The sequence below is a fragment of the Stenotrophomonas sp. I18B00994 genome (assembly GCF_014145825.1).
GTDB classification, from domain to species: Bacteria; Pseudomonadota; Gammaproteobacteria; order Xanthomonadales; family Xanthomonadaceae; genus Stenotrophomonas; species Stenotrophomonas maltophilia.
The window spans coordinates 163,515-221,185 of sequence record NZ_JACIUW010000002.1; the positions used below are offsets into that span (position 1 = coordinate 163,515).

At 67.5% G+C, this 57,671-nt stretch carries 48 protein-coding genes and 3 tRNA genes (2 of these 51 cut by a window edge); 31 read left to right on the plus strand and 20 right to left on the minus strand.

All coding sequences use genetic code 11. The features are described from left to right. The 4 genes from H4O10_RS02755 to rnt all read left to right on the plus strand — a co-directional run. On the plus strand, positions 1-428 hold the 3' portion of the coding sequence (locus H4O10_RS02755; RefSeq protein ID WP_005408785.1) for a DUF692 domain-containing protein. It extends 448 nt beyond the left edge of the window; the window shows 428 of its 876 coding nt (coding positions 449-876); its start codon lies off the left edge, out of view; its stop codon occupies positions 426-428. Next, positions 421-1,176 carry a putative DNA-binding domain-containing protein gene (locus tag H4O10_RS02760; RefSeq protein ID WP_049395296.1) on the plus strand — a complete coding sequence of 252 codons (756 nt, stop codon included), beginning with the start codon at positions 421-423 and terminating at the stop codon, positions 1,174-1,176. The genes H4O10_RS02755 and H4O10_RS02760 overlap by 8 nt, the downstream gene beginning before the upstream one ends. 26 nt (positions 1,177-1,202) lie before the next feature. After that, on the plus strand, positions 1,203-1,724 hold the full coding sequence (locus H4O10_RS02765; RefSeq protein WP_005408783.1) for a DoxX family protein: 522 nt from the start codon (positions 1,203-1,205) through the stop codon (positions 1,722-1,724). Positions 1,725-1,959: 235 nt separating this feature from the next. After that, positions 1,960-2,544, plus strand: coding sequence for a ribonuclease T (gene rnt, locus H4O10_RS02770; RefSeq protein ID WP_005408782.1), 585 nt, complete (start codon positions 1,960-1,962; stop codon positions 2,542-2,544). 191 nt (positions 2,545-2,735) lie between these two features. Here the strand turns inward: rnt and H4O10_RS02775 are convergent, their stop codons facing one another. The 3 genes from H4O10_RS02775 to H4O10_RS02785 form a co-directional block, all read right to left on the minus strand. After that, positions 2,736-5,762, minus strand: coding sequence for a ligand-binding sensor domain-containing diguanylate cyclase (locus H4O10_RS02775; protein ID WP_049395297.1), 3,027 nt, complete (start codon positions 5,760-5,762; stop codon positions 2,736-2,738). 177 nt (positions 5,763-5,939) lie between these two features. Next, positions 5,940-7,349, minus strand: coding sequence for an ATP-binding protein (locus H4O10_RS02780; protein ID WP_005408780.1), 1,410 nt, complete (start codon positions 7,347-7,349; stop codon positions 5,940-5,942). A 6-nt stretch (positions 7,350-7,355) separates the two neighbouring features. After that, positions 7,356-8,084, minus strand: a complete 729-nt coding sequence (locus H4O10_RS02785; RefSeq protein WP_005408779.1) for a response regulator — start codon at positions 8,082-8,084, stop codon at positions 7,356-7,358. Between the two features lie 204 nt (positions 8,085-8,288). On the opposite strand from H4O10_RS02785, the gene H4O10_RS02790 reads away from it, so the two are divergent. Genes H4O10_RS02790 through H4O10_RS02800 form a run of 3 tightly spaced genes read left to right on the plus strand, consistent with a single transcriptional unit; the run spans position 8,289 to position 12,924 of the window. Then, complete coding sequence (locus H4O10_RS02790) at positions 8,289-9,533, plus strand: efflux RND transporter periplasmic adaptor subunit (protein WP_049395298.1); 1,245 nt, start codon at positions 8,289-8,291, stop codon at positions 9,531-9,533. Next, positions 9,530-11,488 (plus strand): MacB family efflux pump subunit, encoded by a 1,959-nt coding sequence (locus H4O10_RS02795; protein ID WP_049395299.1) that lies wholly within the window; start codon positions 9,530-9,532, stop codon positions 11,486-11,488. The genes H4O10_RS02790 and H4O10_RS02795 overlap by 4 nt, the downstream gene beginning before the upstream one ends. Further along, positions 11,485-12,924, plus strand: coding sequence for a TolC family protein (locus tag H4O10_RS02800; protein ID WP_044569740.1), 1,440 nt, complete (start codon positions 11,485-11,487; stop codon positions 12,922-12,924). The genes H4O10_RS02795 and H4O10_RS02800 overlap by 4 nt, the downstream gene beginning before the upstream one ends. Before the next feature lie 127 nt (positions 12,925-13,051). On the opposite strand, the gene rlmB is transcribed toward H4O10_RS02800, so the two are convergent. From rlmB to rnr, 3 genes are all read right to left on the minus strand, one after another. Continuing rightward, on the minus strand, positions 13,052-13,795 hold the full coding sequence (gene rlmB / locus H4O10_RS02805) for a 23S rRNA (guanosine(2251)-2'-O)-methyltransferase RlmB (RefSeq protein WP_005408775.1): 744 nt from the start codon (positions 13,793-13,795) through the stop codon (positions 13,052-13,054). Between the two features lie 151 nt (positions 13,796-13,946). Continuing rightward, positions 13,947-14,429, minus strand: coding sequence for a GFA family protein (locus H4O10_RS02810; protein ID WP_005408774.1), 483 nt, complete (start codon positions 14,427-14,429; stop codon positions 13,947-13,949). Positions 14,430-14,523: 94 nt separating this feature from the next. Then, positions 14,524-16,983, minus strand: a complete 2,460-nt coding sequence (gene rnr / locus H4O10_RS02815; protein ID WP_005408773.1) for a ribonuclease R — start codon at positions 16,981-16,983, stop codon at positions 14,524-14,526. Between the two features lie 128 nt (positions 16,984-17,111). Here rnr and H4O10_RS02820 point away from each other — a divergent pair. Next, positions 17,112-17,196, plus strand: a tRNA-Leu gene (locus H4O10_RS02820). Between the two features lie 205 nt (positions 17,197-17,401). After that, positions 17,402-17,486: transfer RNA gene (locus tag H4O10_RS02825), tRNA-Leu, on the plus strand. A 49-nt stretch (positions 17,487-17,535) separates the two neighbouring features. Here the strand turns inward: H4O10_RS02825 and H4O10_RS02830 are convergent. Next, complete coding sequence (locus H4O10_RS02830; protein ID WP_049395410.1) at positions 17,536-18,282, minus strand: sulfite exporter TauE/SafE family protein; 747 nt, start codon at positions 18,280-18,282, stop codon at positions 17,536-17,538. A gap of 99 nt (positions 18,283-18,381) precedes the next feature. Here H4O10_RS02830 and H4O10_RS02835 point away from each other — a divergent pair, with 99 nt between their 5' ends. The 3 genes from H4O10_RS02835 (at position 18,382) to H4O10_RS02845 (ending at position 20,019) form a co-directional block, all read left to right on the plus strand. Further along, positions 18,382-19,281, plus strand: a complete 900-nt coding sequence (locus tag H4O10_RS02835) for a LysR family transcriptional regulator (RefSeq protein ID WP_049395411.1) — start codon at positions 18,382-18,384, stop codon at positions 19,279-19,281. A 50-nt stretch (positions 19,282-19,331) separates the two neighbouring features. Continuing rightward, a tRNA-Leu gene (locus tag H4O10_RS02840) sits at positions 19,332-19,416 on the plus strand. Positions 19,417-19,740: 324 nt separating this feature from the next. Next, complete coding sequence (locus H4O10_RS02845; protein WP_049395927.1) at positions 19,741-20,019, plus strand: hypothetical protein; 279 nt, start codon at positions 19,741-19,743, stop codon at positions 20,017-20,019. Positions 20,020-20,130: 111 nt separating this feature from the next. Here H4O10_RS02845 and emrB read toward each other — a convergent pair whose 3' ends face one another. The 4 genes from emrB to emrR are packed head-to-tail and all read right to left on the minus strand — an operon-like array spanning position 20,131 to position 24,851. Beyond that, entirely contained in the window at positions 20,131-21,717 is a 1,587-nt protein-coding gene (gene emrB, locus H4O10_RS02850) for a multidrug efflux MFS transporter permease subunit EmrB (protein WP_032966542.1), read from the minus strand. Positions 21,718-21,724: 7 nt separating this feature from the next. Beyond that, positions 21,725-22,906, minus strand: a complete 1,182-nt coding sequence (emrA, locus tag H4O10_RS02855) for a multidrug efflux MFS transporter periplasmic adaptor subunit EmrA (RefSeq protein ID WP_005408768.1) — start codon at positions 22,904-22,906, stop codon at positions 21,725-21,727. 11 nt (positions 22,907-22,917) lie between these two features. Continuing rightward, a complete protein-coding gene (gene emrC, locus H4O10_RS02860) occupies positions 22,918-24,411 on the minus strand; it encodes a multidrug efflux transporter outer membrane subunit EmrC (RefSeq protein ID WP_049395928.1) in 1,494 nt (497 codons plus the stop codon). Further along, positions 24,408-24,851, minus strand: coding sequence for a multidrug efflux system transcriptional regulator EmrR (gene emrR / locus H4O10_RS02865; RefSeq protein WP_005408766.1), 444 nt, complete (start codon positions 24,849-24,851; stop codon positions 24,408-24,410). Before emrR ends, emrC begins: the two co-directional genes overlap by 4 nt. 172 nt (positions 24,852-25,023) lie before the next feature. Between emrR and H4O10_RS02870 the strand changes: the two genes are divergently transcribed. Both H4O10_RS02870 and parC read left to right on the plus strand, forming a co-directional pair. Then, the gene (locus H4O10_RS02870) at positions 25,024-25,905 is read left to right on the plus strand and encodes a helix-turn-helix transcriptional regulator (RefSeq protein WP_171956616.1); all 882 of its coding nucleotides are present in this window, start codon (positions 25,024-25,026) and stop codon (positions 25,903-25,905) included. Positions 25,906-25,964: 59 nt separating this feature from the next. After that, entirely contained in the window at positions 25,965-28,208 is a 2,244-nt protein-coding gene (parC, locus tag H4O10_RS02875; protein ID WP_005408764.1) for a DNA topoisomerase IV subunit A, read from the plus strand. Between the two features lie 463 nt (positions 28,209-28,671). Here the strand turns inward: parC and bfr are convergent, their stop codons facing one another. Then, positions 28,672-29,160 (minus strand): bacterioferritin, encoded by a 489-nt coding sequence (bfr, locus tag H4O10_RS02880; RefSeq protein WP_005408763.1) that lies wholly within the window; start codon positions 29,158-29,160, stop codon positions 28,672-28,674. Positions 29,161-29,284: 124 nt separating this feature from the next. On the opposite strand from bfr, the gene H4O10_RS02885 reads away from it, so the two are divergent. Continuing rightward, entirely contained in the window at positions 29,285-31,612 is a 2,328-nt protein-coding gene (locus tag H4O10_RS02885) for a penicillin acylase family protein (protein ID WP_049395929.1), read from the plus strand. A gap of 82 nt (positions 31,613-31,694) precedes the next feature. Here H4O10_RS02885 and H4O10_RS02890 read toward each other — a convergent pair whose 3' ends face one another. The 8 genes from H4O10_RS02890 to map all read right to left on the minus strand — a co-directional run bounded on the left by H4O10_RS02890 (position 31,695) and on the right by map (position 41,807). Next, complete coding sequence (locus H4O10_RS02890) at positions 31,695-33,083, minus strand: cation:proton antiporter (RefSeq protein WP_012479620.1); 1,389 nt, start codon at positions 33,081-33,083, stop codon at positions 31,695-31,697. 99 nt (positions 33,084-33,182) lie between these two features. Further along, positions 33,183-34,874 (minus strand): asparagine synthase B, encoded by a 1,692-nt coding sequence (asnB, locus tag H4O10_RS02895; RefSeq protein ID WP_012479619.1) that lies wholly within the window; start codon positions 34,872-34,874, stop codon positions 33,183-33,185. 535 nt (positions 34,875-35,409) lie between these two features. Next, positions 35,410-36,537, minus strand: a complete 1,128-nt coding sequence (gene dapE, locus H4O10_RS02900; protein ID WP_049395930.1) for a succinyl-diaminopimelate desuccinylase — start codon at positions 36,535-36,537, stop codon at positions 35,410-35,412. Then, the gene (locus tag H4O10_RS02905) at positions 36,534-36,905 is read right to left on the minus strand and encodes an arsenate reductase (RefSeq protein WP_005412750.1); all 372 of its coding nucleotides are present in this window, start codon (positions 36,903-36,905) and stop codon (positions 36,534-36,536) included. The genes dapE and H4O10_RS02905 overlap by 4 nt, the downstream gene beginning before the upstream one ends. 31 nt (positions 36,906-36,936) lie before the next feature. Next, positions 36,937-37,398: a hypothetical protein gene (locus H4O10_RS02910; RefSeq protein WP_229302631.1), complete on the minus strand. Its 462-nt coding sequence runs from the start codon at positions 37,396-37,398 to the stop codon at positions 36,937-36,939. Next, positions 37,340-38,401 (minus strand): 2,3,4,5-tetrahydropyridine-2,6-dicarboxylate N-succinyltransferase, encoded by a 1,062-nt coding sequence (dapD, locus tag H4O10_RS02915; RefSeq protein ID WP_005408756.1) that lies wholly within the window; start codon positions 38,399-38,401, stop codon positions 37,340-37,342. The genes H4O10_RS02910 and dapD overlap by 59 nt, the downstream gene beginning before the upstream one ends. Further along, positions 38,401-41,028, minus strand: coding sequence for a [protein-PII] uridylyltransferase (locus tag H4O10_RS02920; protein ID WP_012479616.1), 2,628 nt, complete (start codon positions 41,026-41,028; stop codon positions 38,401-38,403). Before H4O10_RS02920 ends, dapD begins: the two co-directional genes overlap by 1 nt. A 2-nt stretch (positions 41,029-41,030) precedes the next feature. Then, a complete protein-coding gene (map, locus tag H4O10_RS02925; protein WP_010486307.1) occupies positions 41,031-41,807 on the minus strand; it encodes a type I methionyl aminopeptidase in 777 nt (258 codons plus the stop codon). Between the two features lie 239 nt (positions 41,808-42,046). Between map and H4O10_RS02930 the strand changes: the two genes are divergently transcribed. From H4O10_RS02930 to bamA, 16 genes are all read left to right on the plus strand, one after another. Then, positions 42,047-42,577: a spore coat U domain-containing protein gene (locus H4O10_RS02930; RefSeq protein ID WP_005412747.1), complete on the plus strand. Its 531-nt coding sequence runs from the start codon at positions 42,047-42,049 to the stop codon at positions 42,575-42,577. Then, a complete protein-coding gene (locus H4O10_RS02935) occupies positions 42,577-43,326 on the plus strand; it encodes a molecular chaperone (protein ID WP_005412746.1) in 750 nt (249 codons plus the stop codon). Before H4O10_RS02930 ends, H4O10_RS02935 begins: the two co-directional genes overlap by 1 nt. Before the next feature lie 7 nt (positions 43,327-43,333). Beyond that, positions 43,334-45,712: a fimbria/pilus outer membrane usher protein gene (locus H4O10_RS02940; RefSeq protein WP_044569724.1), complete on the plus strand. Its 2,379-nt coding sequence runs from the start codon at positions 43,334-43,336 to the stop codon at positions 45,710-45,712. Beyond that, complete coding sequence (locus H4O10_RS02945; RefSeq protein WP_012479613.1) at positions 45,709-46,746, plus strand: spore coat U domain-containing protein; 1,038 nt, start codon at positions 45,709-45,711, stop codon at positions 46,744-46,746. The genes H4O10_RS02940 and H4O10_RS02945 overlap by 4 nt, the downstream gene beginning before the upstream one ends. Positions 46,747-46,949: 203 nt before the next feature. Further along, positions 46,950-47,195 (plus strand): hypothetical protein, encoded by a 246-nt coding sequence (locus tag H4O10_RS02950; protein ID WP_012479612.1) that lies wholly within the window; start codon positions 46,950-46,952, stop codon positions 47,193-47,195. Continuing rightward, entirely contained in the window at positions 47,195-47,893 is a 699-nt protein-coding gene (locus H4O10_RS02955; RefSeq protein ID WP_012479611.1) for a hypothetical protein, read from the plus strand. The genes H4O10_RS02950 and H4O10_RS02955 overlap by 1 nt, the downstream gene beginning before the upstream one ends. 220 nt (positions 47,894-48,113) lie before the next feature. Beyond that, the gene (gene rpsB, locus H4O10_RS02960; RefSeq protein ID WP_005408748.1) at positions 48,114-48,920 is read left to right on the plus strand and encodes a 30S ribosomal protein S2; all 807 of its coding nucleotides are present in this window, start codon (positions 48,114-48,116) and stop codon (positions 48,918-48,920) included. A gap of 125 nt (positions 48,921-49,045) precedes the next feature. Then, on the plus strand, positions 49,046-49,921 hold the full coding sequence (gene tsf / locus H4O10_RS02965) for a translation elongation factor Ts (protein WP_005408747.1): 876 nt from the start codon (positions 49,046-49,048) through the stop codon (positions 49,919-49,921). Between the two features lie 224 nt (positions 49,922-50,145). Beyond that, positions 50,146-51,684 carry a GGDEF domain-containing protein gene (locus tag H4O10_RS02970; protein ID WP_012479610.1) on the plus strand — a complete coding sequence of 513 codons (1,539 nt, stop codon included), beginning with the start codon at positions 50,146-50,148 and terminating at the stop codon, positions 51,682-51,684. 121 nt (positions 51,685-51,805) lie between these two features. Continuing rightward, complete coding sequence (pyrH, locus tag H4O10_RS02975; RefSeq protein ID WP_005408745.1) at positions 51,806-52,534, plus strand: UMP kinase; 729 nt, start codon at positions 51,806-51,808, stop codon at positions 52,532-52,534. A gap of 96 nt (positions 52,535-52,630) precedes the next feature. Continuing rightward, positions 52,631-53,185 (plus strand): ribosome recycling factor, encoded by a 555-nt coding sequence (gene frr, locus H4O10_RS02980; protein ID WP_005408744.1) that lies wholly within the window; start codon positions 52,631-52,633, stop codon positions 53,183-53,185. Between the two features lie 5 nt (positions 53,186-53,190). Continuing rightward, positions 53,191-53,958, plus strand: coding sequence for a polyprenyl diphosphate synthase (gene uppS, locus H4O10_RS02985; RefSeq protein WP_005408743.1), 768 nt, complete (start codon positions 53,191-53,193; stop codon positions 53,956-53,958). Further along, positions 53,955-54,791 (plus strand): phosphatidate cytidylyltransferase, encoded by an 837-nt coding sequence (locus H4O10_RS02990; protein ID WP_005408742.1) that lies wholly within the window; start codon positions 53,955-53,957, stop codon positions 54,789-54,791. Before uppS ends, H4O10_RS02990 begins: the two co-directional genes overlap by 4 nt. Before the next feature lie 2 nt (positions 54,792-54,793). Continuing rightward, positions 54,794-55,984: a 1-deoxy-D-xylulose-5-phosphate reductoisomerase gene (locus H4O10_RS02995; RefSeq protein WP_005408741.1), complete on the plus strand. Its 1,191-nt coding sequence runs from the start codon at positions 54,794-54,796 to the stop codon at positions 55,982-55,984. A gap of 55 nt (positions 55,985-56,039) precedes the next feature. Next, complete coding sequence (gene rseP / locus H4O10_RS03000) at positions 56,040-57,398, plus strand: RIP metalloprotease RseP (protein WP_005408740.1); 1,359 nt, start codon at positions 56,040-56,042, stop codon at positions 57,396-57,398. A 74-nt stretch (positions 57,399-57,472) separates the two neighbouring features. Continuing rightward, positions 57,473-57,671, plus strand: partial view of an outer membrane protein assembly factor BamA gene (gene bamA / locus H4O10_RS03005; RefSeq protein ID WP_049395932.1) — the 5' end (the start) only. It continues 2,165 nt past the right edge of the window; the window shows 199 of its 2,364 coding nt (coding positions 1-199); it begins with the start codon at positions 57,473-57,475; the stop codon falls past the right edge of the window.

The following is a 57,671-nucleotide window of genomic DNA, read 5'->3' on the forward strand; positions in this document are numbered from 1 at the left end:
GCATCGCAGTGGAGAACGTGTCCTACTACGTGGCGCCGGAGCCGGCGATGGACGAGCTGGCCTTCACCAACGCCGTGCTCGCCGAGGCCGACTGCGACCTGCTGCTGGACGTCAACAACGTCTACGTCAACGCCTGCAACCACGGCTACGACGCCGACACCTTCATTGCCGGGCTGCCCGCAGAACGCATCGTCTGCCTGCACGTGGCCGGGCACCTGGACGAGGCACCGGACCTGAAGATCGATACCCATGGCAGTGCGGTGATCGACCCGGTCTGGGCGCTGCTGGCACGCACCTATGCACGCATCGGCGCACGCCCCACCCTGCTTGAGCGCGATTTCAACTTCCCGCCCTACGCCGAACTGCAGGGCGAGCTGCAGACCATCCGCCGCCTGCAGGCGACGCACGCCGGGGGCGCACATGGCTGATGCTCCCGACACGCTGCGCGCGCAGCAGCACGCATTCACTGCCCATCTGCGTGATCCACAGGGCGTGCCGCCACCGGCCGGGCTGGAATCACGCCGGGTCGCGGTATACCAACGACTGCTGTTCAACAACCTGCTCGGCCTGTTGAGCAACGGCTTCCCGGTCTGCGTGCGCCTGCTCGGCGAACCGGCCTGGAGCGGACTGGTGCGCCAGTACTTCGCGACCCATCGCTGCCAGACACCGCTGTTCACCGAACTGGCCGCCGAATTCGTGCAGTGGCTGCAGGCGCAGCCACAGCTGCCGCATCCGGCGTTGGCCGAACTGGCCCACTACGAGTGGGTGGAAACCGCGCTGTACCAGCTGGATGCCGAACCGCTGCCGGCGCAGGACGACACCGACCCGCTGCGGGTGCCGCTGCAGCGCTCGCCGTTGGCATGGCCGCTGCTGTATCAGTGGCCGGTGCACCGGCTCGGCGCTGAGGACGCACCGACCGAGCCGCCGGCCGAGCCGACTGGCCTTCTGGTGCGCCGCGATGCCGACGGCGAGGTGCGATTCGCCACGCTCAGCCCTCTGGCGGTGTTCCTGCTGTCCAGCATCGGCGAACAGCCCGGCCTTGATGGTCAGGCCTACCTGCAGCGTCTGGCCGCCGCGCACGGCCTGGCCGAGGACGCGCTGGCCGGACCCGGCGCCGCGCTGCTGCGGCAGTTCCTGCAGGCCGGCGTGATCGGCCCGCTCACAGCCCCTCCCTGACACACATCATTCGCGGAGACCCCCTGATGAACCTTCCGACCCTGGCCACCGCGCGTGGCCAGCTGGACCGTCTCGCCCCCTGGTTGGCCCCGCTCGGCCTGCGCCTGCTGCTGGCCTGGGAGTACTTCGAATCCGGCCGCGAGAAACTGCACGGCCAGAACTGGTTCGCCGACCTGCAGGATGCCTTTCCGTTCCCGTTCGATCAGCTGCCGAGCACGCTGAACTGGCAGCTGGCGACCTGGTTCGAACTGGTCGGCGCGGCCTGCCTGCTGTTGGGTTTCGGTACGCGTTTCGCCGCCGCCAGCCTGCTGGTATTGACCGTGGTGGCCACCTACGCCGTGCACTGGCCGATGCAATGGGACTCGCTGGGCGACCTCGCGATGGGCTATGCGATCACTGACCAGGGCTTCGGCAACTTCAAGCTGCCGGTGCTCTTTATGGCGATGCTGCTGCCACTGATCTTCAGCGGCGCCGGTAGGCTGAGCGTGGATGCGTGGTTGGCACGGTGGCAGCCATCGGGCACGCCTGCGCGGCCAGCAGTCCGGTAGATGCCGATCTTGGTCGGCGCGCATCGTGCCAACCCAGGTTGGCACCTACCGGAATCCTGGGCGCGCGGTGCACCGGTAGGTGTCGACCTTGGTCGACACGCTCCTGCGCAGGGAGCCCGTGCGCCACAGGCTGGCCGGGCGCTCGAGGCCGCTCTGCTAGAATTCACGCATGAATGACCCCACTCCCGCACCTGCCGCCGCCTCCGATTCCGCAATCCCCCAGGCGCAGCGCGCGATGTCACAACGGTTCCGCGGCTTCCTGCCGGTGGTGGTGGACGTGGAAACCGGCGGCTTCGACAGCCAGCGCAACGCCCTGCTGGAAATCGCCGCGGTGCCGATCGAGATGGATGAGAACGGCCTGCTCTACCCCGGCCAGACCGCCAGTGCCCATGTGGTGCCGGCCGAGGGCCTGGAGATCGACCCGAAGTCGCTGGAAGTGACCGGCATCATCCTCGACCACCCGTTCCGGCTGGCCAAGGAAGAGAAGGCCGCACTGGACCACATCTTCACCCCGGTACGCGCGGCGATGAAGAAGTACGGCTGCCAGCGCGCGATCCTGGTCGGCCACAACGCCCATTTCGACCTGGGCTTCGTCAACGCCGCCGTGGCCCGGACCGGCCACAAGCGCAATCCGTTCCATCCGTTCAGCGTGTTCGACACCGTCACCCTGGCTGGCATCGCCTACGGGCAGACGGTGCTGGCGCGTGCAGCCACGGCCGCCGGGTTGGGCTGGGATGCGAACGAAGCACACAGCGCGGTGTATGACACCGAACAGACCGCACGATTGTTCTGCACCATCGCCAACGCCTGGCCGCGGTGAAGCGTCCAACGGCGGAGCCCCTCGTGGCGTGAAGCAAATCAGCGGTCGGGCCGGACAAGGTGGGTTCGCGGGGGACGCCGTGAACCCGTCCCTGGGGGCTTAGCCGCACTTCTCTGGTGGGTGCCGACCGTTGGTCGGCACCGCCGGTTGGTACGACAACACCAGTAGATCCACGCCATGCGTGGATGCGATCAACCAATACTCGTACGATCGCGGCCGTCGCTCTTGGCGCGGTACAGCGCGCGGTCGGCGCGCTGGTACAGCAGCGCCGGGGTGCGGTCATCGGCATCCAGTTCCACCAGGCCTGCGCTGAAGGTCACGCGCAGGCCCGCTACACCGGCCCAGTCGGGGTGGTCATGGAACAGGCCGCGCAGGCGCGCGCACAGCTGCGCGGCTTCTTCCAGGCGGGTGTCGTTGAGCAGCAGCGCGAACTCCTCGCCACCGGTACGCGCGGGCAGGTCCGAGTCGCGGCAGGCCGCGGCGATCAGCCTGGCCACCTGCACCAGCACCGCATCGCCGATGCTGTGGCTGTGGCGGTCGTTGACGTCCTTGAAGTGGTCGATGTCCAGCACCACCAGGCACAGCGGGTGGCCGCTGCGCTGTGAACGGGCGAAGTCGCGCGCCAGCGTTTCATCGAAGGCACGGCGATTGGCCAGCCCGGTCAGCGCATCCTCGCGCGCCTGCCGCTCAAAGGCCTCGGCCTGCCGTGCAAGGCGCTCGGCCAGCTCGGTCTTTTCCTGGTTCAGCGCCTGCAGGTGCACGGTCTTGGCCTGCAGGTCGAAGGTTGCCTCGTCCACGCGCCGTGCCAGGCGCAGGTTGCTGGCCTTCAGCTGCTGCAGCAGCAGGCGGTACAGCACCACCAGCCCAGCCAGCAGCAACAACCCGCCCAGCAGCTGCACGCTGCGGCGTTGCCACCAGAACGGCTCCACCGTGAAGCTCCACACGGCTTCCTGCTGGCCCCAGGCCCCGCCTGGATGCGCCGCCGACACGTGCAGGGTGTAGTCACCCGGAGGCAGGCCGACGAACTCGACGCTACGCTGCGGGCCGCGCTCGACCCAGCCGGTGTCCAGGCCATCCAGCCGCGTGCGATAGCGGATCCGGTCCGACATCAGGTAACTCAGGCCCACATAGCTCACCGCCAGACGTCGGCCGCCGGGAATGTAGTTGCGATCCGGGCCCTCCCAATGCACGGGTGCGCCATCCACCTGCACGCTCTCGATCGCTGCCGGCGGTGATGGGCGCTCGCGGAAGCGCTGCAGGCGTTGCGGGTCGACGGTGCTCAGGCCTCCGGCGGTGACCACCCAGAAGGTGCCGTCCTGGCGCAGGATGGCCGATGGCCCGGAGCTGCCGTTGGCCTGCGCGTTGGCCATGCCGTCGATCTCGTTGTAGCGCTCCACCACCACTCGTGGTGCGCGGCCATCGGCCACGGCATTGAGGGTCGCCATGTCGGTGCGCAGCACGCCGCGGTTGCTGCTGATCCACACGTTGCCAAGACGATCCGGCACCAGCTGGAACACCGCATCCACCGGCATGCCCTGCTCCAGGCCGACGCGCGCCAGCTTTCCGTCGAGCCAACGGTACAGGCCGCGGTCGCTGCTGATCCACATCGCGTCGCCCAGCTGGTGGAAACCGAACACACTGCGGCCCCCGCCCATCGGTGCCAGGTCGATCGACTGCACGTGGTCGCCACGCAGCACGCGGATGCCCTCGATGGTGCCGATCCACAGGTTGCCCTGGTGGTCATGCTCGAGTGCGGTGATGAGGCCACCGGGCATGCCCGGGGCAGTCGACACCTGCACCCGGTCGCCGTCGATGCGTACCACGCCCTTCTGCGTACCCGCCCAGACCCTGCCCTGCGGATCGACACTGATCGCGCGGATGTTGCCACCCGGCATGCCGTCGGCTGCCGCATAGTTGTGGCGGAGACTGCCATCGCGGTCCAGCCGGTAAACGCCGTCGCCGAACGTACCCACCCACAGGTCGCCGTCCGGCCCCTGCGCCAGACTCAATACCGATGGCGCCTTGCCGCCGCGGTTGTGCAGGGGAACCGCGCGGAAGCGGCCATCGGGTGTCTGCAGGTCGAGACCACTGGCACTACCGACCCACAACTGGCGGTCGCGGTCCTCCAGCACCGTGCGCACATAGTCGCCACTGAGGCCATCGCGCTCGGTGTAGCTGCTGAACAGTGTTTCGCGCAGGCGGTACAGGCCACCGTTGGCCCCCGCCCAGATGCTGCCTTCGGCATCCTCGCGCAGGCTGACCACGCGCCCGCCCGGCAGGTTCAGGCCGGCCGGCAATCGTTCCAGACCATGCGCCGAGATCCGCAGCAGGCCCTGGTTCTCGGTTCCCAGCCACAGGTCGCCGTGCCGGTCCTGCAGCATCGAGGTCATGTGCAGCTGTCCCGGCAGCCGGTGCACCAGCACCAGCTGATCGTCCTCCACGCGGTACAGGCGCTCGCCAGCGACGATCCACAGCGCGCCATCAGGAGCCCGGTACGGCCAGGACAGGCCGGTGCCGGCCCCCAGGCCCCACGCCGCGGGCGCGCGCTTGAGCACGCCGTCGTTGTCGCGCAGCACCAGCCCGTCAAGCGTGCCAACCCAGACCCGGTCCTGCGCATCGACCACCAGCTTGGTGAAGCTCATCGCCATCGGCAGGTCGGCCGCCGGCGCCTGGTAGACGATGCCCTTGTCCGGCGTGAGATAGCCGATGCCCTTGCCTTCGTACAGCAGCCACAGGCGCCCCTGGCTGTCCATCTGCATGGACTGGATCAGCACCTGCGGGGTGTCGGCCTGATGCTCCCAGACCCGCCACTGGCCGTCGTTGCCACGATGGCTGACGTTACCGCGCGAATCACTGATCCACAGCCCTCCCTGCCGATCGACCAGCAGTGCGCCGATGCCGTTGTCGCGCAGCCCCGGGCGGGTGCTGCGGTCGAACACGGTGAAATCCAGGCCGTTGTAGCGGACCAGGCCTTCCCAGGTGGCAAACCACAGGTGCCCCTCGGGAGTCTGCGCGATATCGCGCAGCGAGTTGTGCGGCAGGCCATTGCGCGAGGTCCACACGTCGATGGCGTAGTCGCGCAGCGGCGGCGCGCCCTCCTGCGCGGCCAGCGGCAGCGCCAGCACCAGCAACACCCACAGCAGACCGCGCTGCAGTGCCTGCCTGGCCTTCGAAACGCGGCGCTCCACCCAGCACCCGTTGTCCCCTGACCTGCCCATCAGCTCGGCGGCAGTGGCCGGTAACGGCTGCAGGGCATGGCAGCAAGCGGGAACGACCGGGCAACGCGGAACGGCGTGCCGTCAGGAACGGGTTGACTCATCGGGGAGAAACTGGGGAGATGCGCAGATGATAGGCCAAACCCTGGCCCCGGCGTCATCGCGTGCGTCCGGCGGGGCTCAGCCGGGCCGGCCAGGCGGCACCACCTGCGCACTGGCCGGCCACTGCACCACCGCCTCCAGACCGCCCTCGGCACGGTTGCGCAGCCATAGCCGCGCGCCATCCTTCTCGGCCAGGGCGCGCGCGATGGTCAGGCCCAGCCCGGCGCCGCCGGTTTCCCGCGAACGCGAGGTTTCCACCCGCACGAACGGGTCGAACACGGCCTCCAGCTGGTCTTCCGCCAGGCCCGGGCCATCGTCGGACACCATCGCCGTGATCGTGCCGCCGCTGCGTTCCACCCGCACGCGCACGCGGTGGGCATACATCACGGCGTTATCCACCAGGTTGGAGAACAGCCGGTGCATGGCCAGCGGGCGCAACATCAGCACCGCACCGGTGCCGCCCTCGAAGACCACGTCGGCACCACCCTCTGCGGCGTCTTCCACGATGCTTTCCAGGAGCGAATCCAGATCCAGCGCGGCGCGCTGCTCGGCGCTCTCGGCGCTCCGGGCCAGCTCCAGGCCTTCGCGCACCAGTGCCTGCATCGCCGCCAGATCGCCGATCAGGCGCTCGCGCAGCACCTCGTCGCTGACGTTCTCCAGGCGCAGGCGCAGTCGGGTCAACGGGGTCTGCAGGTCATGGGTGATCGCCGCCAGCATCTGCGTGCGTTCGGCCAGGTGCCGCTGCAGGCGGTGCTGCATGGCATTGAAGGCCTCGGCGGCGCGCTGCACCTCGCGCGGCCCGCGCAACGGCAGTGGATCGCGCTGCAGATCGTCGCCGAGATCCTCCGCGGCCGCCGCCAGCTCCTGCAGCGGCGCACTGGCCATGCGCGCAACGATGTAGGCCAGCACCGCGATGGCCAGCACCAGCAGGGTCAGGAACCACGGGTCCACGGCCAGAATGCCGTTGTGGGCCACTGCTGGCGAATCCAGCGCCAGCTTCAGCAACGTACCGTCGTTGAGCGTCACATCGACCGCGCGGCACTTGGGCGGAATGAAGGCCGGATCGCGCTCACGCGGATGCCGTCGGTGCCCCGGCGGCGGTGGCGGCAGCAGATCCTGCAGCTTGGGAATGCAGGAACGGAACGAGGTGAAATGCACATGCGCGCGCGACACCGGGCCGGGCCGGTCATCCAGGACTTCCATCAGTGCGGTATCCGCCCGCCCCAGGCGCGCGCCGGGCTGCAGCGCACGCACGCTGGGCCCACCGATCTCAAGCAGTCGTTCGCGCAGTTCGGGATTGCCATCGAGCAGGTTGACGTAGCCCTGCAGGCGGTCGGCGATGCGGTTCAGGTTCTGCCGCTCGAATTCCTGCTGGCGTTTGGAGGTGGCCAGCATGGTCGCGCCGATCGCAGCCACGCTCATGCCCAGCAGCAGGATGACGAACAACCGCCCGACCATCGAGGACAGGAAATGGCGCAGGCGCTTCATGACGGCTTATTCCAGGTTCACCGAGGAGGCCAGCACGTAGCCTTCGTTGCGCACGGTCTTGATCAGGCCATCCGGGCCACCGTCATCGCCCAGCTTGTTGCGCAGGCGGCTGACCTGCAGGTCGATCGCGCGATCCTGCGCCTCGTAGTTGCGGCCGCTGCTGAGCGCGACCAGCTGTTCGCGCGACAGCACCTTGTTGGCATGGGCGATGAACACGCGCAGCAGGCGGAACTCGGCACCGGACAGCACCACCACGCGATCGTCCGGATCGACCAGGTGGCGATGCTCCAGGTCGAACACCCAGCGCGAGAAACGCGCACGGCGCACCGCCAGCGGCTCCAGGTTGGCCGGCAGCGCCTCGGTCCGGCGCAGCACGTTGCGGATGCGCGCCAGCAGCTCGCGCGGTTCGAACGGCTTGGCCAGGTAGTCATCGGCGCCCATTTCCAGGCCGAGCACGCGGTCGATCGGCTCGGCACGCGCGGTCAGCATGATCACCGGCGTGTTCGAGCGCGCCCGCAGGTCGCGGCACAGGGTCAGGCCATCCTCGCGCGGCAGGTTGAGGTCAAGCACGATCAGGTCCACGTGCTCGCGGTCCAGCAGCTGGCGCATGGCGGTGCCGTCTGCGGCCGTGCTCACCTGGTAGCCGGCACGGCCGAGCTGCTCGGCCAGCAGGGTGCGGATGTCGTTGTCGTCGTCGACGATCAGCAGTCGATGCATCGTGTTTTCAGTCTCCATTTCGCGATCATCCCGTGTCGGCAGCTGAACCGCATCCGGGGCAATGCGTACCAGTGTATCCAGCCATGAGCGGGATACCTGTGGTTACGCGTATTCACCGACAGTGTTACATAGAGACATACCCCGAGGATTGAGCCGCCTGTCGCCCGGTCTTCACAATGCCCACCAACGCCGCCGCCGCGGCCCCGAGAGTGAAGCCACGACGTGACGTTCCGCCTGTTGCCCGCGACCCGCCGTGGTCGCCTGATACTGATCGCCCTGCTCGCCCTCATCGTGGCCGTCGCCGCCTGGTGGCTGCTGCGCAAACCCGCCGCCCCGGCGGTGGCGACCACGCCGGTCAGCCGCGGCGGCATCGAGCAGACCGTGGAAGCCACCGGCGTGATCGACGCCTACAAGCTGGTCAGCGTCGGCGCGCAGGCCTCGGGCCAGATCAAGTCGCTGAAGGTACAGCTGGGCGATACCGTGAAGGAAGGCGACCTGATCGCCGAGATCGATGCCACCACCCAACAGAACCAGGTGCTCAACGCGCAGGCTTCGCTGGACCAGGTCACCGCCCAGCGCGCCGTTCAGCAGGCCACCCTGCGCCAGGCCGAACTGGAGTTCGCGCGCCAGCAGCAGATGCTGGCGGCCGAGGCCACCTCGCGTCAGGAATACGATGCCGCCGAAGCACAGCTGAAAACTGCCCGTGCCCAGCTGCAGTCCTACGAGGCGCAGATCAAGGGCCGCCAGACCGAGCTGGGCACCGCCCGCGCCAACCTGGCCTACACCCGCATCACCGCGCCGATGGATGGCACCGTGGTGGCGGTGGTGGCCGAGGAAGGCCGCACGGTGAACGCCAACCAGACCGCGCCGACCATCGTCATGCTGGCGCGGCTGGACGTGGTCACGGTCAATGCCGAGATCTCCGAGGCCGACGTGGTCAAGATCAAGGCCGGCATGCCGGTGTACTTCACCACCCTGGGTGACCCGGACCGCAAGTACCACGCCACGCTGCGCCAGATCAATCCGGCGCCGGCCTCGATCGCCAATGAAAACTCGTCCAGTTCCAGCAGCTCCTCCAGTTCCAGCTCCAGCAGCGCGGTCTACTACAACGCGCTGTTCGACGTGGAGAACCCGGACGGCACGCTGCGCATCGACATGACCGCGCAGGTCTCGGTACTGCTCAAGCAGGCCAAGGACGTGCTGATGGTGCCGGCGGTGGCGCTGGGACCGAAGCGCCGCGGCGACGAGCGCATGGTGAGGGTGCTGGACGACAAGGGCCAGCCGCAACCGCGCAAGGTCACCGTGGGCATCAACAACGGCGCCTCGGCCGAAATCCTGTCCGGGCTGAAGGAAGGCGAACGCGTGGTGGTGGGCGAAGCCGGTGCGGCCGGTGCCAGCGCCGGCGGCGGCAACCGCGGCGGCATGCAGATGCGGGTCGGCGGCCCGGGCATGGGTCCGCGCCGATGAGCACGAAGGCGCCGCTGCTGCGCCTGCGCGACCTGCGGCGCGAATTCCCGGCAGGCGATGATGTGATCGCCGTCCTGCGCGACGTCAACCTGGATATCCACGCCGGCGAGATGGTGGCGATCGTCGGCCAGTCCGGCTCGGGCAAGTCGACGCTGATGAACATCCTCGGCTGCCTCGATCGCCCTACCCGCGGCAGCTACCAGGTGGCCGGCCGCGAGACCGGCAGGATGGCGCCGGATGAACTGGCCGAACTGCGCCGCGAGCATTTCGGCTTCATCTTCCAGCGCTACCACCTGCTGGGCGACCTGGATGCGCGCGGCAACGTGGAGGTACCGGCCGTGTATGCCGGCAGCCCGGGCGCAGTGCGCAACGCGCGTGCCGAGCAGCTGCTGCAGCGGCTGGGCCTGGGCGACCGCATGCACCACAAGCCGGGCCAGCTGTCCGGTGGCCAGCAGCAGCGCGTGTCGATCGCACGTGCGCTGATGAACGGCGGCGAGGTGATCCTGGCCGACGAACCGACCGGCGCGCTCGACACGAAATCCGGCGAGGAAGTGATGGCGATCCTCGGCGAGCTGCACGCCGAAGGCCACACCATCATCATCGTCACCCACGACATGCGCGTGGCCGAACACGCGCAGCGCATCATCGAAATCCGCGATGGCGAGATCATCGCCGACCGCACCAATCCGAACGCACCGACCTACCGCGCGCAGCGCGAGGCCAGCACCGGCGTGGCCCGCGGCAACAGCTGGCAGGCGGCCCGTGACCGCTTCACCGAAGCGTTCCGCATGGCCCTGCTGGCGATGAACGCACATCGGCTGCGCACCTTCCTGACCATGCTCGGCATCATCATCGGCATCGCCTCGGTGGTCTCGGTGGTGGCGCTGGGAAATGGCTCGCAGCAGCAGATCCTGCAGAACATCAGCGCGCTCGGCACCAACACCATCGACGTCTATCCCGGCCGTGGTTTCGGCGACATGCGCTCGGCGCGGGTGCAGACGCTCAAGGCCAGCGATGCCGATGCACTGGCAAAGCAGAGCTACGTGGACAGCGCCACCCCCAGCGTGTCGACCTCGGTCACCGCGCGTTACCGCAACCAGTCCTCCACCGCCCAGGTCAGTGGCGTCGGCGAGCAGTTCTTCCGGGTCAAGGGCGTGACCCTGCTCAGCGGCAGCTTCTTCGATACCGACGCGGTGAAGGGCCTCGGCCAGGTGGCGGTGATCGACGAGAACACCCAGACCCAGTTCTTCCCCGATGTCGATCCGGTCGGCCAGGTGATCCTGCTCGGCAACGTACCGGCACGCGTGGTCGGCGTGGCCAAGCGCCAGAGCTTCGGCTTTGGTGGCAGCACCAGCCTCAGCGTGTGGGTGCCCTACACCACGGTGATGTCGCGCATGCTCGGCCAGAGCCACGTTTCCAGCATCACCGTGCGCGTGGACGACGACACGCCGATGGATGCGGCGCAGGAAGCGATCACCCGCCTGCTGACCCTGCGCCACGGCACCGAGGACTTCTTCCTCAGCAACAGCGCCGAGATCCGCCAGACCATCGAGCAGACCACGCGCACGATGACCCTGCTGATCGGCGCCATCGCCGCCATCGCGCTGCTGGTCGGCGGCATCGGCGTGATGAACATCATGCTGGTCTCGGTCACCGAGCGTACCCGCGAAATCGGCGTGCGCATGGCGGTGGGGGCACGGCAGAGTGACATCCGCCAGCAGTTCCTGATCGAAGCGGTGCTGGTGTGCCTGCTCGGTGGTCTGCTTGGCATCGGCCTGGCCCTGCTGCTGGGCTCGATGATCGGCCGCTTCGCCAGTGACTTCCAGGTGCTGTTCTCCACCGCCTCGATCGTTGCCGCGTTCGCCTGCTCGACCCTGATCGGCGTGGCATTCGGCTTCCTGCCCGCGCGCAACGCCGCGCAGCTGGACCCGGTGGAGGCCCTGGCCCGCGAATGAAGATGATGACCCGACTGCCCTTCCCTGCTCCCTCGCGCCTGCTGCTGGTGGGCGCTGTTCTGCTTGCCCTCTCAGGCTGTGCCTCGGTGGGCCGCTACCCGGTGCAGGCCCCCGATGTGGCGGCCAGCTACGGCCGTGGCGATGCCACCCTCAACGCACCGGCCGACGACCCGCGCAGCAGCCTGGATACACCGGGCCGCGACATCCGCCAGGACAGCTGGTGGACGGGCTTCGGCGATGAACGACTGAACCGCCTGGTGGCGCAGGCGCTGGCCGCCAACAGCGATCTGGCCGCCGCTGGCCTGGCCGTGCAGCGGTCGCGCCTGCAGGCCGGCCTGGCCAGCAATGCGCTGTGGCCGCAGCCTTCGTCGTCCGGCGTCAGCGGCAATGCCAGCCGCGCCACCGATCAGGCCGACGACTGGCGCCGCAGCTATTCCACCGGCGTCTCGCTGGGCTGGGAGGTCGATCTGTGGGGCCGTCTGCGCACCCAGCGCGACATCGCCCGCTGGGAAGCCGAGGCCAGCGAGGAAGACCGGCAGAACACCGCGCTGCTGGTGATCGGCGACACCATCACCCAGTACTGGAACCTGGCCTATCTCAACCAGTCCATCGCCACCGGCCAGGCCAACCTGGAGCGGCTGGAGCGCACCCGCGACCTGGTGCAGGCCCGCTTCGACGCTGGTGCGGTATCGCGCCTGGAAGTGCGCCAGGCGCTGCAGAACCTGCAGTCGCAGCGTTCCTCGCAGAGCGCGCTGGAACAGCAGCGGGTGGAGGTGCGCAATGCATTGACCGTGCTGCTGGACGGCACGCCCTGGCCGCAGCAGGACGAACCGCAGGACCTGCTGGGCGCACGCAGCCCCGGGATCAACGAAGGCCTGCCGGCCGAGCTGCTCGGCCGCCGTCCCGACCTGCGCGCGGCCGAACTTCGCCTGCGCAACAGCCTGAAGACCATCAAGGTGACCGCTACCCAGTACTACCCGGCGCTGAGCCTGACCGGCAGCCTCGGCTCCAGTGCAACGTCGCTGGGTGACGTGCTGCGCAACCCGGTGGCCACGCTGGGCGCCGGCCTGTCGCTGCCGTTCCTCAACCTGCAGCGCGCACAGCTGGATACCGACATCGCCGGCACCAGCTATCAGATCGCCGCGACCAATTTCCGCAGGACGCTGTACACCGCGCTGTCGGAAGTGGACAACGCGCTGTCGGCACGAGAGCAGCTGGCGCGCCAGGTGGCGGCCTCGCAGGCGTCGTACGACGAAGCAGTGGAAGTGGAGCGCGCGCAGGAAGTGCGCTACCGCGTAGGTGCCACCGACCTGCGCACCTGGCTGGAGGCCCAGCAGACCCGGCGTGATGCCGAGCTGTCGCTGGCGCGCGTACGCCAGGGCCAGCTGAACAACGACGTCACCCTGTTCAAGGCACTGGGCGGCAGCGCGGGGTGAGGCGGCAAGGGCGCCAACCCAGGTTGGCGACTGCCCGGTGGGTGTCGACCTTGGTCGACACAGCAACGGCCCGGTAGGTGTCGACCTTGGTCGACACGGCACATGGAAAAGAGATCCGACCCCGAAATCAACCGCGCTGGCGCACGGCCTCGAACAGGCTGACGCCCGCGGCGACGGAAACATTCAGGCTCTCGATCTCGCCCGGCATCGGGATCTTGACCAGGCCATCGCAGTTCTCGCGGGTCAGGCGGCGCAGGCCATCGGCCTCGCCACCCAGCACCAAGGCAATGTTGCCCTTCAGGTCCAGCTGGTACAGCGACGCAGTGGCTTCGCCGGCCAGGCCGTAGATCCACACGCCCTGCTTCTGCAGGTCCTTCAGGCAACGCGACAGGTTGGTCACCGCCACCACCGGGATCAGATCGGCGGCACCGGCCGAAGTCTTGCGCACGGTCGCGTTCACCGTGGCCGACTTGTCCTTGGGGATGATCACGGCAGTGGCGCCTGCGGCAGCCGCCGAGCGCAGGCAAGCGCCAAGGTTGTGCGGGTCCTGCACTTCGTCCAGCACCAGCAGCAGGGCCTTGCCCTCGGCTGCGGTGACCAGGCCCTCCAGCTCGTTCTCGCTGTAAGTGCGGGCGGCGGCATAGCGCGCGGCCACGCCCTGGTGGCGTACCGAACCGCCGACACCGTCCAGCGCCTGGCTGTTCACCTTGCGCACGTCGATGCCCTTGCGGCGGGCGTTTTCCTCGATCTCGGTCAGGCGCGGGTTCTTCGCACCGGCCTCGACCAGCACTTCGCGGACGTTCTCGGCGTCGTTCTCGATGGAGGAGGCGACGGCGTTGACGCCGACGATCCACTGGCTGTTCTTGCTCATGCGGGCGGGGACCGGAAAGGGGGTGGCTATGGTAGAGCATCGGCGGGCCGGGCGCTGCGGCGGGGCCCCTGTTGAGCCGAGCCTGCGCTCGCTGCCGGGCTGAGGCCGCGGCGACCTGCCAGCCGAGCCTGGGCTCGGCGCTACAGGGGCGTTACCGGCTGCGCGGCGGCCAGTGCGGCGTGTCGTGGTCCGGGTGCTGATGGGACACGATGGTGGCCAGGAACTCCAGCGCCGCGATGTCTTCCTCGGTACGACGGGCCGGCAGGCTGGCCAGCGTATCGACGAACGGCAGCTTGCGCTCGACGCCGTACTGGATCGTCGGCGGCAGGCGCTCGGGTTCGTCAAAGGCGCCGGCCGCCACCGCCACGCCGTCCGGCGCCTCGTAGCTCAGCGGCGTACCGCAGTCGGCACAGAAGCCCCGGCGCACCACGTTGGAGGACTGGAAATAGCGCGGCTGGCCACGGGTCCAGCTGAACTGCACGCCACGCACCGACACCAGCGGTGCGTAGTAGGCACCGAAGGCCTTCTGGCACATCCGGCAATGACAGATCGAACTGTCGGTCAGCGCGCCACGCACCTGGAAGCGGATCGCGCCGCACTGGCAGCCGCCACTGTATTCGGGTTGGCCTTGCATGCGATGTCTCCTGGTGGTGCCGGCCGCTGGCCGGCAACCCGTCGGTGCCGAGGGTGCCATGGATGCCGGCCAGCGGCCGGCACTACCACGGTCATCAGTATTTCTCTTTCTTCCGCTTGGCCGGCTTGCCACGCTCCGGCAGCGGCGGCAGGCCATCGCCTTCGTCCTCGCCCTTGTGTTCGACCAGGCGGAAGTCGATCTTGCGCTCTTCCATGCTGGCCTTCAGTACCAAGATCCGCACGCGGTCACCCAGCCGGTAGCTGCTGCCGCGGCGCTCGCCGGTCAGCGTCTTGCGCGTGGCGTCGAACTTGTAATAGTCCTGCGGCAGCTGGGTCACGTGCACCAGGCCCTGCACCTTCGACTCGTCCAGCTCCACGAACAGGCCGAAGCTGGTCACGCCGCTGATCACGCCATCGAACTGGCCACCCACGTGCTTTTCCATCCACGCCGCGCGGTAACGTTCGTCGACCTCGCGCTCGGCTTCATCGGCACGGCGCTCGCGCTCGGAGCACTGCAGCGCCAGCGCGGCCATTTCGCGCGCGTTGTAGGTGAACTTGTCCAGCGGCTTGCCGGACAGCGCGTGCTTGATCGCGCGGTGCACCAGCAGGTCGGGGTAACGGCGGATCGGCGAGGTGAAGTGCGCGTACGCCTCCAGCGCCAGGCCGAAGTGACCGTGGTTTTCCGGGCTGTAGATCGCCAGACTCTGGCTGCGCAGCAGCACCGATTCCAGCAGCGTGGCATCGGGGCGGTCGCGGATCTTCTTCAGCAGCTTGGTGTAATCGCCCGGGCGCACCTTCGACCACGGCGGCAGGCTCAGCTTGAACTCCTTGAGGAATTCCAGCAGGTCGGCGTACTTGGTTTCCGGCGGCTTCTCGTGGATGCGGTACGGGGCCGGCACATGGCGCGACAGCAGGTACTTCGCCGCCTCCACATTGGCCGCGATCATGCATTCCTCGATCAGCTTGTGCGCGTCATTGCGCACCAGCATGCCGGCCTGGGTCACTTCACCGCGGTTGTCCAGCACGAAGCGCACTTCGCTGCTTTCGAACTCGATGGCGCCACGCTTGGCACGCGCCTTGGACAGGACCTTGTACAGCTGGTGCAGGCGCTGCACCTGCGGCAGCAGGTCGCCCATCCAGGCCTTGGTATCGGCATCGTCCTCACCCACCGCCTTCCACACCTGGGTGTAGGTCAGGCGCGCATGCGAGTTCATCACCGCTTCGTAGAAGCGCGAATGCGTGACCAGACCGTCGCGGTCGATCTGCATGTCGCAGACGAAGCACATGCGGTCGACCTTCGGCATCAGCGAACAGATGCCGTTGGAGAGCGTCTCCGGCAGCATCGGCACCACGAAGCCCGGGAAGTACACCGAGGTGGCACGCTTCTGCGCCTCTTCGTCCAGTGGCGTGCCGGGCCGGACGTAGTTGGAGACATCGGCAATCGCCACCACCAGCCGGAAGCCATCGGCGTTCGGCTCGCAGTACACCGCGTCGTCGAAGTCCTTGGCATCTTCACCGTCGATGGTGACCAGCGGCATGCTGCGCAGGTCCACGCGGTCGCCGATCATCGCCGGCTCGACCACCAGCGGCACCGAGGCGGCTTCGTCCAGCACTTCCTGCGGGAACTCGAACGGCAGTTCATGGCCGTGGATGGCGGTCTCCACCACCAGCGAGGCGGTCAGCTTGTCGCCGAGCACGGCGATGATGCGGCCGATCGGCGGGCGACGGCTGTCCGGCGCCTGGGTCAGTTCGCAGACCACCAGCTGGCCGTCGCGCGCACCACCGGTCTGGTCCGGCGGCACCTGCACGTTGCGCTGCACGCGCTTGTCGTCGGGCACCACGTAGTTGATGCCCATCTCGATGCTGAAGCGACCGATCAGGCGGGTCATGCCGCGCTCCAGCACGCGGGCGATGCTGCCTTCGCGGCGGCCACGGTGGTCGATGCCGGTCACGCGGGCCAGCACCTTGTCGCCGTGCATGACCTTGCGCATTTCATACGGCGGCAGGAACAGGTCGTCGCCGCCCTCGACCGGGCGCAGGAAGCCGAACCCCTCCGGGTTGGCGATCACCACGCCGGTGACCAGGTTCAGGGTCTGGATCGGGGCGAAGCCGCCGCGGCGGTTCTGCACCAGCTGGCCGTCGCGGACCATGGCGCCGAGCCGGCGCGACAGTGCTTCGGCACGGTCCGGGGCGGTCAGGCCCAGGCGTGCGCCCAGTTCCTCTGCCGTCTGCGGCCCTTCGCAACGCTCCAGCAGGGCCAGGATGGCTTCGCGGCTGGCGATGGGCTGTTCGTACTTCTCTGCTTCGCGGGCGGCATAGGGATCGTCGATCACCTTGCCGGTCGGCGGCAACTTGCGGCCCGGGGCCGGGCCCGGTGCGTCGCTGCTGCGGACCTTGCGGCCACGCGGCGGTGCGCCGCCTTCATTCAATTCAGGGAACCAGCCCGGCAACGGCTTGCCCGGCTTGGTGGCGCGGGCCGTGCCCGCCTTGGCGCCCTTCTTCGGGGCCTGGCTGCGGGAGGTGCTCCCGCCCTTGCTTGGTTTTTTGGTAGTCATCGCCCTACATGGTAGCCGTTGACGGCGTGCAGAACGGGTCAGTGGCCGTCTTGAAGGCCTTGCGTGAAAAATATTCAGGAAGTCGTTGACAGCCTGCGGATTCATCTTCACAATTGCGCCTCTGGAACGCCTAGGTGGCGGAATTGGTAGACGCACTAGTTTCAGGTACTAGCGGGTAAAACCGTGGAGGTTCGAGTCCTCTCCTGGGCACCAACGAAAAAACTCCTCGCTTCGGCGGGGATTTTTTTTGCCTGCAATCCAGCAACGGGGCCGAATTTCTTTCCGAAGGAAAGCGCTCCGACCCCAAGCGAGTGAGATGGGGTCAGAGCCCGCTCCGCACGCGAAACGAGGTCCGACACCGGATCCAGAAAAAGTGTTGACACCCCCGTAACAACACCCCATAATCTCGCTCCTCGACGCCCAGGTGGCGGAATTGGTAGACGCACTAGTTTCAGGTACTAGCGGGTAAAACCGTGGAGGTTCGAGTCCTCTCCTGGGCACCACGTCGAGAATGAGAAAAACCCGCGAGAGCGGGTTTTTTCATGCCCGGCATCAGAGCAGCGGCCGCAGCACCAGTTCCAGCCCGAGCAGCAGCAGGAAACCCAGGAAGCAGCCCCGGAACACCCGCGCACTGATGCGCTGCCGGATCACCTGCCCCAGCCACATGCCCAGCAATGCCGGCAGCACCGCCAGCGCACTCAGCCCCAGCTGCTGGATGCCGAATGCGCCATGCAGCACCAGGCCGGCGGTCAGCGAAATCGTTGACACCGTGAACGCCAGCCCCAACGCCTGCACCAGCTCCTCGCGCTGCAACCCCAGCGACTGCAGGTACGGCACCGCCGGCATCACGAACACGCCGGTGGCGCCGGTCACCACGCCCGACAACGCCCCCACCAGCGGCCCCAGCCAACGCTCGCGCCGCTGCTGCACGCGGAACACCGGCGCAAGCAACGCATAGGCGGCATAGACCACCAATGCCACGCCCAGCGCAACGCGCGACCAGGTGCGATCGACCCGCACCAGCAGCGCGGCCGAGCCCAGCGTCACCATCACCACCGCCAGCATCATCGGCCACAGCCGCCGAACGATGTGGCCCAGCGACGGCCCCGACAACAGCTGCCACGCATTGGTGACGAAGGTGGGAATGAACAGCATCGACGCCGCCGCCACCGGCGACAGCGTACTGCCGAGCAGCCCCATCGCCACCGTCGGCAACCCCATCCCAGTCACACCCTTGACCACACCGGCCAGCACGAACACCACCACCAGCAACAGATAGAAGTACGTCGATTCATTCATGCCGTCATTGGATCGGGCCGTAGCCAGGCGCACAATGCGGTCTTCCCGGCCTCGCCTTCGGCTGATCCGAAGGCGCAGCCGTTGCGATGAGGGCATCACATGCGGATGGATATCGCCGACCTGCGCCTGTTCCTGGCGATTGCCGAGGCGGGCAGCATCACGGCCGGCGCAGCGCAGGCAAACCTGGCACTGGCGTCGGCCAGCGAACGCCTGCGCACGATCGAAGCCGATGCCGGCACCGCGTTGTTGAACCGGCATCCGCGCGGTGTCAGCCTGACCGAAGCCGGTGCCGCCCTCGCCCACCATGCACGCCTGATCCTGCAGCAGCAGGCACAGCTGCGCGGTGAACTGCAGGCGTTTGCACACGGTGCGCGCGGCACCCTGCATCTGTATGCCAACACCGCAGCGCTGACCAACTACCTGCCCTCGCGGCTCGCGCCATGGCTGGCCGAACGCCCGCGCCTGCACGTGGAACTGCTGGAGCGCACCAGCCCTGAAGTCGTGCGTGCGATCAGTGCTGGCCAGGCCGAGGCCGGCATCATCAGCGATGCCGTCGACGCTGCCGGCCTGCAGCAGCATGTGGTCGCCGAAGATCCGCTGGTGATGCTGCTGCCCGCAGACCATCGCTTCGCATCGCGGCGCAGCGTGGCCTTCACCGATGTTGCCGGCGAGACCTTCGTTGCCCTGGCCGATGGCAATGCACTGCAGACCTACATCGAAGACCAGGCGCGCGACATCGGGCGTCGCCTGGACGTGCGCATCCGCATGAAGACCTTCGAGGGAGTCTGCATCATGGTCGGCCACGGCATTGGTGTCGGCATCGTGCCGCGTACCATTGCGCGCCAGCATCGACGCAGTACGCGTACCGTTGCGGTGCCGCTTGCAGATGCGTGGGCACAACGCCGCCTGTGCGCCTGTTTCACCGGATGGGCGCAGCTTTCACCGGCGATGCGCAGCCTGCTGCTTCACCTGGGCGTGCAGCCGCAGAAAAATGTGTGAAATGTTGTTGACACACTCTCTGCCGTCCCGCACAATTCATCTCCTGAGTCGCCCAGGTGGCGGAATTGGTAGACGCACTAGTTTCAGGTACTAGCGGGTAAAACCGTGGAGGTTCGAGTCCTCTCCTGGGCACCACGACTCAAGATGATCAAACCCGCGAAAGCGGGTTTTTTCGTTTCCGGGGTTTGGCGATCCTGGCATCGCAACCGCCACTCGGACTGTCGTATCTCGCACCGTCAGGGCGTCGTCTGCGGGTGCATACCTACTCCCGGCGCGTCGTCACCGGACCTTGAACGGCCCCCTTTTGGGGCGCATTTCACGTTCCCCGTTCAATTCGTACTTTTCCTAGTCGAGATCCACCCGATTCCTTTTCGGTGGGAGGCAGATTTGCGGGAGCCGGCTGCGGGTGTATCGCCACGACCTGACCAGCGCCCCTCCTCTCCCCCAAAGGACGCACCAATGCAGCGCAGCATCATCTGCCCACACTGCCATACCGGCTCGAACCACGGCGTAAGCGTATGCGTGGGATGCCAGGCCGAGGTCCATTACGGCGCATCAAAGGAGGCCGTAATGCTTGTCTTTGTCGCCGCCATCATCTGCGGCGCACTTGTCGGCAGCCGATTTCAGGCCACTGCCGGCTGGCTCGCATGCGGCGCCGTACTTGCGGCGGGGATCTGGGCCATTTCCCGATTGTCTTCCGACCGGGTGGTGTTCAAACGCGTCTATCGCACGCGCTGAACCTGCGCCGTTGCACCACCCCGAGGGCAATGCCCGCGCGACCAGCGTCGCCCCAACAAAAACCCCGCCTCGCGGCGGGGTCAAAATACAGCACGGTGTTTCCAGGGAGTTTCAGTGCCCACCACCGGCGGCTGCACCCGCACCTGCGCCGAATGGCGGCTTGGCCAGCCACAGGAACGTGATGATCGCCAGGAAGATCCAGCCCAGCAAGAAGAAGATGTCGTTGAAGCCCATCTGCGATGCCTGGTGGTTGATCATGTTGTTCAGTACCGCTGCGCCGTGCTGCAGGTCGCCCTGCCCCATCGCCGCCACTTGGTCCTGCATGCCCGGCTGATAGGCCGAGATATGCTCGGTCAGGTCGGCATGGTGCACCTGGGTGCGCCGCGCCCACAGCCACGTCGTCAGCGACGCCGCGAAACTGCCACCCAGCGTACGCAGGAACGTGGCCAGGCCGGAGCCCGCCGCGATCTCGCGTCCATCCAGGTCCGACAGCAGGATCTGCAGCACCGGCATGAAGAACAGCGCGACGCCGATGCCCATGATCAGCTGTACGCCGGCCACGTGCATGTAGTCCACCTGCAGGTTGAAGTTCGATCGCAGGAAGCTGGTCATCGACAACACGATGAACGCGACCGTGGCCAGCATGCGCATATCGAAGCGCGACGCATACTTGCCCACGAACGGGGTCATGATCACCGGCAGGATGCCGATCGGCGCCGTCGCCAGGCCCGCCCAGATCGCGGTGTAGCCCATGTCACGCTGCAGCCACTGCGGGATCAGCAGCGCCACGCTGAAGAACGCTGCGTAGGCCACCACCATCGCCAGCGTACCGGCGCGGAAGTTGCGGTGCCGGAACAGCTTCAGGTCAACGATCGGATCCTTGTCGGTCAGCTCCCAGATCAGGAACACCGTCAGTGTCACCACCGCCACGCAGGCCAGCACCACGATCTTCATCGACGAGAACCAGTCCTCGTCGTTGCCCAGGTCGAGGACCAGCTGAAGCGCACCGACGCCGATCACCAGGGTGACCAGGCCGACGTAGTCCATCTTCGGCTTCTCGATCTGCTCCGGGCGCCCCTTCAGCTGGTTGCCCACCACCAGCGCAGCGAAGATGCCCAGCGGCACGTTGATCAGGAAGATCCACTCCCAGCTGTAGTTGTCGGTGATCCAGCCACCGAGGATCGGGCCACAGATCGGCGCAACCACCGTGATCATCGCCAGCAGTGCCAATGCCTGCCCGCGTTTCTCGCGCGGATAGATCGAGACCAGCAGCGACTGCGTGATCGGGTACATCGGGCCGGCCACGAACCCCTGCAGCGCACGCGACAGCACCAGCATTCCCATGCTCTGCGCCAGGCCGCACAGCAGCGAGGTGATGACAAAGGCCAGCGTGGCCCAGACGAACAGCTTGCGTTCGCCGAAACGGCGGCTGAGCCAGCCGGTCAGCGGCAGCGCGATGGCCGTGCTGACCGCGAACGAGGTGATGACCCAGGTCGCCTGCTGCGAACTGGCGCCGAGATTGCCGGCGATGGTCGGCAGCGAGACGTTGGCGATGGTGGTGTCGAGCACCTGCATGAACGAGGCCATCGCCAGGCCCACAGTGCACAGTGCGACGCTGGGCGGCAGGAACCCGGAGGCCGCACCCGGCGCCGCCGGTGCGCCCGGAGCGCCGGGCGCGGCTGGAGCTTGTGCGGACATGGCGACCTCAGCCCACCTTCGCCTGCTGCTGCGGCAAGTTGCCCTGGATGATCGTGTGGATCACCTCGTCGGCATCATGCAGCTGCTTGGCATACACGTCGGTGTCGAACACCGTGCCCTTGGCCGGAGTGCTCGGCAGCACTTCGCCCTTCTGGTCGCGCAGGCTCACTTCAGCCTTCATCGACAGGCCGATGCGCAGCGGGTGTTCAGCCAGCTGCTTGGCATCGATGGCGATGCGCACCGGCACGCGCTGCACGATCTTGATCCAGTTGCCGCTGGCGTTCTGCGCCGGCAGCAGCGAGAACGCGGAGCCGGTGCCCAGGCCAAGGCTCTGGATGCGGCCCTTGTACTTCACGTCACCGGCGTACAGGTCCGACTTCAGTTCCACTTCCTGGCCCAGGCGCATGTGGCGCAGCTGGGTTTCCTTGAAGTTGGCCTCGACCCACATCTGCTCGGTCGGCACCACGGCCATCAGGGCATTGCCCGGCTGCACGCGCTGGCCGACCTGCACCGAACGACGGGCGACGTAGCCGGTGACCGGCGCGACGATGCCGGCGCGGGCGTTGTTGAGGAAGGCCTGGCGCAGCTGCGCGGCAGCCGCCTGCACATCCGGCTGGGTGGCGATCACGGTGTCGTCGACCAGCGCGCGGTTGCGCTCGACGGTCTCGCGCGAGCCGGCCACGGCCGCTTCGGCGGCAGCCAGCTCGTCACGGGCGTGGGCCAGTTCTTCGTTGGAGATGGCGCCGGTGGCGGCCAGGTCCTTGCGGCGGGCGAAGTCTTCGCGCACGCGCTTCAGGGTCACCTGGCGGGCGTTCAAGTCCGCCTGGGCGCCTTCCACGCTGCGGTACAGACCGCGGGTCTGGCGCACCGTCTTGGCCAGGTTGGCTTCGGCCTGCTGCAGTGCCACCGCGGTGTCGGACGGGTCCAGCTGCACCAGCAGCTGGCCGCGCTCCACGCGCATGCCGTCATCGGCGTTGATGGCGACCACGGTACCGGCCACCAGCGGGGTGATCTGCACCTGGTTGCCCTGCACGTAGGCATCGTCGGTCTCTTCGAACCAACGGCCGAACATGAAGTACCACAGCGCCAGTGCGGCAAGCAGCAGCACGACGATCACGAACAGGCCGCGCAGCAGGTTGCCGCGGCGGTTGGGGGCGGCCGGGGCCGCGGTGTCTTGGGTCTGGCTCATGGCGGACGTCTTCAGGAATGCGAGGAATCGGAATGGGAGGCGATCGGTGCGCGGTCGGCGTCAGCGGGCTGGAAACCACCGCCCAGCGCCTTGCTCAGGCGCACCGAGGACTGCACCTGCTGCGACTGCAGGCCGGCCAGCTGCTGCTGCGACTGCAGCAGGGTGGACTGCGCGGTCAGCACGTCCAGGTAGCTGCCGATGCCGGCGCGGTAACGCTGCTGGGCCAGGTCGAAGGCCGAGCGTGCGGTATCCACCGCGTGCTGCTGCGAGTGCGCCTGCTGCGCCAGCGAGCGCACCGCGTTGACCTGGTCGGCGACGTCGCGCAGTGCGTCGAGCACGGCCTGGTTGTAGTTGGCCACCGCCAGGTCGTACTGCGCATCGGTGTTGGCGAGGTTGGCGCGCAGCTTGCCGCCTTCGAAGATCGGCAGGCTCAGCGCCGGGCCGATGTAGGCGAAGGTGGAGCTGCTCTTCAGCAGGTCGCCCACGTTCGGGGCGACCACGCCGGCCAGCGCGGTCAGGTTGAAGCTCGGGTAGAACCTGGTCTTGGCAACCTTGATCTGCTTGTCGGCCGCTTCAACGCGCCAGCGTGCGGCAACGATGTCGGGGCGACGGCCCAGCAGTTCGCTGGGCAGCACGCCCGGCAGCTGCAGCGCCACCGGGTTCAGCGGCTGCGGGCGCTGGATCGACAGGCCACGGTCCGGGCCCTTGCCGACCAGCGCGGCCAGTGCGGTGCGGGCCGCGTCGATCCGCTGCTGTGCGGCCTGCACCTGCTGCTGCGCGGCCGGTACGCGGGCCTCGGCCTGGCGCACCTGCAGATCGCTGTCGATGCCGGCGCGGCGGCGCTGGCGGGTCAGTTCCAGCGACTTCTGCGAACGGGCCAGCTCTTCCTCGGCCACATCGTTGAGCTGCCAGGCGTAGGCCAGGTCGGCATAGGCCTGGGTGATGCCGGTGGACAGGTTCAGGCGTGCGGCCTGGGCCTCGACGGTGGCCGCATGCGCGCCGTCCACGGCCGCTTCCCAAGCGGCGCGCTTGCCGCCCCACAGGTCCACGCCATAGCTGAAGTCGAAGGCGACCTGGCTGCTGCCGGCGTAATGGCCACCGATCTCGCTGCCTGCCATCGACTCAGGCAGGCGCAGCCCGGTATATCCACCGGACACCGACAGGCTGGGCAGCTCATCGGCACGTGCGGTGCCGACCTGGGCCTGGGCCTGGCGCAGGCGCGCGTCGGCGGCGTCCAGGCTCGGGTGGCCGGCCAGGCCCTCGGCGACCAGCGCGTCCAGCTGCGCATCGCCCAGCGCCTTCCACCAGTCCTGCGCCGGGAAGCCGGTGGCGCTGAGGTCGGTGTCGGCCAGGGTGCGTTCGCTGTGCAGGCTGTCCACGTCAAGCACGTGGCCCTGCGGGTTGAGGCCACGACTGCTGGCGCAGGCGGCCAGGGCCAGGGCCAGCGCTGACACCAGCAGCGCGCGCCCGGACCGGCGGAGAGTGGAATGCGGGATCGGGTTCATGGGGTCGTCAGGGAATCGCGGATTCGGGTAAGGAGGGACAGCAGCAGCGTGCGCTCGTCGGCGGAAAGATCACGCAGGGCGTAATCCATCACCGCGTCGCCACGCAGCTTCAACCGCGCCCACAATGCGCGGCCTTCATCGGTCAGCACGATCTGCAGCGCACGCCGGTCCTGCGCATGCGGTTCGCGGCGGACGCAGCCCAGTGCCTCGAGCTTGTCCAGCAGGCGGGTGACTGCGCTGGGTACCTGGTCGATGGCCTGGGCCAGTTCGTTGGCCGTGCACGGGGCCATGTGCGAGAGCACCTTCAACCCGATGTAGTGGGTGAAGCCGATACCCAAGTCTTCTTCAGCCATGGACGCGTCGAGTTGCCGGACCAGGCCGTCGCGCACCTGGCGCAGCAGCAGGCCGAAACTGGGGGGAGTGGTTGCAGGACAGATCATGGGGGAGCATTCTCTTCCAAAAAAAATATTTCTCAATGGAAATATTCGATCTGGCATCGAATGCTGTGTTGCAGCAGTGGGCTGGATCAATGAAGGCGCCTACCTTAATGATCTGGTCAGGTGGCCCGGTAGTACAATTCAGCCAATGGATGACACATTTCAGCCAGCGGACATGATGAACAAGGCAGAAATTCCCGCTCCCAAGCGCCTGCTCAGGGACGACGCACTGGATTGGTTCGAGCGCAACGATGGCCCACCGGTGGTCGCTTTCCGCTTCGACAGCCCGCAGGGGCTGGTCCGGGAAGTGGACTGGCACCACCATCAGCGCGCCCAGCTGATCTGTGTCGAGCGTGGCCTGCTGACCACCCGCACCTCGCACGGGACGTGGTCGCTGGCGCCGGGCTCGGCCGGCTGGATGCCGCCGCTGGAGCCGCATACGGTGACCCTGGATGGTCCGCTGCGCGGTTGGGGCATGGCACTGGCCGCGCCGGCCTGCGCCACCCTGCCCGCCGATCCCTGCGTACTGGGCCTGTCCAAGCTGGCGCAGGCGCTGGCCGACCGCATCTGCGAATGGCCGCTGGGCTACGACACCACGCCCGAGCGCCAGCACATCATCGAGGTGCTGCTGGACGAGATCCGCACCGCGCCGCGCCAGCGCATGCACCTGCCGATGCCGCACGACCGGCGCCTGCTGAAGATCGCCTCGCAGCTGCTGGCCGACCCGTCCGACGAGCGCAGCCTGGCCGAATGGGCGCATTGGGCCGGCCTGTCGCCGCGCAGCCTGACCCGTCACTTCCGCGACGAGACCACGCTCAGCTTCGCCCAGTGGCGGCAACAGGCCCGCCTGTCCGAAGCCCTGCGCCAGCTGACCGATGGCCGCAGCGTGGCCGACATCGCCCATGCACTGGGCTTCAGCAGCGCCAGTGCCTTCGTCACCGTGTTCCGCCGCCACTTCGGGCTGCCACCGGGGCGCTATCTGGCGCGGGTCGGGCATGGCCTGGAAACCGGGCTGGACCCTGCACGTGGCTTGGCATCCCCCGCCGCATCCGGATAATCACAGGATTGCGAGCGGCGACCGCCGTCGCCGCCTCCCGACATAGGTAACAACGCCGCATGACCGAACTTGCCCGCCCCGTGTTCCACGGATTCGAACAACTGCCGCTGCGCGAGTACGCCGAACGCGCCTACCTCGACTACTCGATGTACGTGGTCCTGGACCGCGCCCTGCCGTTCATCGGCGACGGCCTGAAGCCGGTGCAGCGCCGCATCATCTATTCGATGAGCGAGCTGGGCCTGAATGCTGCGTCCAAGCCCAAGAAGTCCGCGCGCACCGTCGGTGACGTCATCGGTAAGTACCACCCGCACGGCGACAGCGCGTGCTACGAGGCGCTGGTGCTGATGGCGCAGCCGTTCTCGTACCGCTACCCGCTGATCGAGGGCCAGGGCAACTTCGGCTCCAGCGATGACCCGAAGTCGTTCGCGGCGATGCGTTACACCGAATCCAAGCTGACCCCGATCGCCGAAGTACTGCTGGGCGAACTGGGCCAGGGCACCACCGACTGGGCACCGAACTTCGACGGCACCCTGCAGGAACCGACCTGGATGCCAGCGCGGCTGCCGCACCTGCTGCTGAACGGCACCACCGGCATCGCCGTGGGCATGGCCACCGACGTGCCGCCGCACAATCTCAACGAGATCGTCAGCGCACTGCTGCACCTGCTGGACAACCCCGATGCGACCGTGCGCGACCTGTGCGAGCACGTGCAGGGCCCGGACTACCCGTCCAGCGCCGAGATCATCACCGCCGCCAACGATCTGCGGAACATCTACGAGACCGGCAACGGCAGCGTGCGTGCGCGTGCGACCTTCAACAAGGAAGCCAACAACATCGTGGTGACGGCGCTGCCGTTCCAGGTGTCGCCGTCGAAGGTGATCGAGCAGATCGCCGCGCAGATGCGCGCCAAGAAGCTGCCGTGGCTGGAAGACATCCGCGACGAATCCGACCACGCCAACCCGGTGCGCGTGGTGCTGGTGCCACGTTCCAACCGCGTCGACGCCGACCAGCTGATGGGCCACCTGTTCGCGACCACGGACCTGGAGCGCAGCTACCGCGTCAACCTCAACGTGATCGGGCTGGACGGCCGTCCGCAGGTGAAGAACCTGAAGATGCTGCTCAGCGAATGGCTGACCTTCCGCAGCAACACCGTCACCCGCCGCCTGCAGCACCGCCTGCAGAAGGTCGAGCGCCGCCTGCACCTGCTGGAAGGCCTGCTGGTCGCCTTCCTCAACCTGGACGAGGTGATCCACATCATCCGTACCGAGGACGAACCGAAGGCGGCGCTGATCGCGCGCTTCGGCCTGTCCGAGGAACAGGCCGAGTACATCCTGGAAACCAAGCTGAAGCAGCTGGCCCGCCTGGAGGAGATGAAGATCCGCGGCGAGCAGGACGAGCTGGCCAAGGAACGCGAGAAGATCCTCGGCATCCTCGACAGCAAGGCCAAGCTGAAGAAGCTGATCCGCGACGAACTGACGGCCGACGCCAAGAAGTTCGGCGACGCGCGCCGTTCGCCGCTGGTGCAGCGCCAGGCCGCGCAGGCCATCGACGAGACCGAGCTGGTGCCGAGCGAGCCGATGACCGTGGTGCTGTCGGAAAAGGGCTGGATCCGTGCCGCCAAGGGCCATGACGTCGATGCGTCCGCCCTCTCCTACCGCGACGGTGATGCCCTGCAGGGCGCGGTGCGTGCGCGCAGCACCCAGCAGGTCGCGTTCCTCGACAGCGAGGGCCGCGCCTACTCGACGCCGGTGCACACCCTGCCCTCCGCGCGTGGCAACGGTGAGCCGCTGACCGGCCGCTTCTCGCCGGCAGCGGGTACCAGCTTCGTGACCCTGGCCAGTGCCGAGCCGGATGCCCGCTTCGTGCTGGCCTCCAGCCATGGCTACGGCTTCGTCACCCGCTTCGAGAACCTGATCGGTCGCAACAAGGCCGGCAAGGCGATGCTGAACCTGTCGTCCGGCTCGTCGGTGCTCACCCCGTCGATGGTCGCCAACGTGGCCACCGACCGCATCGTGGCGGTGACCAGTTCCGGCAACCTGCTGGCGATCGCCGCCAACGACCTGCCGGAACTGGACAAGGGCAAGGGCAACAAGATCATCGAGATCCCGAAGGCCAAGCTCGCCACTGAACGCGTGGTCGCCATCGTGGCGATCAGCCCGGGGCAGACCCTGCAGGTGCGCAGCGGTCAGCGCACGATGGGGCTGAAGTTCAACGAGCTCGACGCCTACCTCGGCGCCCGCGCCACCCGCGGCCACCTGCTGCCGCGCGGCTGGCAGAAGGTGGAAGGGTTGTCGGTGGAATAAGGGCTTGGGCCCTGCCCCTGGTGGGTGTCAAACTTGGTTGAGGTGGGTGTCAACCTTGGTTGACACGCATTACCCCGGCAAACGCCAACCTCGGTTGGCGTTTTCGATCCCAATGGGGTCAGAGCCGTTTTCGTTGAAAACGGATCCGACCCCGGACACGAAAAAGCCGGGGCATTCCCCGGCTTTTTCGTTGTCGGCTGGCGGGCGATGGAGCAGCTGGCTGGCGAAGGCTGGCTGGCGGTGCTCCGGTGCTGGCGGGCGACATTGCTTTGTGCGCCTGGTAGAGCCGACCGCTGGTCGGCTGCCTTTTGCTCCTGGTAGAGCCGACTGTCAGTCGGCTGCTCCTTTGCTCCTGGTAGAGCCGACTGTTAGTCGGCTGCTCTGCCGAAAGGCAGCCGACTAACAGTCGGCTCTACCGGGTTGGCTCTACCGGGTCGGCTCTACCGAAAAGAGCGACGTCGGCTCAGTGCGCCGGGGCGCCGTTGCCGTCGATCTTGCTCAGCTGGTACAGCTCCAGGCCGATGCGCTTGATCAGGCCCAGCTGCTGCTCCAGCCACCAGGCGTGGTCTTCCTCGGTGTCCTTCAGCTGGGCCAACAGGATGTCGCGGCTCACGTAGTCACCCTTCTCCTCGCACAGCTTCATGCCGGCGGCGAGATTGTTCCGAACCGCGTATTCAGTGTCGAGATCCTTCTGCAGCATCTCTTCCACGGTCTTACCCGGCTCGGTGGCATGCGGGCGCATGTCCGGGTCGCCGCCCAGGAACAGGATCCGGCGCAGCAGCGCATCGGCGTGCTGGGTTTCCTCTTCCATCTCGTGGTTCAGGCGTTCGTACAGCGCGAACAGGCCCTGGTCCTCGTAGCGGCGGGAATGGATGAAGTACTGGTCGCGGGCAGCAAGCTCGCCGCGCAGCAGTTCCTTCAGGCAGGCGATGACGTCCGGGTTGCCTTTCATGGGGGGGCTCCTGTGAATCGATGCGGCATAGGGTGCCGCATTTCAAAATACGGTGATCTAATCGGAATCAGTCGCAGTTGCGCCTGCGGCTACAATCGGCCCACGAGTTCGGAAAGGACGTGCGATGCGACGTATATGGCGTTGGGTGCTGGGCGTGTTGGTCGCCATCGTGCTGGTCACCGCACTGGTCCTGTGGCTGCTGCTGCGCGGCAGCCTGGCCGACCTGGACGGCGAGCATGCGCTGCCCGGCCTGGCCAGGCCGGTCACCATCGAGCGCGATGCGCTGGGCGTGGTCACCATCACCGCCACCAGCCAGGCTGACGCGATGCGCGCATTGGGCCGCGTGCATGCGCAGGAACGCTATTTCGAGATGGACCTGATGCGCCGCAGCGCCGCCGGCGAACTGTCCGCACTGTTTGGCCCAAAAGCGATCGATGCCGACAAGCGCATGCGCGTGCATCGGCTGCGCGCGCGCACCGAGGCGAACATGCAGGCTGCGCTGGGCGACAACGTCGAAGCCGTGAGCGCCTATGTCGGTGGGGTCAATGAGGGCCTGGCCGGCCTCTCCGTGCGGCCATGGGCCTACCTGCTGCTGCGGCAGTCGCCGCAACCGTGGCAGGCCAGCGACAGCGTGCTGACCGGGCTGGCCATGTACGCCGACCTGCAGGACCCCGGCAACCAGACCGAGCTTGCACTGAGCCGCATCCGCGCAGTGGTGCCGCCGGCGCTGTACGCATTGATCGCCCACGACGGCACCGAATGGGATGCACCGCTGTTCGGCGAACCCACCGGCAACGCTGCCCTGCCCGATGCCAGCCAGCTCGACCTGCGCACATTGAAGGGAAAATCCGGCACCGCGCAGGAAGAGGTCGACGCCGTCGGCAGCAACAACTTCGCGGTGGCCGGTGCGCTTACCGCCGACGGTCGCGCGATCGTCGCCGACGACATGCACCTGGGCCTGCGCGCGCCGGGCCTGTGGTTCCGCGTGCGCCTGCGCTACCCCGATCCACAGGCCGCTGGCGGCCAGGTCGACGTCACCGGATTCTCCCTGCCGGGCCTGCCGGCGGTGATCGTCGGCAGCAACGGGCACGTCGCCTGGGGCTTCACCAACAGTTACATAGACACCGCCGATTACCGCACTGAACCAGCCAACGCCGCAGTGACCGTGCATGAAGAGCGGATTGCGGTGGCCGGCCAGGCCGACGTGCTGTTCCCGGTGCGCGAATCCGCCTGGGGGCCGATCCTGCACACGCATGCCGATGGCAGCGGCGACGCGCTGCGCTGGGTCGCCCACCTGCCCGGCGCGGTGCGCCTGGACTTCGGTGACCTGGCCCGCGCCGGTGACCTGGACAGTGCCCTGCAGTTCGCCGACCACGCCGGCATCCCCGCACAGAACCTGGTGGTCGGCGACCGCAGCGGACGCATCGCCTGGCGCCTGATCGGCGCCCGCCCCGACCGCGGTCCGGGCTGTGCACCGGCCGGCTTCACCGCCGCCAACAACCAGGACTGCGCCCCCTGGCCGATCCGCAGCGACGCCTCGCCGGCATTGATCGACCCACCGAACCATCGCCTGTGGACTGCCAACGGCCGCGTCCTCGACGGCGAGGCACTGGCCAATGTCGGCAACGGTGGTTATGACCTTGGCGCCCGCGCGCGGCAGATCCGCGATCTGCTCGCCATCCAGGACCGTTTCGACGAGCACGATCTGCTGGCGATCCAGCTCGACGATCGCGCGGTGTTCCTGCAGCGCTGGTGGGCCCTGCTGCACGACGTCATCGAGCGCAGTGACGACCCTGCACTGAAGCGTTTGAAGGAAGTCAGCCATCAATGGGGCGGTCGTGCCGCGGCCAGTTCGGTCAGCTACCGGGTAGTACGTGAATTCCGCACCCAGGTGATGGAGACGTTGTCCGATGCACTGCTGGCACCGGCCCATGCGCAGCTGGGTGATGACTACCTCGACCCGCGACTGGCGCAGCTGGAAGGCGTGGCCTGGCCGATGCTGCAACAGCGTCCGGCCCATCTGCTGCCACCGGCCTTCGACAGCTGGGATGCGCTGCTGATCGACGCGGCACGCCGTACCGAGAGCGAGCTGGCCAAGCAGGGACCGCTGTCCAAGCGCACCTGGGGCGAACGCAACACTGCGGCGATCTGCCACCCCATCGCACGGGCGCTGCCGGGCATCGCCAAGCGCTGGCTGTGCATGCCCGCCGACCAGCTGCCCGGCGACCGTGACATGCCACGCGTGCAGACGCCGAACTTCGGTGCTTCCGAGCGCATGGTGGTCTCGCCCGGCCACGAGGCCGACGGCATCGTGCACATGCCGGGCGGCCAGAGCGGCCATCCACTGTCACCCTACTGGGGCGCCGGCCACGAGGACTGGGTGCATGGACGGCCGACTCCCTTCCTGCCCGGCAAGGCACAGCACGTGATGACACTGGTGCCGGCGCGGTAGTGCCGGCCGCTGGCCGGCATCCATGCAGGTGTGTCCAGCATCATGAGGTTGCCGGCCAGCGGCCGGCACCACCGTTCAACGCTCAAGCCCTGCGACGCTCGATCAGGTTCAGCAGCGGCCCGGTCATCGCCGTGGTCACCAGCGCCATGACCACCAGCACCGCGAACAGGCGGTCGCCGAGCAGGCCCAGCTCGTAACCCAGGTTGAGCACGATCAGCTCCATCAGGCCACGGGTGTTCATCAACGCGCCCAACCGCCACGCCTCGCGCGTGGGCATGCCGGCACTGCGTGCAGCACTGAAGGTGCCCAGCAGCTTGCCGGCCGTGGCCACCACGATCACCACCCCGCACAACACGATGTCGCTGGCCTGCAGCGCATCGGCACGCATGCGCAGGCCGGTCATGGCGAAGAACAACGGCAGCAGCAGGGTCACCGCAAACGGTTCGACGCGGGCCATCAACAGGTCGCGCAGCTGCGCGTTGGACGATACCGCGACGCCCGCCGCGAAGGCACCGAACAGCGCGTGGATGCCCAGCATTTCGGTGATCAGGGCACTACCCAGCGACAGCAGCAGGATGCCGAGCAGCCAGCGCCCCTCACGGCCCGGCGCGATCTGCTGGCGGGCAAACCACGGCTTCACCAGCCCCAGCATCAGCGCCACGAAGGCGACCACGCACAGCAGGTTGAGGCTGGCCGGCAGCCATCCACTGGCCTGTGCAGCCGCCACGATCAGTGCCAGCAGGCACCATGCGGTGGCATCGCCCAATGCCGCGCAGGCGATGGCGGTCTGCCCCAGCGACGTCTGCGCGATGCCGCGGTCGGCAAGGATGCGCAGCAGCACCGGGAACGCGGTGATGCTCATCGAGATGCCGACGAAAAGTGCGAAGGCAGTGAAGCCCACGCCCTGCGGGCCGTGCTGCGGATACAGCCAGATCGCCAACGCGACGCCGAGCACGAACGGCACCGCGATGCCGGCATGGCTGACCGTGAAGGCGAAACGCCGGCGGCCGCGCAGTGCTGCCAGGTCCAGCTCGGCACCGGCCACCAGCAGGAACATCAGCACGCCCAGCTGGCTGAGCATGCCCAGCGGCCCCAACGAGCTGGCCGGGAACAACGCACCATGCAACTGCGGCAGCAGGCTGCCGAGCACCAGCGGGCCCATCATCAGGCCGGCCGCCATCTCGCCAATCACCGCCGGTTGTCCAAAGCGCTTGAGCAGCGCACCGGCGCCCTTGGCTACCAGCAGCAGTACCAGCAGCTGCAGCAGGAACAGGCCCAGCGGAGACGCCAGATGCTGCGCCCAGCTGCCTTCGGCAGCAACCGTGGCACGGGCGACCATCTCGGGGGCCGCCGGCCCGGCATACCGCGCCAGCAGCACCCCGGCCAGCAACGGCACCCCGGCCCACGCCAGATAACGCCATCCCCATTTCGTGGGCGGCGCGTTGCCGCCTGCCTGTACGTCCATGAACATTCCCCAATGCGCAGGGGGCGATCATACAAAAAGGGGACGGAGGGGATTAAGTCGTTTGTGCCACTAACGACTTAATCCCCTCCGTCCCCTTTTTGGGGCTTAGGCCAGTGCCTGCTCGTGCACGCCGGCGATCGCGCGTCCCGAAGGGTCGGCAGCGGCGGCGAAGCTGGCGTCCCAGGCAATGGCCGCCGGCGACGAGCAGGCGATCGACTTGCCGCCCGGCACGGTCTCCGCTGCCGCACGGCTTGGGAAGAACTGCTCGAACAGGTGGCGGTAGTAATACGCCTCCTTGGTCTGCGGCGGGTTGTGCGGGAAGCGCTTGTCGGCCGCCGCCAGCACGCGGTCACTCACCTGCGCCTCGGCATGCGCCTTCAGGCCGTCGATCCATCCATAGCCGACGCCATCGCTGAACTGCTCCTTCTGACGCCACAGGATGCTGTCCGGCAGGTAGCCGTCGAACGCCTCGCGCAGCACCGCCTTCTCGATGCGACGGCCACCGAACCCGGCGCCCACCATCTTGTGCGCGGCATCGAAGCGCATCGCCACGTCGAGGAATTCACGATCCAGGAACGGCACGCGCGGCTCCACGCCCCAGGCCATCATCGACTTGTTGGCACGCAGGCAGTCGTAGTTGTGCAGCGCGTCGAGCTTGCGCACCAGCTCCTCGTGGAATTCACGCGCATCCGGTGCCTTGTGGAAATACAGGTAGCCACCAAAGATCTCGTCGCTGCCCTCGCCGGAGAGCACCATCTTCACCCCCATCGCCTTGATCCGCCGCGCCAGCAGGAACATCGGCGTGGAGGCGCGGATGGTGGTGACGTCGTAGGTTTCGATGTGGCGGATCACTTCCGGCAGCGCATCGAGGCCTTCCTCGAAGGTGTACTCGAAACCGTGATGCACGGTGCCCAGCGCTTCGGCAGCAATGGCAGCGGCAGCCAGATCGGGCGAGCCCTTCAAGCCGATCGCGAACGAATGCAGGCGCGGCCACCAGGCTTCGGTCTGCCCGCCATCCTCGATGCGGCGACGTGCATAGCGCGCGGCTACCGCCGCCACCAGCGACGAGTCCAGGCCACCGGACAGCAGCACGCCGTACGGCACGTCACTCATCAACTGGCGTTCCACTGCATGCTCGAAGGCTTGGCGCAGTTCGGCCAGATCGGCCTGGCGACCCTGCACGTCGGCATAGTCACGCCACGGTTGCTGGTAGTAGCGCACCAGTTTACCGCTGGCACTGTCGAAATAGTGGCCCGGCGGGAACTGCGCGACATCGGCACAGGTATCGACCAGCGCCTTCATTTCCGAGGCCACGCGCAAGCGCCCCTGGGCGTCGTGGCCCCAGTACAGCGGCACCACACCGACCGGGTCGCGCGCCACCAGCACGCGTCCACTGTCACGGTCCCACAGCGCGAAGGCGAAGATGCCGTTGAGCTGTTCCAGCCACTGCGCCGGCGCGCCGCCCTGGCGGTAGAGCGCGTTGATCACCTCGCAGTCCGAGCCGGTCTGGAAGTCGTAGGTGGTGGTCAGCGCTGCCTTCAACGCCTGGTGGTTGTAGATCTCGCCGTTCACCGCCAGCGCCAGCTGGCCATCGGCCGACAGCAGCGGCTGCGAACCACCGGCCGGATCGACGATGGCCAGCCGTTCATGGACCAGCAGCGCACCTTCGTCGAGGTACACGCCGCTCCAATCCGGGCCACGGTGGCGCTGGCGTTGCGACAGTTCCAGCGCGTGGCGGCGCAGGGTGGGAAGATCGTCACCGGCCTGCAGGCCGAAGATTCCGAAGATCGAACACATGAGGGAGCTCCTGTTGGGGAATTTCACGGGTGGGAAGGTGTTCGACCGGCCATCCAGGCCCGGGTAGGCTGCGCCCGGGCACAAAAAAACCCGCATCGGCTGATGCGGGTTTTCTGGTGTCCGGGCGTGTGTTGCTGTCTATCTACCCAGGGCGCAGTCCCGCATCGGCCGCGCACGATTATTCGCGCGCAGATTATTGCGGTTGTTGTTGTTGACGGCGGTGGCCAGGCGGATCGACATGGCATCGACCCTACCCCGGTTTCCAGCGCGGCGCAACAGTTGCGTCGGCAACCGAGGCACCGGGGCACTGGTTGCCCTGCCCTGCCTGGGCCTGGCGGCCTACCAGACCCTCACCCGCCTTCGGCCCTGCCAGCGGCGGCCGGCTTGTTCGCCAGGCCCCAGGCGCAGCGCTTCTACATGGCGCGCCAAGCTACTGGGAAAAGGCGATCATGCCGCCGTTATTCATCTTTTCGGACCAGGGCCCGGCTGCAGTCCTGCGGAAGGTGTGCCGACCCACGGTCGGCACTCGCCCTCCTCACACCAGCAGCCGTTCCACCAGCCGCTGGTACAGCCCCGGCAACGCTTCCAGATCGTCCACGCGCACATTCTCGTCCACCTGGTGGATGCTGGCATTGACCGGGCCTACTTCGATGCATTGCGCGCCCAATGGCGCGATGAAGCGTGCATCGGAGGTGCCGCCGCCGGTGCTTTCTTCTGGCGCGCGGCCGATGTGCTCGGCCAGCACCGCACGGGCGATGGCGCGCAGCGTGCCTTCCGGGGTGTAGAACGGCTCGCCGCTGCGATGCCACTTCAGCGTGTACTGCAGGCCATGCCGTTCCAGCAGTGCGGTGATCTCCGCCTCCAGCTTCGGCGCATCCCAGTGCGGGTTGTAGCGGATGTTGAAATCCACGTCGAGCTCACCGGGAATCACGTTGTTGGCACCGGTGCCGGCGTGGATGTTGGAGATCTGCAGGCTGGTCGGCGGGAAACTCTCGTAGCCTTCGTCCCAGCGCCGCGCGCATAGTTCTGCCAGGGCCGGCGCCGCCTGGTGAATCGGGTTGCGTGCCTTTTCCGGATACGCCACGTGGCCCTGCACGCCTTGGACGCGCAGTTTGGCCGACAGGCTGCCGCGACGTCCCACGCGCAGCAGATCGCCCAGCGTCGCGGTCGACGACGGCTCACCGGTGATGCACCAGTCGATGCGCTGCCCGCGTGCGGCGAACAGGCGTGCAACGTGGCGCACGCCATCGATGGCATCGCCCTCCTCGTCGCTGGTCAGCAGTACCGCCAGCGTGCCGGGATGGTCGGGATGGTCGGCGACGAACTGCTCGGCGGCCACCACGAACGCCGCCACGCTGCCTTTCATGTCGGCGGCACCGCGCCCATACAGCACGCCATCGCGGATATGTGGGGTGAACGGGTCGCTGGTCCAGGACTCGCGCGGGCCGGTGGGCACCACGTCAGTGTGGCCCAGCAGAACCAGCACCGGCGCGCCCTGGCCATGGGTCGCCCACAGATTGTCAACGTCGCCCAGGCGCAGATGATCGCACTGGAATCCGGCCTGCTTCAGCCGCGCCGCCAACAGCGCCTGGCAACCAGCATCGTCCGGCGTTACCGAAGGTCGCGCAATCAGCTCGCAGGTCAGGTCGAGGACCGCGCTCATGCGTCGCCCACGCCGAAGCGTGCCTTGAAACCATTGTCACTGAAACCCTGGCTGGCTTTGCCATCGGCGGTGACCACCAGCGGGCGCTTGATCAGCTGCGGATACTCGCGCAGCAGCAGCTTCCATTCGGCCTCGGAGTCCGCAGCCTTGCGGTTGTCCGGCAGCTGCCGCCAGGTGGTGGAGGACTTGTTGACCATCGCCGCCAGCCCCCCCAGCTGCGCGGCCCATTCCAGCAGCATTTCCGGGCTGGGTTTGTTCTCGCGGTAGTCGACGAAGGTGTACGGCACGCCGAAGCGGTCCAGCCACTTGGTCGCCTTCTTGCAGGTATCGCAGTTCTTCAAACCGTAGACAGTGGTGCTCATGGCCATCTGTGATGCTGGAAAACAGAGGGCCAGAATCTCACAACAGGCGCTCGGACACGACCCGGAACGGCACTCTCGGCAAGCGGAAGGCCAGGCCCGATGCAAGCGCCACGCCCATCGCCTGCAGGCGCGGGCACTGCAGCTCGCGTTCCAGGCGCAGCGGCTGCAGGTTGTCGAGGTCTACCGGCAGCGCGACGCGGGTGCTGGCCCAGCGACAGTCGCAGGTGCGGGCGATGGCCTCGTCCTGGCAGGTGAGGAAACGCAGGAGGGCCTGATGGCCACCGAAGGCGGCGCCGGCATCGGCCAGCGCCGCGACAGTGCGCGGCGCAGTCGGGTCCAGCGCATGGCGTGCAGCAGGCGCGGCAGCATCCGCCCCAACAGGGTGTCGGACGGATGCCGGTAGATCGCGGACTGCGCCAGATCCTCCGGCGCAGCCACCTTCAGTCAGCCAGGCCGCGCAGCAGGTCGTTGACGCTGGTCTTGCTGCGGGTCCTGGCATCAACCTGCTTGACGATCACCGCGCAGTACAGCGAATGCGTACCGTCCTTGCTCGGCAGCGAGCCGGACACCACCACGCTGTACGGCGGGATGTAGCCGTAGGTGATCTCGCCGGTGGCACGGTTGTAGATGCGGGTGCTCTGGCTGAGGAACACGCCCATGCCGATCACGCTGTGGTGACCGACCACCACGCCTTCCACCACTTCCGAACGCGCACCGATGAAGCAGTGGTCTTCAATGATGGTCGGGCTGGCCTGCAGGGGTTCCAGCACGCCGCCAATGCCGGCACCGCCGGACAGGTGGCAGTGCTGGCCGATCTGCGCGCACGAACCCACGGTGGCCCAGGTATCGACCATGGTGCCTTCACCGACATAGGCACCGATGTTGGTGAAGCTCGGCATCAGCACCACGTCCTTGCCGAAGTACGTACCGCGGCGGGCAATGGCGCCCGGCACCACGCGCACGCCACCACGGCGGAACTTCGCTTCGTCATAACCGGCAAAACGCGATTCGACCTTGTCCCAGAACGGCGCCGGACGTGCGTCGACCACGGCCATGTCGTTGACGCGGAAGTACAACAGCACGGCCTTCTTCAGCCACTCGTTGACCTTCCAGCCACCGTGGCCGTCCGGTTCGGCAACGCGGAATTCGCCGCTTTCCAGGCCGTCGATCACACGGTTGACCAGCGGCCTGGTCGAGCCTTCCAGTTCGTGAAGGGTCAGCGTGGCGCGGCGTTCGAAGGCACTTTCGATGCCGAACTTCAGTTCTTCCACGCCCGGCGCGGCCGGCTTGCGCAGCGACTTGCGGGCGATGGTTTCGGCGCGTGCGGCTTCTGCGCTCTTGGCCGGGGCCTTCTTCGGTGCTGCCACCTTCTTCGCCGGCGCCTTCACCACCGCGGCTTTCTTCGGCGCGGCAGCCTTCTTCGCGGCCGGCACGGCGGCAGTTTTCTTGGCCGCTGCGCTCTTGGCGGTGGCAGCAGTCTTCTTAACAGGCTTGGTGGCCATCAGGCGGGGTCTCCGGCGTTTCGATCAGGGTCCAGGCAGGCCAGCATCGCGTCATGCAGCTGCTGCCGGGCAGGTTCAGTCAGGGGTAGGTCGTGTTCGTCACTGATCACGAAGGTGTCTTCGGCGCGTTCGCCGAACGTGGCAATGCGTGCATCATGCACGCGCAGGCCCTGGTTGCGCAGCACGAACGCCACGTCGGCCAGCAGGCCGGGGCGGTCGGGTGCGACCAGGGCAAAACGGGTTGCGCCCGGTTCATCGCGGAACTCGATGCGCGGCGCGAAGCGGAAATGGCGCAGCTGGCGTGGCACCACCCGACGCGACGGGCGCAGGCGCGACAGGTCACCACTGAGTGCCTCGCGCAGCGCGGCCTCCAGGTTGGCGCTGCTGCCATCGGCGAAGCTGTCGGCCGGATTCACTTCGAAGGTATCGAAAATGGTGTCGGCCGGGCCATCCAGCACGCGCGCGCGATGGATCCCGTAGCCCTTGCGGTCCAGGGTCATCACGATGGCGGCAAACAGTCCGTCGCGGTCCGGCGAATGCACGAACACTTCCAGTGCCGGGTCGTCGACACTGATGCGGCGCACCTTCACCAGCGTCTGGCCCTGTTTCACCGGTACCAGCGCCGCGGCCTGCCAGGCCAGCTGCTCGGGGCGCAGGCGAATGAAGCCCTCATCCGGCATCACGGCGAACTGGCGGTCGATGGTGGCGTCGTCGTAACCCTGCTCGCGCACCAGTGCGCGCACGCTGTCACGCGCCTCGGCCACGCGCTCGGCGGCCGGTACCGGATGCTCCAACCCCTCGCGCAGCGCACGCCGGGTGGCAAAGTACAGGTCGGCCAGCAGGCGATCCTTCCAGGCATTCCACAGTTTCGGGCTGGTGCCGGCGATGTCGGCACAGGTCAGCAGGTACAGATAGTCGAGGCGGTCGCGGCTGCCCACCAGGGTGGCGAAGCGATGGATCACCACCGGGTCGGCGATGTCCTGCTTCTGCGCGGTCACCGACATGCGCAGGTGCTGTTCGACCAGCCACGCTACCAGTTCGGTATCGGACGTGCTCAGCGCATGCGCCTGGCAGAACGCGCGCGCATCGACCGCGCCCAGTTCGGAATGGTCGCCGCCGCGGCCCTTGGCAATGTCATGGAACAGGCCGGCCAGCAGCAGCAGCTCCGGCTTGCGCAGGCGCGGCCAGACTTCATGGGCGATCGAGAAGCGTTCGTCGGCACGGCTGCTGGCGAACAGGCCGATGTTGCGCAGGACCATCAGCGTGTGCTGGTCGACGGTATAGACATGGAACAGGTCGAACTGCATGCGCCCGCTGACCTGGGCGAACGCGGGAATCCACTGGCCGAGCACGCCCAGCCGCGCCATGCGCGAAAGCGTATCGACCGGGCGTTGGCCACGCAGCAGGGTCATGAACTGCTCGCGCGCGTCGGTATCGGCCTGGTCGTAGGCCGGCAGCAGCGGCAGCGCTTCGGCCAGCGCGCGCGCGGTCAGCGAATGCAGGCCGCGTACCTGCGGATTGTTGGCCCAGCTGGAGAACAGCGCAAACACCTGGCCGATATCGCCACGCGGCCAGTCGGCCTCGTTGGCGGCCAGGTAGCCGCGGCGCAGGGAGAAGCCCACGGTCAGCGGTTCCGGCTGCGCTTCGCCATCGAACTGTTCCTCGAAGCGCTGCAGCAGGCGGTCGCTGATCCGCCGCACCACCAGCGCGGCGCGGTAGAAGCCCTGCATCATTTTCTCGACACCGAGGTTCTCGGCGTCGTCTTCGAAGCCCAGGCGCGCGGCCAGGGTCTTCTGGTAATCGAAACGCAGGCGCTCTTCCGGGCGACGTGCTACCAGGTGCAGGCCGAAGCGCAACCGCGCCAGCACCGCACGTTCGCGCTTGAGCGCCGCGGCTTCGTCGGCACCCAGATGGCCGAGCCCGACCAGGGCTTCCAGGTCGCGCACGCCAAAGGCACGCAGAGCCATCCAGCCCAGCGTATTGAGATCGCGCAGGCCACCGGGGCCATCCTTCAGGTCCGGCTCCAGGTTGTCGGCGGTATCGCCGAAACGCTGGTGCCGGTTGCGCAGCTCTTCCAGCTTGGCCAGGAAGAACGCGCGTGCCGGCCACAGTTCGCGGTCGTCGATGGCCTCGCGCAGCGCGCGGCGCGCCGCATCATCAGCCAGGATCGGGCGCGCCTCGATCAGCGCGGTCAGCACGGTCTGGTCCGTCGCCGCCTCGTGGCACTGGGATGCAGAACGCACCGCATGGCTGACCGCCAGCCCGCAATCCCACAGCAGCGCAAACAGGCGCGCCAGTGCCGCTTCGTGCGCCAGCTGTGCCGGCGGGCCGCCGAACACCAGCAGGTCGATGTCCGAGCGCGGGAACAGCTCACCGCGCCCATAGCCGCCCACCGCGAACAGCGACAGGCCACTATCGACTGGCAGGCAGCGCTGCCACGCCAGGCGGATCAGATGGTCGGCGGCACGCGCGCGCAGCGCCAGCAGGCGCTCGATGTTGTCGCCCTGGTCGAAGCGGCGGTACAGGCGCGCGTCGGCCTGCTGCAGCGCCTGGCGCGCGGCAGCAGCCCAGTCCGGGTCGTTGAGCGACGCGGCCGGCGTGTCCAGCAGCGAACTCGCCGGCAGCATCCTCAGGAGACCTGCGACTCGCCCGGCGACAGCGTCAGCACGTCGACGCCGGTCTCGGTGACCGCGATCATGTGCTCCCACTGCGCCGACAGCTTGCGGTCCTTGGTCACCACGGTCCAGCCATCCGGCAGCACCTTGTTGTAACGGGTGCCCTCGTTGATCATCGGTTCGATGGTGAAGGTCATGCCCGGCTGCAGCACCAGGCCCTGGCCCGGGCGGCCGTAATGCACCACCTGCGGCTCGTCGTGGTAGACCTTGCCGATGCCGTGGCCGCAGTACTCGCGCACCACGCTGAAACGCTCGCCTTCGGCATAGCTCTGGATGGCATGGCCGATGTCGCCCAGGGTTGCGCCCGGACGCACCGCACGGATGCCGCGCCACATCGCTTCGTAGGTGGTTTCCACCAGGCGGCGGGCCATCACCGACGGCGTGCCGACGAAGTACATGCGGCTGGTGTCGCCGTGCCAGCCGTCCTTGATGACGGTGACGTCGATATTGATGATGTCGCCATCCTTCAGCACCTTCCCTTCGCTGGGAATACCGTGGCAGATGACGTTGTTGACCGAGGTGCACACGGTCTTCGGGAAGCCGCGGTAGCCGACGTTGGCCGGAATCGCGCCCTGCACGTTCACGATGTGGTCGTGGCAGATGCGGTCCAGCTCCTCGGTGGTGACACCGGGCTTGACGTGGGGGGTGACGATGTCGAGCACTTCGCTGGCCAGGCGGCCGGCGATGCGCATCATCTCGATTTCCTGCGGGGTTTTCAGATTCACGCTCATGGCGCCCATTATCGCCGATCCCGCTGCAATCTGAACGAACGCCACCCAACTGGCGATCCGGGGGCATGCACGGTTCCGGCAAGGAAAGTGAAAGCGTGACGATCTCCACCCTTTCGCACGCCTGTTTATCACGGATTACAGACACTTACCCGCAGAAGCTGGCCACGACCGTTGTCAAAGCGGCCCGAACCTGCCGCCTTCGCCTTGTTCAACAGACCTTCGGGTCAGGGAGGTTGTCCATGCGATCCACGTTCCGCTCACCGCTCGCCTGGGTCCTGACCGGACTGTTGCTGGCCGGCCCCGCACTGGCCGCCGACACCACGACCTTCAACGTGACCCTGGTGGTCACCAAGGCCTGCACCATCACGGCGGCGGCGGCCACCAACGTTGACTTCGGCACGGCGGCCTCGACCACGGCGACCCCCACCCTGGGCCAGGGCACGGTGACCGCCCAATGCTCGGCCCTGACCCCGTACACGATTTCGCTGAACGCGGGCGCCAATGCCAGCACCGCCAACGACGTCACCACCCGCCGGATGAAGAACACCAACGCCGCGGTGACCGCCAACAACTTCGTTGGCTACCAGCTCTACCAGGACGCCGCTCATACCCTGGTCTGGGGTGCGACCTCGGGCACCAACACCCAGGCCGGCATCGGCACTGGCCTGGCCGTGCCCTACATCGTCTACGGCCAGATCCTGAACCTGAGCACCAACAACCCGGCCACCGGCAACTACCTGGATACGGTCACCGCCACGATCACCTATTGATGGAGCACGCCCGCATGGCCGGACCCCGCCCGTGGCGCGCCACCGGCGTGGCGCTGCTCGCCCTCTCCCTGCTGGCCGCAGCCCCTGCCGGTGCCACCAGCCTCCAGGTCGCCCCCACCAGCCTGCAGCTTGAGGCCCGCCAGCGCGCCGGCGAACTGTGGCTGACCAACAGTGGCACCTCGCCGGTCAGGCTGCAGGTGCGGGTCTTCCGCTGGGTACAGCAGGATGGCCAGGAACAACTGCTGCCCACCGAGGAACTGCTGGCCACCCCTCCGATGCAGGAACTGGGCGCGGGCCAGCAGCAGCTGGTACGGGTCATGCGCCCGAACCACGAACCGCCTGCGGCACAGCAGTACTACCGGCTGATCGTCGACGAGGTGCCTGATCTGGCGACCCGCGCCAACGGCATGCAGTTCGTGCTGCGCTATTCGATTCCGGTGTTCGTGCAACCGTCTGGCGGCAAGCTGGCGCCGCGCCTGCAGGCCAGCCTGGTCCGGTTGCAGGACGGACGCAACGGCGTGGAGGTGGCCAACACCGGCAACAGCTATGCACAGATCGCCGACCTGGCGCTGGGCAGCGTCCAGCGCCCGCGCATCGTGCACCCCGGCCTGCTGGGCTATGTACTGCCCGGGCAGGTGATGCGCTGGCCGATCGAGCGCACGGCCATCGACCGCGACAACGACCAGATCACGGCCAAGCTCAATGGCGAGTCGGAACAGACGCCGCTGTCGCCGCCACCGGCTCGCTGAGGCGTTGATGGGCGCGCTGTTTGCTGCCCTGGCTCCTGCGGCGACCGAAGCCGCCGATGTGTCCGGCGTGGCTGCCGCCGGGGCTGCGGACGTCTCCGGGGTGTCGGCCGACGCGATCCTGCCCGCCCCCACGCCCCTGACCGCCAGCCAGACCCTGTACCTGGACGTCTCGCTCAACAGCACGCCCCGCGGCCTGCTGCCATTCACTGAAACCCGTGGCCGGCTGCAGGCCAGTCCGGAAGTGCTGCGCCAGCTCGGCTTCAGCGCCCGCGGCGATGCGCCGGTCTATCTGGACCAGATCAGCGGGGCCGTTGTGCGCTACGACGCGCATATGCAGACCCTGGCCCTGGACGTGCCGCTGGACCAGCTGACCCTGCCGACCACCGTGCTCAGCCAGCCGCAGACCCGGGCACCGGCCAGCACCGCCTCGCCCGGCCTGCTGCTGAACTACGACGTGTATGGCAGCCGGGTCGACATGCTCGGCAACCTCAGCCTCAGCTCGGAGCTGCGCCTGTTCGGGATCGGCAACGGCACCGTCGAGAACACAGCGATCAGCCGGCGCTACCAGCAGCCCGGCGACCGTCGCTGGCGCGGTGAGAGCGTGCGTCTGGATACGCGCTGGAGCCTGGATTTCCCCGGCAAGGCGATGACGCTGGAGGTCGGCGATTTCTACAGCGGCTTCGTCGACTGGACCCGTCCGGTGCGCCTGGGCGGCCTGCAGATCGGCCGCAACTACGGCCTGCAGCCGTATCGCGTACTCACCCCCACGCCCAGCTTCCTCGGCCAGGCGGTGGTGCCGTCCACGGTCGAGCTGTACGTCGATGGCCTGCGCCAGTACAGCGGGCAGGTGCCGGTCGGTCCGTTCCAGCTGGCCGCGCAACCCGGCATCAGCGGCACCGGCAGCGCACAGGTGGTGGTGACCGATGCATTCGGGCGCATGCAGACGCTGGATTTCAGTTTCTACGGCACCCAGCAGCTGCTGGCCAAGGGCCTGTCGGACTGGTCGGCCGGCGTTGGCCGCCTGCGTGAGGATTTCGGCCAGCGTTCCTTCGCCTACGACGATCGCACCGTGGCCAGTGCCAGCTGGCGAGGCGGTATCAGCGACACCTTTACCGGCGAAGCACATGCCGAAGGCGGCGGCGGCCTGGCCCAGGCCGGCATCGGCGGCTGGTGGCTGCTCGGCGGCGCGGGCGTGTTCAACGCCGCCTATGCGCACAGTGACTATCACGGCCTGCGGGGCGGGCAATGGGCACTGGGCTACAGCTGGAACAACCGCCGGCTCAATTTCAATCTGCGCAGCGTGCGCAGCCATGGCGATTACCGCGACCTGGGCGCACTGCAGGGCAGCCTGCCGCCGAGCATCAGTGAACAGGCCACGGTCGGCGCCGATCTGCTGCGGCTGGGCACGCTCAGCGCCAGCTACCTGCGCCTGCGCTATCCCGACGGAGACGACAACCGCTACGCCAGTCTGTTCTGGTCACGCACCTGGAGCCAGCGGTGGTCGGCCTACCTGTCGGTGAACCAGAACCTGGACAAGAGCGATGACCGCAGCATCTACCTGTCGGTCACCGCCAGCCTGGGCAACAACCGCCAGGCCAGCCTCTCCAGCCAGCGCAACGGCGACAGCCAGAGCTGGGTAGCGGACGTGACCCAGCCGGTGCCCGGCGACGGCAGCGCCGGCGGCGTCGGTTGGCGCGCGCAGGTGCGCCATGGCGAGGACGGCAATGGCGGCCTGGCCGAAGTCGGCATCCTCAATGACGTCGGTCGCTACTCATTCGGCGCCTCGCGCCAGGGCGGCCTGAACTATGCCTACGCCAGCGCCAGTGGCAGCCTGGTGTGGATGGGCGGGCATGCCTTCGCCACCCGCGAAGTCTCCGACGCGTTCGCAGTCATCAGCACCAACGGCGTGGGCGGCGTGCCGGTGCGGCTGGAAAACCGGCTGATCGGCGTGACCGATGATCGCGGCCTGCTGCTGGTCAGCCCACTGCTGTCCTGGCAGCGCAACCGCGTCTCCATCGACACCCTGGACCTGCCCGAGGACATGCGCGCCGATCGCATCGAAGACTGGGTGACACCCCGCCAACGCGCCGGTACCCGCGTGACCTTCGCGCTGCGTTCGCGGCCGTCGTTGAACCTGACCCTGCACGGCATGGACGGGCAACCGCTGGAGGTCGGCAGCGAGGTGCAGCTGCCGGACGGGCGACAGGCGCTGGTGGGCTATGACGGGCTGCTGTACCTGGAAGACGTGTCCGCCGGCAGCGTGCTGTACATCACCACCAGCCGCGGGCAATGCAGGGTGAAGGTACCGGACGTGCCCAAGGTGGTGGCTTCCGGCGCGCGACCGAAGCCGGCACCGCTGGCGTGCATCCCGGAGGTAGCGCCATGAGGACGTTGCTGCTCGGCCTGCTGCTGGTCGCCGGCCTGCTGGCGGCGGCACCGGCCCGCGCCGTCGCGGTGTGCGCCGCCGTCGCCGACCCGACGCTGCCGTTTGGCAACGTCAACAGCAATGCCCCCGGTGCAACCACCGGCACGCTCAACATCACCGTGACCTGCACCACCGCTGCGTTGAGCCTGCTGGCCACCACCGGCGTGCGGGTCTGCGTGGGCATCGGCGCCGGCAGCGGCGGCGGCAGCAGCTCCAGCTGGCGCACGATGAAGACCAGCGCCAGCGACAGCATGAATTTCCAGCTCTACAACACCTCCAACTTCAGCCAGGTAACCGGGCTGACCCCGCGTGGCACGCCGCCGGCACAGGAACTGACCATGACCTACAGCGTGCCGTTGCTGACCGGTGGCAGCGGTGCGCAGTCGACCCAGCTGTTCGCGCAGATCCCGGCCAACCAGATCCTGGCGTCGGGCGCTTACAGCAGTACGTTCAGCGGTGCGAACGTGGTGCTGACCTGGGCCTGGAACGAAGTGCTGCTCGGCACCGCCACCGTGCCCGCCACCTGCAACGGCGGCGCCACCGGTACCAACAGCGCCAGTGCCGCCTTCAGCTTCACCGCCACCGCCAACGTGCTGCCGCAGTGCGGAAGCTATGTCACCACCAACATGAACTTCGGCAACGTCACCGGCGGCATTCCCGCCAACATCGACCGGACCGCCACCTTGACCCTGACCTGCCTGAAGAACACGGCCTACCAGGTCAGCCTCAACAACGGCCAGAACAATCCCACCGCCACCAGCACGCGGCGCATGGCCACCACCATCGGCGGCAGCACCTACTACCTCACCTACGAGCTGTACCGCGATGCCGCGCGCAGCCTGCGCTGGGGCAACACCCTCAACGTCGATACCGTTGGCGGCACCGGAAGTGGCAGCGCGCAGCAGCTCACGATCCATGGCCGGGTGCCGCCGGTCACCGGCCAGCCCCCGGCCGGCATCTACAACGATGTGGTGCAGGTGACGATCACTTATTGACCTGTGTGCCGACCAACGGTCGGCACCCACCAGGCAGGTTTCGGACGATCGACGCCCACCGGGGCGGTTTCGGCAGATCCACGTCATGCGTGGATGCGCGCATCATTCCTGTGCCAGGAGCAGTCGACTGACAGTCGACGCTACAGATTCGGCCGATCCAGCCGATACCGCGCAGCGAGATCTTTCAGCACGGAGGTTGCCAGGTGGCTCGCGCATTTCTGATCGGGGCGATACTGTTCGCCAGCACATCGGCGTGGGCCGAACCCGGCCCCAGCAACCTGCAGATCCGCCTGACCGTGGTCGAAGCCTGCCGCGATGACCCCGGCAGCACCCACTGCCCCGCACCCCACCAGCGCAGCGACACACCGCAACTTCCGCCCCAGGTCCGCGAGCTCGCGCCTCCCGCCGACGACGAAGACACGACGTCCGCCGTGACCGTCATCTACTGATGCGGGCACTTCTGACCCTGCTGGCGATGCTGCTGGCGTTGCCTGCCGCGGCATTGGACCTGTTGCCGACCACACTGCAGCTGCCCGCCGAAGGTGGCCAGGGCGAACTTTGGCTCTTCAACCCCGGCCCCGGCCGCTGGCAGGGCCGGGTACAGATCCTTGCGTGGGACCAGCAGACCGACGCGGACATGCTGCGTCCCACCGACCAGGTGCTCGCCAGCCCCACCCTGCTCGACATCCCGCCCGGCGTCCGACAGCGCATCTGGCTGCTGCCACGCCAGCCGGCATCCGCTGTCGGCGAACAGGCCTATCGGGTCGTCCTGGCCCCCACTACGCCAGGCCTGCAGCGCTATTCGCTGCCGTTGTTCCGCGGGCACGCCACACCAATGGCCCAGTCGCGGCTGCATGCAGGGATCGAACCCGGCCAGTCACATACCTTCCTGCGACTGAGCAACACCGGTACCCTGCACGCACGCCTGAACGATCTCGCCTACATCACCAGCGGCGGTCAGCGCACCCTGCTGCTGCCCGGCCTGGCCGGGTATCTGCTGGCCGGCCATGAGCGCCGCTGGGCCCTGCCCGCCCGCGCTGATGGCTACGCCGGCGGTCATTTCCAGGCCCGGCTGCAGGATGGCCGCGTGGTCGATCTGGTCGCTCCAGGCCCGGCAATTGCAGCCAGCGCACCGAGCGGGCTATAATCGACCGGATTCCTGCCGCCTGCGTGCGCGGGAACCCGTCCACACCGGACGTCACCGGTGAATCCACACCTGCTGCCCCCATCCGTGCCGGGGTGCTCCGCAAGGAGTTCGGCCACGGAGGCAACAGGGAAGCCCAACCCCGGAACCGATCGCGCTTCCACGCGTCCCGCATACCTATCCCCGCGGGCGGAATCGCTGGTTCCATATCAGGAGTATTGCAATGCCCCAGGTCACCATGCGTCAGATGCTGGAAGCCGGCGTCCACTTCGGCCACCAGACCCGCTACTGGAACCCCAAGATGGCTCCGTACATCTTCGGCGCCCGCGGCAAGATCCACATCATCAACCTGGAAAAGACCGTCCCGCTGTTCAACGATGCGATGAACTTCATCTCGTCGGTTGCCCAGAAGCGCGGCACCGTCCTGTTCCTGGGCACCAAGCGCAGCGCCCGCGAAACCATCAAGGAAGAAGCCGAGCGTTGCGGCATGCCGTTCATGAACCAGCGCTGGCTGGGCGGCACCCTGACCAACTTCCGTACCGTCAAGCAGTCGGTTGCCCGCCTGAAGGAACTGGAAGCCGGTGAAACCGACGGCACCTTCGAGAAGCTGGTCAAGCACGAAGTGCTGGGCCTGCGTCGCGAGCGCGACAAGCTGGAAGCCTCGCTGGGCGGCATCAAGGACATGAACCGCCTGCCGGACGCCATCTTCGTGATCGACATCGGCCACGAAGACATCGCGATCAAGGAAGCCAAGAAGCTGGGCATCCCGGTCATCGCTGTGGTCGACACCAACTACAACCCGGAACTGGTGGACTACGCCATCCCGGGCAACGACGACGCCATCCGCGCTGTGCAGCTGTACGCCCGCGCCGCTGCCGACGCCGTGCTGGAAGGCAAGGCTGCTGCTCCGCATGCTGCTTCGGTGCGTGAGGAAGAGTTCGCTGAAGCCGCTGCTGAAGGCGAAGAGAAGCCGGCCCGCCGCGCTCCGGCCAAGAAGGCTGCCAAGAAGGGCGACGACGCCCAGGCCTGATCCAGGCCCGGGGTGGACGCCCGGCGTCCACCCTCCCTGCGCGCAGCCTTTGGCGCGTGACAGGACCGTGTCACACGGGCCGGCCACCATGCCGGCCCAACCCCTTTCTTTCGTGAGGTAATCCCGTGGAAATCACTGCTTCCCTGGTCAAGGAACTGCGCGAGCGCACCGGCGCCGGCATGATGGAATGCAAGAAGGCGCTCACCGAAGCCAACGGCGACATCGACGCTGCTGCTGAAGCCATGCGCAAGTCCGGCGCCGCCAAGGCCGACAAGAAGGCTGACCGCGTGGCCGCCGAAGGCCGTCTGGGCCTGGCCCAGGATGGCGGCAAGGCCGTGCTGGTCGAAGTCAACTCGGAAACCGACTTCGTCGCCAACGATGACAACTTCAAGTCCTTCGTCAATGCCGTTGCCGCTGCCGCCCTGGCATCGGGCGCCACCGACGTCGAAGCCGTGAAGGCTGCCAAGCTGGCCGATGGCCGCACCGTTGAAGAAGCCCGCGCCACCGCCGTGCAGACCCTGGGTGAGAACATCCAGATCCGTCGCATGGTGAATGTCGACACCACCGGCAACATCGGTGCGTATGTCCACACCAACGGCAAGGTCGGCGTGCTGGTCGATCTGATCGGCGGCGACGTCGAGCTGGCCCGTGGCCTGGCCATGCACGTGGCTGCACTGAAGCCGCCGCACAACAAGGCTGCGGACGTTCCGGCCGACTTCGTCGAGAAGGAAAAGGAAATCGAGCTGGCCAAGATGTCCGAAAAGGACAAGGCCAAGCCGGCCGACATCCTGGAAAAGATCATCAGCGGCAAGATCAACAAGATCGTCAGCGACGTGACCCTGTACGGCCAGACCTACGTGCTGGGCGACACCACCGTCGAGCAGGTGGTCAAGGCCGCTGGCGCCGATGTTGCTGGCTTCAAGCTGCTGATCGTCGGCGAAGGCATCGAGAAGGTGGTGGAAGACTACGCCGCCGAAGTTGCCAAGGCGATGCAGGTCTGATTCCAGCCTTCCGGCTGTGAAGCAACCAGAAGGAGCCGCGGGAGACCGCGGCTCTTTTTTTATGCCGGCGGCCCTGTGGGGTGCGCACAGCGGCACCTTTGCGTTGCGCGCGAATCAAGCCGATACTCGGCACAGGGAATCAACAGTCATTTAGCAGGAACGAAAATCGCGGACTGTGATGCATTCCTAGGTATTCTTGTCCCAATGGAATTGAACGACCCGACATGCCTCCCGAGCTGACAGCTGCCCTGGCGCTCTGCCGCAACCTGCCCTCGCCACCCGGTATTGCCCTGCGCATCATCGAACTGGCACAGGACCCGGAAGCGGATATCGCCACCGCCGCCGACATCATCGCCATCGACATGGCGCTGAGCGCTCGCATGCTGCGCATCGCCAATTCGCCGCTGTACGCCAGCCGCCGCCGGATCGAGAACCTCGGCCAGGCACTGACCATGCTCGGCCTGAATGCCACGATCAGCCTGGCCCTCGGCTTCACCGTCACCCAGGGGCTGACCGGCGGCACCGGCGCCGACCACGACCTGCGCCAACGCGCCTGGAAGCGCAGCATCCTCAGCGCGCTGGCTGCCAGCCAGCTGGGCCAGGCCCGCGGCCTGCGCCGGCTGGAAGAACTGATGCTGGCCGGCCTGCTGCAGGACCTGGGCGTACTGTGCCTGGCCCAGGCCGAATCGGAGCGCTACCTGCCGCTGCTGCGCGAAGCACGCGACAACATCGACCTGGTCGCGCGCGAGCGCGACGAACTGGGCTGCAGCCACGCCGAGGTCGGCGCCTGGGTGGCCGAGCAGTGGGGCCTGCCGCGCTACCTGGTGGAGAGCATCAGCCACAGCGAAGACCTGGACGCCGCGGAATCGCCGTTCCAGGCCTGCGTGCAGCTGTCCGGTGCCGTGGCCGACATCTGGCTGGACGATGACGCCGATGCCGCCCGCGAGCGCGCCCTGCAGCAGGTGCATGACCGCCTTGAACTGGACAGCGCCCGTTTCGACCAGGTCCTGACCCGCATCAGCGAGGCCCTGCCGGACATCGCCAGCCTGTTCGAGGCCGGCCTGAATTCCCCCTCGCGGGTGCGCGAACTGATCGACCACGCGCAGGAGCTGGCCACCCTGCGCAACCTGCGCGAACTGCAGGATGCCGACCAGGCCCGTCGCCGCGCCGACGAATTCGAAGCCCGGGCCAAGCGCCTGGCCGACCAGGCCCATCGAGATGCCCTCACCGGCGTGCTCAACCGGCGCCAGCTGGAAGCCGTGCTGGAGCAGGAATTCCTGCGCGCCGGTCGCCAGGGCTGGCCGCTGTCGGTGGCCTTCATCGACCTGGACGACTTCAAGAAGATCAACGACGCCCATGGCCATCTGACCGGCGACGAGGTGCTGCGGGCCTTTGCCGGCAAACTGCAGGGCCAGCTGCGCCATAGCGACACCGTCGCCCGCTTCGGCGGCGAGGAGTTCGTCGCGCTGCTGCCCAACACCAGCGAAACCGTGGCACTGGACGTGATCCGCCGGGTCCTGGCCAACATCGTCGCCACGCCGATGGCCGAGCTGGAAGGCGGCCCACTGTTCGTGACCTTCTCGGCCGGCGTGGCCACCCAGGGCGGTTACGAGCGCTTCGCCGATGTGCAGGACCTGCTGCGCGCCGCCGACGACGTGCTGTACCGCTCCAAGAACCTGGGCCGCAACCGGGTGATCGCGCGCTCCCCCGGCGCGCTGGGCCACGACGAGCTGTCGGCGACGGCCAGCGCCGAGCTGGGCTGAACAGGAAGCCCCGCGCCATCGGGGCGAATCGCCGGATTTTGCGCCGCAGTGCACAAAACACTATGGCCCGACGCCGCATGCGCGTAGAATCGCCCGCGATTTCCACGCACCCGAGGTCCCCATGTCCAAGCTCGCCTATCGCCGCATCCTTCTGAAACTGTCCGGGGAGGCGCTGATGGGAGATGAGGACTACGGCATCGACCCGAAGATCATCAACCGCCTGGCCCGTGAGGTCATCGAAGCCCAGCAGGCCGGTGCCGAAGTGGCCCTGGTGATCGGCGGCGGCAACATCTTCCGCGGCGCCGGCCTTGCCGCCGGCGGCATGGACCGGGTCACCGGCGACCAGATGGGCATGCTGGCCACGGTCATCAATGCCCTGGCCATGCAGGACGCCCTGGAGAAGCTGGGCGCCAAGGCGCGCGTGATGAGCGCGATCAAGATCAACGACGTGTGCGAGGACTACATCCGCCGCCGCGCCATCCGCCACCTGGAAAAGGGCCGCCTGGTGATCTTCGCCGCCGGCGTCGGCAGCCCGTTCTTCACCACCGACTCCGGCGCCGCCCTGCGCGCGATCGAGATCGGTGCCGACCTGCTGCTGAAGGCCACCAAGGTCGATGGCGTGTACGACAAGGACCCGAACAAGCACAGCGATGCGGTCCGCTTCGACAGCCTGAGCTATGACGAAGTGATCCGCCGCGGCCTGGAAGTGATGGATACCGCCGCCTTCGCACTGGCCCGCGACAGCGACCTGCCGATGCGCGTGTTCGACATGGGCCAGCCGGGCGAGCTGCTGAAGATCCTCAACGGCGAGAACATCGGCACCCTGGTCCAGGGCCGCGATCCGGCCTGAGCCTGAGCGCGCGGCGACAACCGGGCCGATTCAGGCCCGGCAGCGTCCCGTATTCGCCTATAATCGCCCGATTCCAGATACATCCAGGACCGGGCGATGCTCAACGACATCAAGAACAACGCGCAGACGCGCATGGCCAAGAGCATCGACGCTCTGAAGCACACCCTCACCTCCATCCGGACCGGGCGTGCCACGCCGGCCCTGCTGGACCGCGTGACGGTCAATGCCTACGGCAACGCCAGCACCCCGCTGAACCAGGTTGCCTCGATCTCCAACGCCGATGCGCACTCGCTGCTGGTCACCCCGTTCGACAAGGGCATGATCAAGGAGATCGAGAAGGGTCTCTACAACGCCGAGTTCACCCCGAACACGCTGGGCACCGCGATCCGCATCAACATGCCGCCGCCGACCGAAGAGCGCCGCAAGGAGCTGGTCAAGCAGGTGCAGAAGGAAGGCGAAGGCGCCAAGATCGCGATCCGCAACATCCGTCAGGACGCGAACAAGGAAATCGCCAAGCTGGTCAAGGACAAGGCGATCAGCGAGGACGAGAAGAAGCGCGGTGAGGACGACATCCAGAAGTTGACCGACACCAACATCAAGGACGTCGACAAGGTCGTTGCCGACAAGGAAAAAGAACTGCTGTCGGTCTGAAGTCGATGCCTTCAGTCCCGCCTCCGTTGCCGGCCACCCTGCCCCGCCACGTCGCCATCATCATGGATGGCAACGGGCGCTGGGCACAGCAGCGCCGCCGCCCGCGCGTGATCGGCCATCGTGCCGGCGCGCGCGCGGTCAACCGCACCATCGAGCGCTGCCTTGAACTGGGCATTCCGGCGCTGACCCTGTTCGCGTTTTCCAGCGAGAACTGGGGCCGGCCGCAGGAAGAAGTCGACGCCCTGATGAAGCTGTTCCTCGGCGCGCTCGACCGCGAAGTGGACGAACTGCACCGACGCGGCGTGCGCGTACGCTTCATCGGCGAACGCGAGCGCTTTGGTGCCGGGCTGGTCAGCCGCATGCAGCTGGCCGAGCAGCGCACCGCCGACAACACCACCCTGACCCTGTCGATCGCCGCCAGCTACGGCGGTCGCCAGGACATCGCCCGTGCCGCGCGCGCACTGGCCGCTGAAGTCGCCGCAGGACGCCTGCTGCCCGAACAGATCGACGAATCGCTGCTGGGCAGCCAGGTCGCCCTGGCCGACCTGCCGCCGCCGGATCTGTTCATCCGCACCGGTGGCGACACCCGCATCAGCAACTTCCTGCTGTGGCAACTGGCCTACACCGAGCTGTGGTTCACCGAGGCGCTGTGGCCGGACTTCGATGCCGCCCTGCTGCAGCAGGCGCTGGATGCCTATGGCAGCCGCGAGCGTCGTTTCGGCCTGACCAGCGCCCAGATCGCCGCACTGGCCACCGAGACCTCCAGCCCATGACCAAGACCCGAGTCCTCGCCGCGCTGATCATGGCGCCGCTCGCCATTGCCGCGATCCTGCTGCTGCCGACGCAATGGCTGGCCGCCGCCGCCGCCGCCGTGCTGCTGATCGGCCTGTGGGAATGGCTGAAGCTGGCCGGCATCGAAGACACCCTCGCGCGCACCGTGCTGCTGGTGCTGAACCTGCTGCTGATGGTGCTGCTGGTGTGGGCCGATGGCAGCACGCTGGTGCTGTTCCAGATCACCACACTGGCAGGTGTTGCCTGGTGGCTGGCGGCGCTGGCCTGGCTGCGCTTCTTCAACTTTGGCGCCCAGCCGACGGCCCCCTCCCGGATCGTGAAGATGCTGGCCGGCACCCTGGCCATCGTTCCTGCCTGGGCAGCGCTGGTACTGATCCACGCTGGCGGTGACCCGCCAGGCAAGCAGGGCCACCTGTGGCTGCTGGCGGCACTGGCACTGGTCTGGGCAGCCGATTCGGGCGCCTATTTCGCCGGCCGTCACTTCGGCAAGCACAAGCTGGCGCCGCGGATCAGCCCCAACAAGACCTGGGAAGGCCTGTTCGGCGGCCTGCTGGCCGGTGTCGCCGTGGCCCTCGGACTGGGCTGGCTGGCCGGCATCGACATCGCGCACCTGCCGGGCCTGCTGATCACCTCGGTGGTGGCCGTATTCGCGTCGGTGCTGGGTGACCTGTTCGAAAGCCTGATCAAGCGCCACGCCGGTGCCAAGGACTCGGGCAACCTGATTCCGGGCCATGGTGGCGTGCTCGACCGCGTCGACGGCGTCCTCGCCGCCGTGCCGGTGTTCGCGCTGGGCAAGGAAATCTTCGGGTTCTGACCATGAATGCTGTCGCAGACCTGCGCCGGGTCGCCGTATACGGCGCCACCGGCTCGATCGGTGCCTCCACGCTGGACGTCATCGCCCGCCACCCGCAGCGCTACCAGGCCACGGTGCTGGCCGCCGGCCGCCAGGTGCAGGCACTGCTGGCCCTGTGCCGCCAGCACAAGCCCGCGCACGCGGTCATCGCCGACGAAGCGCTGTTCACCGAACTGCGCGACGGCCTCCGCGATGCCGGGCTGTCGACCGAGGCCCACGCCGGTCATGCCGCACTGGATCAGCTGGCAGCAAGCGATGCCTGCGACACGGTCGTCGCGGCCATTGTCGGTGCTGCAGGGCTGTCCTCGACCCTCGCCGCCGCTGCGGCCGGCAAGCGCATCCTGCTGGCCAACAAGGAATCGCTGGTACTGGCCGGCGAGCTGCTGACCCGCACCGCCGAGCGCGCCGGCGCCGAGATCATTCCGATCGATAGCGAGCACAGCGCGATCTTCCAGTGCCTGCGTTCGCGCGACGCCAGCATCGACGGCGCCGGCGTGCGCCGCATCCTGCTGACCGCGTCGGGCGGCCCGTTCCGCGGCCGCAGCCGCGCCGAGCTGGCCGAGGTCACCCCGGCCCAGGCCGTGGCTCACCCGAAGTGGTCGATGGGCCCGAAGATCTCGGTCGATTCGGCGACGTTGATGAACAAGGGCCTGGAAGTCATCGAGGCGCACCATCTGTTCTCGGTGCCCGGCGAGCGCATCGAGGTGCTGGTGCACCCGCAGAGCCTGGTCCATTCGCTGGTCGAATTCGTCGACGGCTCGACCCTGGCCCAGATGGGCCTGCCGGACATGCGCACCACCCTGGCGGTCGGCCTGGGCTGGCCGCAGCGCATCGAATCGGGCGTGGCCGGGCTGGACCTGCTGGCGCAGGGCCGGCTGGATTTCGAGGCGCCTGACACCGACGCCTTCCCCTGCCTGGCGCTGGCCTGGCAGGCCATGCAGGCCGGCGGTACTGCCCCGGCGGTGCTGAACGCCGCCAATGAAGAGGCGGTTTCAGCATTTCTTCAGGGCCGGATCGGTTTCCTGACCATCCCGGAGCTGGTTGCTAACGCTCTTTCAACACTGCCGACCCAGCCAGCCGATACACTGGAGGTCCTGTTGTCCGCCGACCAGCGGGCACGCCAGCTCACCCTGAACGCCATCGACGCCGCCTGAACGACCGCCTCGCCCAGCATGACGCCGCCGCCCCTGCCCGCCACTGTGAGCCTGCATGACTGACTTCCTCGGATCGGTCTGGTGGATGATTGTCAGCCTCGGGCTGCTGGTCACGTTCCACGAGTTCGGGCATTACTGGGTCGGCCGCCTCTGTGGGGTCAAGATCCTGCGCTTCTCGGTCGGCTTCGGCCGTCCGCTGTGGTCGCGCCGCGACAGGCACGGCACCGAGTTCGCCATTGCCGCCATCCCGCTGGGTGGCTACGTGAAGTTCCTCGACGAACGTGAGGTCGAGGTCCATCCCCACGAGCGCGGCCAGGCCTTCAACCACAAGACCGTGTGGCAGCGAATCGCCATTGTTGCTGCAGGGCCGATCGCCAATCTGCTGCTGTGCATCCTGCTGCTGTGGGCGATGTTCGTGATCGGCAAGCAGGACTACTCGCCGACGATCGGCCGGGTTGACGGCATCGCCGCCAGCGCCGGCCTGCTCAGCGGTGACCGCGTTCTGCGGGTGGATGAGCGCCAGGTCGCCACCCTGGGCGAGGCCAGCATGGCGCTGACCGCCGCCGCGATGGATCGCCGCGACGTCACGCTTGAGGTACTCGACCCTGCGGACCAGGTGCGCGTGCGCACCCTGCCGCTGTCGCAGCTGCCCGCCGGCTTCGATGAACGACGGGTACCGATCCTGGCCGGCCTGTACTGGCAATCGTGGCTGCAGCCGGCGCTGGTCGACTCGCTCACCGCCGATTCGGTGGTCACCGGGCTGCTGCAGCCGGGCGACCTGATCGTGGCGATCGACGGCCAGCGCATCGACAGCGTCGACCAGGTGATCGGCGAGATCCAGGCCCTCGGCCGTGCCGGAGGCCCCGGCATGATCGAGGTCCTGCGAGGCGGTGAACGCCTTGCACTGGAAGTCACGCCCCGCCAGGGCAAGGATGGCAAGGGCAACCCGGTCTGGCAGATCGGCGTCGGCTTCCCCACCACCTACAGCCCCTCCTACGACACCCTGCTGCGCTATGGGCCGCTGGATGCAGTGACCGTCGCCGTACGTGAAACCGGCCGGCTTGCCGCCGATTCGCTGGGCATGATGGCCCGCATCGTCACCGGCAAAGCCTCGCTGCAGAACGTTTCCGGGCCGGTCACCATCGCCCGCGTGGCCAATGTCTCGGCCAAACGCGGCCTCGACTGGTTCCTGCAGTTCCTTGCCCTGCTGTCACTCAGCCTGTGCATCATCAACCTGTTGCCGATCCCGATCTTGGACGGCGGGCACCTGCTGTATTACCTTATCGAGTTGGTCAAGGGCAGCCCGCTGAGCGAGCGTGCCATCGCCGCCGGCCAATACATCGGCCTGGCGTTGCTGGCCGGGCTGATGGGGTTGGCGTTCTACAACGACATCCTCGGCCTGGTCCCGCGATGAACTTTTCCACGTTGTTGCCGTCTACAGCGTCGGCATCCCGCACCAATGAAATCGACCTTCCTACCGGACGTGACATGACGCGACTCCCCAATCGCCGCCTGCTGGCCCTCGCCCTCGCCGCCGTCACCGGCGCTCCCGCCCTGGCCCAGGCAGCCGAGCCCTTCACTGTCAGCGACATCCGCGTCGATGGCCTGCAGCGCATCAGCTCGGGCACGGTGTTCACCTACCTGCCGGTGGAACGGGGCGAGACGATCACCGACAACAAGGTCGGCG

Excerpts from the sequence above, each read along its gene's own strand:
- H4O10_RS02990 (WP_005408742.1), top strand. The coding sequence starts at position 53,955 with ATGACCAAGACCCGAGTCCTCGCCGCGCTGATCATGGCGCCGCTCGCC.
- dapE (WP_049395930.1), bottom strand. The coding sequence starts at position 36,537 with ATGAGCGCGGTCCTCGACCTGACCTGCGAGCTGATTGCGCGACCTTCG.
- H4O10_RS02795 (WP_049395299.1), top strand. The coding sequence starts at position 9,530 with ATGAGCACGAAGGCGCCGCTGCTGCGCCTGCGCGACCTGCGGCGCGAA.
- H4O10_RS02970 (WP_012479610.1), top strand. The coding sequence starts at position 50,146 with ATGCCTCCCGAGCTGACAGCTGCCCTGGCGCTCTGCCGCAACCTGCCC.
- H4O10_RS02760 (WP_049395296.1), top strand. The coding sequence starts at position 421 with ATGGCTGATGCTCCCGACACGCTGCGCGCGCAGCAGCACGCATTCACT.
- H4O10_RS02890 (WP_012479620.1), bottom strand. The coding sequence starts at position 33,083 with ATGTTCATGGACGTACAGGCAGGCGGCAACGCGCCGCCCACGAAATGG.
- H4O10_RS02920 (WP_012479616.1), bottom strand. The coding sequence starts at position 41,028 with ATGCTGCCGGCGAGTTCGCTGCTGGACACGCCGGCCGCGTCGCTCAAC.
- frr (WP_005408744.1), top strand. The coding sequence starts at position 52,631 with ATGCTCAACGACATCAAGAACAACGCGCAGACGCGCATGGCCAAGAGC.
- H4O10_RS02885 (WP_049395929.1), top strand. The coding sequence starts at position 29,285 with ATGCGACGTATATGGCGTTGGGTGCTGGGCGTGTTGGTCGCCATCGTG.
- H4O10_RS02945 (WP_012479613.1), top strand. The coding sequence starts at position 45,709 with ATGAGGACGTTGCTGCTCGGCCTGCTGCTGGTCGCCGGCCTGCTGGCG.
- rpsB (WP_005408748.1), top strand. The coding sequence starts at position 48,114 with ATGCCCCAGGTCACCATGCGTCAGATGCTGGAAGCCGGCGTCCACTTC.
- pyrH (WP_005408745.1), top strand. The coding sequence starts at position 51,806 with ATGTCCAAGCTCGCCTATCGCCGCATCCTTCTGAAACTGTCCGGGGAG.
- emrB (WP_032966542.1), bottom strand. The coding sequence starts at position 21,717 with ATGTCCGCACAAGCTCCAGCCGCGCCCGGCGCTCCGGGCGCACCGGCG.
- H4O10_RS02930 (WP_005412747.1), top strand. The coding sequence starts at position 42,047 with ATGCGATCCACGTTCCGCTCACCGCTCGCCTGGGTCCTGACCGGACTG.
- H4O10_RS02835 (WP_049395411.1), top strand. The coding sequence starts at position 18,382 with ATGCGGATGGATATCGCCGACCTGCGCCTGTTCCTGGCGATTGCCGAG.
- H4O10_RS02845 (WP_049395927.1), top strand. The coding sequence starts at position 19,741 with ATGCAGCGCAGCATCATCTGCCCACACTGCCATACCGGCTCGAACCAC.
- H4O10_RS02765 (WP_005408783.1), top strand. The coding sequence starts at position 1,203 with ATGAACCTTCCGACCCTGGCCACCGCGCGTGGCCAGCTGGACCGTCTC.
- emrR (WP_005408766.1), bottom strand. The coding sequence starts at position 24,851 with ATGATCTGTCCTGCAACCACTCCCCCCAGTTTCGGCCTGCTGCTGCGC.
- rseP (WP_005408740.1), top strand. The coding sequence starts at position 56,040 with ATGACTGACTTCCTCGGATCGGTCTGGTGGATGATTGTCAGCCTCGGG.
- rnr (WP_005408773.1), bottom strand. The coding sequence starts at position 16,983 with ATGACTACCAAAAAACCAAGCAAGGGCGGGAGCACCTCCCGCAGCCAG.
- H4O10_RS02870 (WP_171956616.1), top strand. The coding sequence starts at position 25,024 with ATGATGAACAAGGCAGAAATTCCCGCTCCCAAGCGCCTGCTCAGGGAC.
- H4O10_RS02905 (WP_005412750.1), bottom strand. The coding sequence starts at position 36,905 with ATGGCCATGAGCACCACTGTCTACGGTTTGAAGAACTGCGATACCTGC.
- rlmB (WP_005408775.1), bottom strand. The coding sequence starts at position 13,795 with ATGAGCAAGAACAGCCAGTGGATCGTCGGCGTCAACGCCGTCGCCTCC.
- H4O10_RS02775 (WP_049395297.1), bottom strand. The coding sequence starts at position 5,762 with ATGGGCAGGTCAGGGGACAACGGGTGCTGGGTGGAGCGCCGCGTTTCG.
- H4O10_RS02785 (WP_005408779.1), bottom strand. The coding sequence starts at position 8,084 with ATGGAGACTGAAAACACGATGCATCGACTGCTGATCGTCGACGACGAC.
- H4O10_RS02830 (WP_049395410.1), bottom strand. The coding sequence starts at position 18,282 with ATGAATGAATCGACGTACTTCTATCTGTTGCTGGTGGTGGTGTTCGTG.
- H4O10_RS02940 (WP_044569724.1), top strand. The coding sequence starts at position 43,334 with ATGGGCGCGCTGTTTGCTGCCCTGGCTCCTGCGGCGACCGAAGCCGCC.
- map (WP_010486307.1), bottom strand. The coding sequence starts at position 41,807 with ATGAGCGTGAATCTGAAAACCCCGCAGGAAATCGAGATGATGCGCATC.
- asnB (WP_012479619.1), bottom strand. The coding sequence starts at position 34,874 with ATGTGTTCGATCTTCGGAATCTTCGGCCTGCAGGCCGGTGACGATCTT.
- rnt (WP_005408782.1), top strand. The coding sequence starts at position 1,960 with ATGTCACAACGGTTCCGCGGCTTCCTGCCGGTGGTGGTGGACGTGGAA.
- H4O10_RS02935 (WP_005412746.1), top strand. The coding sequence starts at position 42,577 with ATGGAGCACGCCCGCATGGCCGGACCCCGCCCGTGGCGCGCCACCGGC.
- emrA (WP_005408768.1), bottom strand. The coding sequence starts at position 22,906 with ATGAGCCAGACCCAAGACACCGCGGCCCCGGCCGCCCCCAACCGCCGC.
- H4O10_RS02995 (WP_005408741.1), top strand. The coding sequence starts at position 54,794 with ATGAATGCTGTCGCAGACCTGCGCCGGGTCGCCGTATACGGCGCCACC.
- dapD (WP_005408756.1), bottom strand. The coding sequence starts at position 38,401 with ATGGCCACCAAGCCTGTTAAGAAGACTGCTGCCACCGCCAAGAGCGCA.
- uppS (WP_005408743.1), top strand. The coding sequence starts at position 53,191 with ATGCCTTCAGTCCCGCCTCCGTTGCCGGCCACCCTGCCCCGCCACGTC.
- bfr (WP_005408763.1), bottom strand. The coding sequence starts at position 29,160 with ATGAAAGGCAACCCGGACGTCATCGCCTGCCTGAAGGAACTGCTGCGC.
- H4O10_RS02800 (WP_044569740.1), top strand. The coding sequence starts at position 11,485 with ATGAAGATGATGACCCGACTGCCCTTCCCTGCTCCCTCGCGCCTGCTG.
- H4O10_RS02780 (WP_005408780.1), bottom strand. The coding sequence starts at position 7,349 with ATGAAGCGCCTGCGCCATTTCCTGTCCTCGATGGTCGGGCGGTTGTTC.
- H4O10_RS02955 (WP_012479611.1), top strand. The coding sequence starts at position 47,195 with ATGCGGGCACTTCTGACCCTGCTGGCGATGCTGCTGGCGTTGCCTGCC.
- H4O10_RS02810 (WP_005408774.1), bottom strand. The coding sequence starts at position 14,429 with ATGCAAGGCCAACCCGAATACAGTGGCGGCTGCCAGTGCGGCGCGATC.
- parC (WP_005408764.1), top strand. The coding sequence starts at position 25,965 with ATGACCGAACTTGCCCGCCCCGTGTTCCACGGATTCGAACAACTGCCG.
- emrC (WP_049395928.1), bottom strand. The coding sequence starts at position 24,411 with ATGAACCCGATCCCGCATTCCACTCTCCGCCGGTCCGGGCGCGCGCTG.
- H4O10_RS02910 (WP_229302631.1), bottom strand. The coding sequence starts at position 37,398 with ATGCCAGGACCCGCAGCAAGACCAGCGTCAACGACCTGCTGCGCGGCC.